The sequence below is a fragment of the Ruegeria sp. HKCCD7255 genome (assembly GCF_013031565.1).
Classification (GTDB): domain Bacteria; phylum Pseudomonadota; class Alphaproteobacteria; order Rhodobacterales; family Rhodobacteraceae; genus Ruegeria.
On the sequence record NZ_WQAG01000017.1, the window covers coordinates 1 to 57,671 of the forward strand.

Annotated in this window: 52 protein-coding genes, 1 other RNA gene, 1 pseudogene and 1 riboswitch (1 of these 55 running past the window's edge); of the genes and pseudogenes, 19 read left to right on the top strand and 35 right to left on the bottom strand. The window is 57.7% G+C overall.

The genetic code is table 11. The annotated features are described in order from the left end of the window. Positions 1–115: 115 nt before the first annotated feature. Genes fusA through rpsL form a run of 3 tightly spaced genes read right to left on the bottom strand, consistent with a single transcriptional unit; the run spans position 116 to position 3,109 of the window. A complete protein-coding gene (fusA, locus tag GOX45_RS20595) occupies positions 116–2,233 on the bottom strand; it encodes an elongation factor G (RefSeq protein ID WP_171103641.1) in 2,118 nt (705 codons plus the stop codon). Positions 2,234–2,251: 18 nt separating this feature from the next. Continuing rightward, positions 2,252–2,722 carry a 30S ribosomal protein S7 gene (rpsG, locus tag GOX45_RS20600; RefSeq protein WP_010441203.1) on the bottom strand — a complete coding sequence of 157 codons (471 nt, stop codon included), beginning with the start codon at positions 2,720–2,722 and terminating at the stop codon, positions 2,252–2,254. A gap of 15 nt (positions 2,723–2,737) precedes the next feature. Then, positions 2,738–3,109 carry a 30S ribosomal protein S12 gene (rpsL, locus tag GOX45_RS20605; RefSeq protein ID WP_005621086.1) on the bottom strand — a complete coding sequence of 124 codons (372 nt, stop codon included), beginning with the start codon at positions 3,107–3,109 and terminating at the stop codon, positions 2,738–2,740. A 364-nt stretch (positions 3,110–3,473) separates the two neighbouring features. Between rpsL and GOX45_RS20610 the strand changes: the two genes are divergently transcribed. Next, positions 3,474–4,268 (top strand): putative rhamnosyl transferase, encoded by a 795-nt coding sequence (locus tag GOX45_RS20610; RefSeq protein ID WP_171103643.1) that lies wholly within the window; start codon positions 3,474–3,476, stop codon positions 4,266–4,268. On the opposite strand, the gene GOX45_RS20615 is transcribed toward GOX45_RS20610, so the two are convergent. Then, positions 4,265–5,134 carry a DMT family transporter gene (locus tag GOX45_RS20615; protein WP_171103645.1) on the bottom strand — a complete coding sequence of 290 codons (870 nt, stop codon included), beginning with the start codon at positions 5,132–5,134 and terminating at the stop codon, positions 4,265–4,267. The two genes, GOX45_RS20610 and GOX45_RS20615, sit on opposite strands and share 4 nt — an antisense overlap. 593 nt (positions 5,135–5,727) lie before the next feature. On the opposite strand from GOX45_RS20615, the gene GOX45_RS20620 reads away from it, so the two are divergent. Continuing rightward, positions 5,728–6,234 carry a DinB family protein gene (locus tag GOX45_RS20620; protein ID WP_171103646.1) on the top strand — a complete coding sequence of 169 codons (507 nt, stop codon included), beginning with the start codon at positions 5,728–5,730 and terminating at the stop codon, positions 6,232–6,234. Positions 6,235–6,343: 109 nt separating this feature from the next. Here the strand turns inward: GOX45_RS20620 and rpoC are convergent, their stop codons facing one another. The 4 genes from rpoC to rplJ form a co-directional block, all read right to left on the bottom strand. Continuing rightward, entirely contained in the window at positions 6,344–10,585 is a 4,242-nt protein-coding gene (gene rpoC, locus GOX45_RS20625; RefSeq protein ID WP_171103648.1) for a DNA-directed RNA polymerase subunit beta', read from the bottom strand. A 50-nt stretch (positions 10,586–10,635) separates the two neighbouring features. Next, on the bottom strand, positions 10,636–14,772 hold the full coding sequence (gene rpoB / locus GOX45_RS20630; protein WP_171103650.1) for a DNA-directed RNA polymerase subunit beta: 4,137 nt from the start codon (positions 14,770–14,772) through the stop codon (positions 10,636–10,638). A 250-nt stretch (positions 14,773–15,022) separates the two neighbouring features. Further along, positions 15,023–15,397, bottom strand: coding sequence for a 50S ribosomal protein L7/L12 (rplL, locus tag GOX45_RS20635; protein WP_170385945.1), 375 nt, complete (start codon positions 15,395–15,397; stop codon positions 15,023–15,025). Between the two features lie 79 nt (positions 15,398–15,476). Then, entirely contained in the window at positions 15,477–15,995 is a 519-nt protein-coding gene (gene rplJ, locus GOX45_RS20640) for a 50S ribosomal protein L10 (protein ID WP_171103652.1), read from the bottom strand. Positions 15,996–16,434: 439 nt separating this feature from the next. On the opposite strand from rplJ, the gene GOX45_RS20645 reads away from it, so the two are divergent. Further along, positions 16,435–17,205 (top strand): class II glutamine amidotransferase, encoded by a 771-nt coding sequence (locus GOX45_RS20645; RefSeq protein ID WP_171103654.1) that lies wholly within the window; start codon positions 16,435–16,437, stop codon positions 17,203–17,205. 43 nt (positions 17,206–17,248) lie between these two features. On the opposite strand, the gene GOX45_RS20650 is transcribed toward GOX45_RS20645, so the two are convergent. Then, the gene (locus GOX45_RS20650) at positions 17,249–18,088 is read right to left on the bottom strand and encodes a hypothetical protein (RefSeq protein WP_171103656.1); all 840 of its coding nucleotides are present in this window, start codon (positions 18,086–18,088) and stop codon (positions 17,249–17,251) included. A gap of 77 nt (positions 18,089–18,165) precedes the next feature. On the opposite strand from GOX45_RS20650, the gene GOX45_RS22380 reads away from it, so the two are divergent. Then, entirely contained in the window at positions 18,166–18,363 is a 198-nt protein-coding gene (locus GOX45_RS22380; RefSeq protein ID WP_171103658.1) for a pentapeptide repeat-containing protein, read from the top strand. 21 nt (positions 18,364–18,384) lie between these two features. Further along, complete coding sequence (locus tag GOX45_RS20660) at positions 18,385–18,549, top strand: hypothetical protein (RefSeq protein ID WP_171103660.1); 165 nt, start codon at positions 18,385–18,387, stop codon at positions 18,547–18,549. A gap of 67 nt (positions 18,550–18,616) precedes the next feature. On the opposite strand, the gene rplA is transcribed toward GOX45_RS20660, so the two are convergent. Further along, complete coding sequence (rplA, locus tag GOX45_RS20665) at positions 18,617–19,315, bottom strand: 50S ribosomal protein L1 (protein WP_170590383.1); 699 nt, start codon at positions 19,313–19,315, stop codon at positions 18,617–18,619. A gap of 1 nt (position 19,316) precedes the next feature. Further along, positions 19,317–19,766, bottom strand: coding sequence for a 50S ribosomal protein L11 (gene rplK, locus GOX45_RS20670; protein ID WP_010440985.1), 450 nt, complete (start codon positions 19,764–19,766; stop codon positions 19,317–19,319). A 379-nt stretch (positions 19,767–20,145) separates the two neighbouring features. On the opposite strand from rplK, the gene GOX45_RS20675 reads away from it, so the two are divergent. Continuing rightward, on the top strand, positions 20,146–21,378 hold the full coding sequence (locus GOX45_RS20675) for a peptidoglycan-binding domain-containing protein (protein ID WP_171103661.1): 1,233 nt from the start codon (positions 20,146–20,148) through the stop codon (positions 21,376–21,378). A gap of 208 nt (positions 21,379–21,586) precedes the next feature. Continuing rightward, positions 21,587–22,780: an adenylate/guanylate cyclase domain-containing protein gene (locus tag GOX45_RS20680; RefSeq protein WP_171103663.1), complete on the top strand. Its 1,194-nt coding sequence runs from the start codon at positions 21,587–21,589 to the stop codon at positions 22,778–22,780. Between the two features lie 41 nt (positions 22,781–22,821). On the opposite strand, the gene nusG is transcribed toward GOX45_RS20680, so the two are convergent. From nusG to ccoN, 11 genes are all read right to left on the bottom strand, one after another. Further along, entirely contained in the window at positions 22,822–23,355 is a 534-nt protein-coding gene (gene nusG, locus GOX45_RS20685; protein WP_170533167.1) for a transcription termination/antitermination protein NusG, read from the bottom strand. A gap of 189 nt (positions 23,356–23,544) precedes the next feature. Beyond that, the gene (secE, locus tag GOX45_RS20690; RefSeq protein WP_170460241.1) at positions 23,545–23,742 is read right to left on the bottom strand and encodes a preprotein translocase subunit SecE; all 198 of its coding nucleotides are present in this window, start codon (positions 23,740–23,742) and stop codon (positions 23,545–23,547) included. A gap of 81 nt (positions 23,743–23,823) precedes the next feature. After that, positions 23,824–23,982, bottom strand: coding sequence for a cbb3-type cytochrome oxidase assembly protein CcoS (ccoS, locus tag GOX45_RS20695; protein ID WP_171103665.1), 159 nt, complete (start codon positions 23,980–23,982; stop codon positions 23,824–23,826). A gap of 4 nt (positions 23,983–23,986) precedes the next feature. Next, entirely contained in the window at positions 23,987–26,152 is a 2,166-nt protein-coding gene (locus tag GOX45_RS20700; RefSeq protein ID WP_171103667.1) for a heavy metal translocating P-type ATPase, read from the bottom strand. A 16-nt stretch (positions 26,153–26,168) separates the two neighbouring features. Further along, positions 26,169–26,627 (bottom strand): FixH family protein, encoded by a 459-nt coding sequence (locus GOX45_RS20705; protein WP_171103669.1) that lies wholly within the window; start codon positions 26,625–26,627, stop codon positions 26,169–26,171. A 2-nt stretch (positions 26,628–26,629) separates the two neighbouring features. Then, complete coding sequence (ccoG, locus tag GOX45_RS20710; RefSeq protein ID WP_171103671.1) at positions 26,630–28,057, bottom strand: cytochrome c oxidase accessory protein CcoG; 1,428 nt, start codon at positions 28,055–28,057, stop codon at positions 26,630–26,632. Between the two features lie 111 nt (positions 28,058–28,168). Next, entirely contained in the window at positions 28,169–29,047 is an 879-nt protein-coding gene (locus GOX45_RS20715) for a LysR family transcriptional regulator (protein WP_171103673.1), read from the bottom strand. 407 nt (positions 29,048–29,454) lie between these two features. Beyond that, positions 29,455–30,318, bottom strand: coding sequence for a cytochrome-c oxidase, cbb3-type subunit III (gene ccoP / locus GOX45_RS20720; protein ID WP_171103675.1), 864 nt, complete (start codon positions 30,316–30,318; stop codon positions 29,455–29,457). Next, positions 30,315–30,548 (bottom strand): cbb3-type cytochrome c oxidase subunit 3, encoded by a 234-nt coding sequence (locus tag GOX45_RS20725; RefSeq protein WP_171103677.1) that lies wholly within the window; start codon positions 30,546–30,548, stop codon positions 30,315–30,317. The genes ccoP and GOX45_RS20725 overlap by 4 nt, the downstream gene beginning before the upstream one ends. A gap of 11 nt (positions 30,549–30,559) precedes the next feature. After that, entirely contained in the window at positions 30,560–31,288 is a 729-nt protein-coding gene (ccoO, locus tag GOX45_RS20730) for a cytochrome-c oxidase, cbb3-type subunit II (protein WP_171103679.1), read from the bottom strand. A gap of 14 nt (positions 31,289–31,302) precedes the next feature. Then, positions 31,303–32,910: a cytochrome-c oxidase, cbb3-type subunit I gene (gene ccoN / locus GOX45_RS20735; protein WP_171103681.1), complete on the bottom strand. Its 1,608-nt coding sequence runs from the start codon at positions 32,908–32,910 to the stop codon at positions 31,303–31,305. Positions 32,911–33,117: 207 nt separating this feature from the next. On the opposite strand from ccoN, the gene GOX45_RS20740 reads away from it, so the two are divergent. Further along, on the top strand, positions 33,118–33,957 hold the full coding sequence (locus GOX45_RS20740; RefSeq protein WP_171103683.1) for a universal stress protein: 840 nt from the start codon (positions 33,118–33,120) through the stop codon (positions 33,955–33,957). Positions 33,958–34,012: 55 nt separating this feature from the next. On the opposite strand, the gene GOX45_RS20745 is transcribed toward GOX45_RS20740, so the two are convergent. Beyond that, a complete protein-coding gene (locus GOX45_RS20745) occupies positions 34,013–34,267 on the bottom strand; it encodes a GlsB/YeaQ/YmgE family stress response membrane protein (protein WP_171103685.1) in 255 nt (84 codons plus the stop codon). A 17-nt stretch (positions 34,268–34,284) separates the two neighbouring features. Beyond that, a complete protein-coding gene (gene fnrL / locus GOX45_RS20750; RefSeq protein WP_171103687.1) occupies positions 34,285–35,028 on the bottom strand; it encodes a transcriptional regulator FnrL in 744 nt (247 codons plus the stop codon). 61 nt (positions 35,029–35,089) lie between these two features. Between fnrL and hemN the strand changes: the two genes are divergently transcribed. Further along, a complete protein-coding gene (gene hemN, locus GOX45_RS20755) occupies positions 35,090–36,445 on the top strand; it encodes an oxygen-independent coproporphyrinogen III oxidase (protein WP_171103689.1) in 1,356 nt (451 codons plus the stop codon). A 180-nt stretch (positions 36,446–36,625) separates the two neighbouring features. Further along, positions 36,626–38,551, top strand: a complete 1,926-nt coding sequence (locus tag GOX45_RS20760) for an elongation factor G (RefSeq protein WP_171103691.1) — start codon at positions 36,626–36,628, stop codon at positions 38,549–38,551. Between the two features lie 18 nt (positions 38,552–38,569). Here GOX45_RS20760 and GOX45_RS20765 read toward each other — a convergent pair whose 3' ends face one another. From GOX45_RS20765 to GOX45_RS20785, 5 genes are all read right to left on the bottom strand, one after another. After that, positions 38,570–40,147 carry an ABC transporter ATP-binding protein gene (locus tag GOX45_RS20765; protein ID WP_171103693.1) on the bottom strand — a complete coding sequence of 526 codons (1,578 nt, stop codon included), beginning with the start codon at positions 40,145–40,147 and terminating at the stop codon, positions 38,570–38,572. Further along, positions 40,144–41,250, bottom strand: a complete 1,107-nt coding sequence (locus GOX45_RS20770; RefSeq protein WP_171103695.1) for an ABC transporter permease — start codon at positions 41,248–41,250, stop codon at positions 40,144–40,146. The genes GOX45_RS20765 and GOX45_RS20770 overlap by 4 nt, the downstream gene beginning before the upstream one ends. Continuing rightward, on the bottom strand, positions 41,251–42,351 hold the full coding sequence (locus GOX45_RS20775) for a microcin C ABC transporter permease YejB (RefSeq protein WP_171103697.1): 1,101 nt from the start codon (positions 42,349–42,351) through the stop codon (positions 41,251–41,253). 1 nt (position 42,352) lies between these two features. Then, entirely contained in the window at positions 42,353–44,257 is a 1,905-nt protein-coding gene (locus tag GOX45_RS20780; RefSeq protein WP_171103699.1) for an extracellular solute-binding protein, read from the bottom strand. 175 nt (positions 44,258–44,432) lie between these two features. Then, positions 44,433–44,942: a cytochrome c family protein gene (locus GOX45_RS20785; protein WP_171103743.1), complete on the bottom strand. Its 510-nt coding sequence runs from the start codon at positions 44,940–44,942 to the stop codon at positions 44,433–44,435. Between the two features lie 119 nt (positions 44,943–45,061). On the opposite strand from GOX45_RS20785, the gene GOX45_RS20790 reads away from it, so the two are divergent. Next, a complete protein-coding gene (locus GOX45_RS20790; RefSeq protein ID WP_171103702.1) occupies positions 45,062–45,895 on the top strand; it encodes a prephenate dehydratase in 834 nt (277 codons plus the stop codon). 18 nt (positions 45,896–45,913) lie between these two features. Here GOX45_RS20790 and GOX45_RS20795 read toward each other — a convergent pair. Further along, positions 45,914–46,444 (bottom strand): annotated as a pseudogene (locus GOX45_RS20795) (chloramphenicol phosphotransferase CPT family protein). Between the two features lie 125 nt (positions 46,445–46,569). On the opposite strand from GOX45_RS20795, the gene GOX45_RS20800 reads away from it, so the two are divergent. Both GOX45_RS20800 and GOX45_RS20805 read left to right on the top strand, forming a co-directional pair. Then, entirely contained in the window at positions 46,570–47,025 is a 456-nt protein-coding gene (locus tag GOX45_RS20800; protein WP_171103704.1) for a hypothetical protein, read from the top strand. A gap of 286 nt (positions 47,026–47,311) precedes the next feature. After that, on the top strand, positions 47,312–47,953 hold the full coding sequence (locus GOX45_RS20805; RefSeq protein ID WP_171103706.1) for an MSMEG_1061 family FMN-dependent PPOX-type flavoprotein: 642 nt from the start codon (positions 47,312–47,314) through the stop codon (positions 47,951–47,953). Between the two features lie 295 nt (positions 47,954–48,248). On the opposite strand, the gene GOX45_RS20810 is transcribed toward GOX45_RS20805, so the two are convergent. Both GOX45_RS20810 and nudC read right to left on the bottom strand, forming a co-directional pair. Next, complete coding sequence (locus GOX45_RS20810; RefSeq protein ID WP_171103708.1) at positions 48,249–48,716, bottom strand: SRPBCC family protein; 468 nt, start codon at positions 48,714–48,716, stop codon at positions 48,249–48,251. A 43-nt stretch (positions 48,717–48,759) separates the two neighbouring features. After that, the gene (nudC, locus tag GOX45_RS20815) at positions 48,760–49,743 is read right to left on the bottom strand and encodes an NAD(+) diphosphatase (protein ID WP_171103710.1); all 984 of its coding nucleotides are present in this window, start codon (positions 49,741–49,743) and stop codon (positions 48,760–48,762) included. 173 nt (positions 49,744–49,916) lie between these two features. Here nudC and GOX45_RS20820 point away from each other — a divergent pair, with 173 nt between their 5' ends. Next, positions 49,917–51,791, top strand: coding sequence for a bifunctional 2',3'-cyclic-nucleotide 2'-phosphodiesterase/3'-nucleotidase (locus GOX45_RS20820; RefSeq protein WP_171103712.1), 1,875 nt, complete (start codon positions 49,917–49,919; stop codon positions 51,789–51,791). A 39-nt stretch (positions 51,792–51,830) separates the two neighbouring features. Further along, an RNA gene (gene ffs / locus GOX45_RS20825) (signal recognition particle sRNA small type) lies at positions 51,831–51,929 on the top strand. Between the two features lie 15 nt (positions 51,930–51,944). On the opposite strand, the gene GOX45_RS20830 is transcribed toward ffs, so the two are convergent. Continuing rightward, positions 51,945–52,814 carry an alpha/beta fold hydrolase gene (locus GOX45_RS20830; RefSeq protein WP_171103714.1) on the bottom strand — a complete coding sequence of 290 codons (870 nt, stop codon included), beginning with the start codon at positions 52,812–52,814 and terminating at the stop codon, positions 51,945–51,947. A gap of 119 nt (positions 52,815–52,933) precedes the next feature. Beyond that, a riboswitch (cobalamin riboswitch) is annotated at positions 52,934–53,156 on the top strand. An 88-nt stretch (positions 53,157–53,244) separates the two neighbouring features. Between GOX45_RS20830 and GOX45_RS20835 the strand changes: the two genes are divergently transcribed. After that, a complete protein-coding gene (locus GOX45_RS20835; protein WP_171103715.1) occupies positions 53,245–53,652 on the top strand; it encodes a hypothetical protein in 408 nt (135 codons plus the stop codon). Position 53,653: 1 nt separating this feature from the next. Here the strand turns inward: GOX45_RS20835 and GOX45_RS20840 are convergent, their stop codons facing one another. Beyond that, a complete protein-coding gene (locus GOX45_RS20840) occupies positions 53,654–54,142 on the bottom strand; it encodes a protein-tyrosine phosphatase family protein (protein WP_171103717.1) in 489 nt (162 codons plus the stop codon). A gap of 141 nt (positions 54,143–54,283) precedes the next feature. Here GOX45_RS20840 and GOX45_RS20845 point away from each other — a divergent pair, with 141 nt between their 5' ends. The 3 genes from GOX45_RS20845 (at position 54,284) to recR (ending at position 57,267) form a co-directional block, all read left to right on the top strand. Beyond that, a complete protein-coding gene (locus tag GOX45_RS20845; protein ID WP_171103719.1) occupies positions 54,284–56,038 on the top strand; it encodes a DNA polymerase III subunit gamma/tau in 1,755 nt (584 codons plus the stop codon). Between the two features lie 220 nt (positions 56,039–56,258). Beyond that, the gene (locus tag GOX45_RS20850; protein ID WP_171103721.1) at positions 56,259–56,612 is read left to right on the top strand and encodes a YbaB/EbfC family nucleoid-associated protein; all 354 of its coding nucleotides are present in this window, start codon (positions 56,259–56,261) and stop codon (positions 56,610–56,612) included. A gap of 61 nt (positions 56,613–56,673) precedes the next feature. Next, positions 56,674–57,267 carry a recombination mediator RecR gene (recR, locus tag GOX45_RS20855; protein WP_171103723.1) on the top strand — a complete coding sequence of 198 codons (594 nt, stop codon included), beginning with the start codon at positions 56,674–56,676 and terminating at the stop codon, positions 57,265–57,267. Between the two features lie 19 nt (positions 57,268–57,286). On the opposite strand, the gene GOX45_RS20860 is transcribed toward recR, so the two are convergent. Then, positions 57,287–57,671 carry the 3' portion of an SRPBCC domain-containing protein gene (locus GOX45_RS20860; protein ID WP_171103725.1) on the bottom strand. 98 nt of this gene lie beyond the right edge of the window, so the window shows 385 of its 483 coding nt (coding positions 99–483); its start codon lies beyond the right edge, outside the window; it ends in the stop codon at positions 57,287–57,289.

The window sequence follows — 57,671 nt, forward strand, 5'->3', positions numbered from 1 at the left end:
CAATCGTGCCAATGTTGACGTGCGGTTTTGTACGCTCAAACTTTTCCTTTGCCATGATGGCCTCCTTTTTCGGTAATGCAGGGAGCGCGATACCCACGCTCCCTCAAATCTTCGCTTATGCGTATTTCGCCTGAATCTCGTCCGAGATGTTCTGCGGAACCGGATCGTAGTGGTCGAACTGCATGGTGAACTGGGCACGACCCGACGACATCGAACGCAGAGTGTTGATGTAGCCGAACATGTTCGCCAGCGGAACGAACGCGTCGATCGCGATTGCGTTGCCGCGCGGTTCCTGACCAGACACCTGGCCACGACGCGAGGTCAGGTCGCCGATGATACCGCCGGTATATTCTTCCGGGGTGATCACTTCGACCTTCATGATCGGTTCCAGCAGTTTCGCGCCAGCTTTGCGCATGCCTTCACGCATACACATGCGGGCCGCGATTTCGAACGCCAGAACGCTCGAGTCAACATCGTGGAACTTACCGTCCAGCAGAGCCACCTTGAAGTCGATCACGGGGAACCCAGCCAGAGGGCCGCTATCCATAACCGACTGGATGCCTTTTTCGACACCCGGGATGTATTCCTTCGGAACGGCACCACCAACGATGCGGCTTTCGAACGAATACCCTTCGCCCGGCTCGGTTGGAGTGATCTCCAGCTTAACCTCACCGAACTGACCCGAACCACCCGACTGTTTCTTGTGGGTGTAGGTGTGCTCGACCGGCATCGAGATGGTTTCACGATAGGCCACCTGCGGTGCACCGATGTTCGCTTCGACCTTGAACTCGCGCTTGAGACGATCCACCAGGATGTCCAGGTGAAGTTCACCCATGCCCTTCATGATGGTCTGACCCGATTCCAGGTCGGTTTCGACACGGAAGGACGGGTCTTCGGCGGCCAGACGGGCCAGACCCTGAGACATCTTCTCTTGGTCGCCCTTGGTTTTGGGCTCAACCGCGATCTCGATCACCGGATCTGGGAAGGTCATGGTTTCCAGAACAACCGGATCCTTCGCATCACACAGGGTGTCACCGGTGGTGGTGTCTTTCAGACCCGCCAGCGCGATAATGTCACCTGCAAACGCTTCTTCGATCTCTTCTCGGTTGTTCGAGTGCATCATCATCATACGACCGATGCGCTCTTTTTTACCTTTGGTCGAGTTCAGGATCGAGTCACCCTTGTTCATGGTGCCCGAGTAGATCCGTGTAAAGGTCAGCGAACCAACGAAGGGGTCGTTCATGATTTTGAACGCCAGACCCGAGAACGCCATTGCGTCGTCGGCACGACGTGCGATGTCACGAACTTCTTCCTCGTCGCCGGGTTTAAAGCCCATGTAGTCGACAACGTCCAGCGGGCTGGGCAGGTAGTCGATCACAGCGTTGAGCAGCGGCTGAACACCTTTGTTCTTGAACGCAGAACCACCCAGAACCGGAACGAACGCGATTTCCAGAGTACCTTTGCGCAGCAGGGCGCGCAGGGTCGGAACGTCGGGCTCATTGCCTTCCAGGTATTCCATCATCGCGTCGTCGTCCATTTCGACGGCCGCTTCGATCATCTTGCCGCGCCATTCTTCAGCCATGTCTTTCAAGCTGTCGCGGATAGGAGCTTTGATCCAGCTTGCGCCCAGATCTTCGCCCTGCCACAGCCATTCTTCCATGGTGACCAGATCGATCAGGCCTTCCAGCTCGGTCTCGGCACCGATCGGAATACCAACCGGAACAGCGCGTGCGCCGGTGCGGTCTTCGATCATGCGAACGCAGTTGAAGAAGTCAGCGCCGATCTTGTCCATCTTGTTGACGAAAACCATACGCGGAACCTTGTAGCGGTCAGCCTGACGCCACACGGTTTCGGTTTGGGGCTCAACACCGGCGTTTGCGTCCAGAACGCAAACGGCACCATCGAGAACCGCCAGCGAGCGTTCGACTTCGATGGTGAAGTCAACGTGGCCGGGAGTGTCGATAATGTTCAGGCGGTGCTTGGGGGTATCGGCGGTTTTACCGTCTTCGGTGCGTTCCCAGAAGGTGGTGGTCGCAGCCGAGGTGATGGTGATGCCGCGTTCCTGCTCCTGCTCCATCCAATCCATGGTGGCGGCACCGTCGTGCACCTCACCAATGTTGTGGGATTTCCCAGTGTAATACAGGATACGCTCCGAGCAGGTGGTTTTCCCTGCGTCGATGTGCGCCATGATACCGAAGTTACGGTACAGTTCGAGCGGATATTCGCGTGCCATTTTTGATAAGCCTCTGAATTACCAACGGTAGTGGCTGAAGGCTTTGTTCGCCTCGGCCATCTTGTGGGTGTCTTCGCGCTTCTTCACGGCAGTACCGCGGGACTGTACAGCGTCCAACAGCTCACCGGCGAGGCGTTCTTCCATGGTGTTTTCGTTGCGGCCGCGCGCAGCGGTGATCAGCCAGCGGATGGCCAGTGCTTCGCGGCGCTCGGGGCGCACTTCGACCGGAACCTGATAGGTCGCACCACCAACTCGGCGCGAGCGAACCTCGACCGACGGTTTGATGTTGTCGAGCGCTTCGTGGAACACTTCGACAGGGGCGCGCTTTACCTTGTTCTCAACGCGATCAAAGGCGTTGTAAACGATGCGCTCTGCAACCGACTTCTTACCGTCGATCATCAGGTTGTTCATGAATTTGGTCAGAACCTTGTCGCCAAATTTGGCGTCAGGCAGGACTTCGCGTTTTTCAGCGGCGTGACGACGTGACATCTCAGCCTCTCCTTCTTACTTGGGACGCTTCGCGCCGTATTTCGAACGGCGTTGCTTACGGTCTTTGACGCCCTGGGTATCCAGAACACCACGCAGGATGTGGTAACGCACACCGGGAAGGTCTTTTACACGGCCGCCACGGATCAGAACAACCGAGTGTTCCTGCAGGTTGTGGCTTTCACCGGGGATGTACGAGATCACTTCGAACCCGTTGGTCAGGCGCACCTTGGCAACCTTACGCATCGCCGAGTTCGGCTTCTTCGGTGTGGTGGTATAAACACGTGTGCAGACGCCGCGTTTCTGCGGGCACTGCTCCAGGTGCATGGACTTCGAGCGTTTTACTTTCGGCTGCCGCGGCTTGCGGATCAGCTGTTGAATAGTTGGCATTCCGGTTTCTTCCCCGTTTTGCAACACACATGACATGCACGCGCGCTGCGTGCGGCTAAATTCACTGCACTTATGCGTCCACAAGCGCAAAACCCGCGAGCGCTCCCATTCCGAGGTGAACGTCGCGGTTGGTTATCAGAGGACGCGAACTGCAAAATTGTCCGGGTCTTGACCAGTTCATTACTGAAATCGGTTTTGGGGCGGCCCCCGGTACCGAGATGCGCGCGTATTAAGGGGAGTCGGCGCAAGTGTCAACAGTCGAGCCGCCCAGCCCGAAGATGCTGCCTGTCTGGCACTGTCGGGCGGTTGCAGCACAGCTGCCCTGTAGGCATAGTTGACGCGCATATGCTACCCGGGACCCCAGATGCAAGTTATTGGCCTGTGCCGTTTTTCCTATCCCGCGCTTAGCGGCTTTCAAGTTGAACATGAAACGCTCGAAGCGCAGCGGCATTACCTTTACAACCCTGATCGCCTGAATGAGCGGTTTCACCTGTTCGAAACCCTTACCCTGCCAGCCTTGCGCGCGCAGACGGACCCGGAATTCGACTTTGTCATTGTGATCGGGGACTGCCTGCCGAAAGATTCTTTGGATCGTTTACAACAGCTGATTGCGGACCTGCCGCAGGCCCGGATTATGGCCCACGCGCCGCATGAGCATCGCAAGCTCATGCAACAGATCTTGAACGAAGCGCGAAACGCACCGGATCAACCGTGCTTGCAGTTTCGTCTGGACGATGACGACGCCATCGCGGTTGATTTTGTCACCCGCCTGCGCCGCGCTGCGCAGGATTGCAGCACTGCGTTCCAAGGCACTCAAACCGCCGCAATCGATTTCAACAACGGCTACATGCTGGAAACGCGGAAAACGGATTTTGGCGCGGCACAGGTCTGCCGGCCTTTGATCTCGGCCGGGTTGGGCATGTATGTGGCAGGCGGGTGTGACCTGTCTGTCATGAACTTTGCCCATCAAAGAATGGCCCGGTTCATGCCCGTGATCAGTTATCCTGACGCGCCGATGTGGGTGCGCAGCCTGAACGGATTTAACGACTCGCCGAAAGCGCGCAAGGGTAACTTGAAACTTACCCCTTTTGATCAAGCATTGCGCGACGTGTTCACAGAACGGTTTGCAGTTGAACTGGACAAAGTCTGCCCAACCTAATCTGCCGCATGAACCGCGCGGGCGCGCAACAAGGTAAACAGGCCCGAGCCCACCACAATGGCGGCCCCAATCAGCGTCACCGCATCGGGCCAGTCGCCAAACACCCCCCAGCCCAGCACAAGCGCCCAAATCAGGCTGGAATACCGGAACGGCGAGATGAACCCCACATCCCCGACCCGCATGACCATGACACTGAAGAGATAGCCCATCAATACAAACACCGCCGAGGCCGCCACCAGAACCCCAGCATCAGACGTTACCGGCGCCCAGCCCTGAAACAACGAGGCGATGCCCGCTGCGATCGTGATGGATACCGAGGTCGCAAGCGTGACCAGCATCGACGGAACCTCAGGCGACATGCGCCGTGTCAGCAGATCGCGCGCGGTAAAGCACAGGACGGCCAGCAAAGCATAGATCAGATACAGGCTCAGCCCATCGGGCCCCGGCCTGACAATAAGCAGCATCCCCAGAAAACCGAACGCGATCGCCAGTTTTCGTCGCCAGCCAACGGTTTCCCCAAAGAACACGACCGCACCAAGGGTCACCGTCAACGGCAGGGCCTGCAAAACAGCGGAAACATTCGCCAGAGGGATATGGATCAAAGCTGACAGAAACAGAAACGCCCCGAACAGCTCGGCCAGGCATCGCAGCACAACCAGCCATCGATCATGCCGGTTGAACCTCAGATGCAGCGCCCCCAAACGATGCGTCAGACCAAAGACCAGCACCGTGGCCAAAAGCCCCCGCAACGCAATCAACTGAAACAGGGGCAGGTCCTGGCCCGCAAGCTTTACCAACGTGTCATTTACGGTAAAGGCGGCCATGCTGCCCATCATCAGCAAGGCGCCTTTTACGTTCGGGGTCAAAGTAAACCGTCCTAATTCTGTAGTGTCACAAAAATCTCTGTGGTCTGAATATCGCCGACATTGAAACCCGATCTGCCTGTGAAACGCCAGTGTTTAGTTGGCGGCGGCTCACGAGCCCGAATATTCGACCAGCGTTTGATCAAGTCCGTCCAATGCCGCCTCGATAGGTGGTGCGATCTCGCCCCAGACCCCCTCGGGCCAGTCCGGCACCGCTCAAAGGATAGACGATCCGTGTAACTGGAAAGGTCGCCACAATTGCGTCGAAACATCCTTAAATGGCGCAAAGTTCTAGAACTCTGCATAAGCATCGGTCTGCGTGTAGAAATAGATCGTCGGGTCGTCAGCGTCAGTATTCGTGGGCGCAGGTAGCACCGCAGTGACATACCATTGCAAGGCCCGTGGTCTGTCTCAAAACGTCCACCAAGACTGAATCTGCATATCGTGCAAAGATTTTCTTTGGCCTGAGCGAGGAAAGCGAATACTCTGGCAGCGCGGATTGTGATTAGGCTTTCCGTCTTCTGTGTGACCGAAGCTTAGCTCAAGCGTCAATCACAACCCTCCCCCGAAACTATCCAATTCATGAGTTCAATCAGATGATTTCAGTTCATTATTGCCGCCTTTTTGCGCGCTATAACGCCTGGCAAAACAACTCTTTGATAACCGCCGCCGACGGTTTGACAGACACCGAACGTTGGGCCGATCAGGGTGCGTTTTTCAAGTCGATTTCTGCCACCCTGAACCACCTCTATTGGGCGGATGCTTTGCAACTGGCCCGCATCAGAGGGGAGGAACGACCGCAGGGCAGGATCACCCATTCCCTGAGCAATCCTTCGCAATGGACCGAGTTCAAGCGAATGCGTAAGCAACAGGATAGGGAAATTGTAAAATGGGCAACCGGGCTGACACGTGAGGCGTTGAACGGCAGTGTGTCCTGGCTTCCGTTGAACGGATCAGATCGGGTTCAGATGCCTAAAGGGCTTTGCATCGTGCAGTTCTTCAACCACCAAACGCATCACCGAGGACAGGTTCATGCCATGCTGACAGCTTTGGGGGTGACACCAGAGCCGACCGATATTTTGGCGATGCCCCCAGAGGGCTGACAATGTGGCGCAAGGCACGTAGCTCGCTTTTCGACTCATGAGAACTGTGTACCCCAAAAAAAGGCCCCGCGCGCTGCGCAGGGCCTTTCACGTCTTTCGACACGGTCGCTTACTCGCGGCTTTCCGGGGTTTCCACCAGAACGTCCAGCTCATCGCCGACCATATCGTCGTCAAAGGTCGGGGCGGCCAGTGCAGCGGCGGCTTCGGCCTCTTCCCGGCGGACTTCGATCACGACATTGTCGCGCGACTGGGCAACCTGGCGCACGGCCTGGGTTGCGCCACCAGTCCCGGCTGGGATCAGACGACCAACGATGACGTTTTCTTTCAGGCCAACCAGCTTGTCCTTCTTGCCCTGAACCGAAGCTTCGGTCAGCACGCGGGTGGTTTCCTGGAAGGACGCAGCCGAGATGAACGAACGTGTCTGCAGCGAGGCTTTGGTGATCCCCAGCAGGATCGGCTCACCCTGAGCCGGGCGACCGCCGCGGGCGATGGTCTTTTCATTCGCCGCGTCGAACTCCTGCTTGTCGACGTGCTCGCCTTTCAGCAGGGTGCTGTCACCTGAATCCAGGATCTCCCACTTCTGCAGCATCTGGCGCACGATGACCTCGATGTGCTTGTCATTGATCTTCACGCCTTGCAGACGATAAACATCCTGCACCTCGTCGATCATGTAATCCGCCAACGCTTCGACGCCCATGATGGACAGGATGTCATGCGGAGCCGGGTTACCGTCCATGATATAGTCACCCTTCTGCACGAAGTCGCCTTCCTGCACCGGGATGTGCTTGCCCTTGGGCACCATGTACTCGATCGTTTCCATCGACTCGTCCGCCGGTTCGATGCTGATGCGACGCTTGTTCTTGTAGTCGCGGCCAAAGCGCACGTAACCATCGGCTTCTGCGATGATCGCGTGATCCTTGGGACGACGCGCTTCGAACAGTTCGGCCACACGCGGCAGACCACCAGTGATGTCCTTGGTCTTGGCACCTTCACGCGGGATACGCGCGACAACGTCACCGGCTTCGACGGTCTGGCCGTCTTCGACCGACAGGATCGCGTCCACCGACATCGGATAGTGAACCGGGTTGCCCGCATCGTTGCGGACCGGCTCGCCATCTTCACCGACCAGAATGATCTCGGGCTTCAGGTCGCTGCCTTTGGGGGCGGCGCGCCAGTCAACCACGATCTTCTGGGTCATGCCGGTTGCTTCGTCGGTCTCATCCCGGACGGCAAGGCCCGAAACAAGGTCGACATATTTCGCTGTACCGGCTTTCTCGGCGATGATCGGCAGGGTGTAGGGATCCCATTCGAACAGCTTGTCGCCACGCGAGATCTGCGCACCATCCTTGACGAACAGCTTGGAGCCATAGCCCAGCTTGAAGCTGGCGCGCTCTTCACCGTGTTCGTCGTTGATGATCAGCTTCATGTTCCGGCCCATGACCAGACTTTCACCTGCTGCATTGACCAGGATCTGCGGGTTCTCGAAGGCAACAACGCCGTCCTGGTTGGCTTCCTGGAACGACTGTTGACCACCCTGTGCAACACCACCGATGTGGAAGGTCCGCATGGTCAGCTGCGTGCCGGGTTCACCGATCGACTGTGCGGCGATGATGCCGACAGCTTCGCCGGTGTTCACCATGGTGCCGCGCGCCAAGTCACGACCGTAGCAGGTGGCACAGACGCCTTCCTCGGACTCACAGGTCAGGGGCGAGCGGATGCGCATCGACTGAACACCGGCCTCGTCAATGGTGTCGGCCATACGCTCGTCGATCAACTGACCGGCTGCTACGATCACCTCATCGGTGCCCGGACGCAGAACGTCGTCAGCCGCGACACGGCCCAGCACACGTTCGGCCAGCGATGCAACAACCTCACCATCGTTCACAGCGGCTTCGGCCGTGATCGCGCGATCGGTGCCACAATCGATCTCGCGCACGATGCAATCCTGGGCAACATCCACCAGACGGCGGGTCAGGTAACCCGAGTTCGCGGTCTTCAAAGCGGTATCCGACAGACCTTTACGGGCACCGTGGGTCGAGTTGAAGTACTCGAGAACGGTCAGACCTTCTTTGAAGTTCGAGATGATCGGCGTCTCGATGATGTCACCGTTCGGTTTGGCCATCAGGCCGCGCATACCGCCCAGCTGTTTCATCTGAGTAACCGAGCCACGCGCACCAGAGTGGGCCATCATGTAGACCGAGTTCGGTTCCTGTTCCGAACCGTCCTCTGCCCGTTCCGAGGATGAGATCGTGCTCATCATCGCCTCGGTGACGCGGTCGTTACACTTCGACCAGGCATCAACAACCTTGTTGTACTTTTCGCCCTGAGTGATCAGGCCGTCCATGTACTGCTGTTCAAAGTCTTTTACCTGGTTGCGGGTGTCATCGACGATGCCCCATTTATCATCCGGGATAACCATATCGTCCTTGCCGAACGAGATGCCCGCCTTGAACGCTTCTTTGAAGCCCATCGACATGATCTGGTCACAGAAAATAACCGACTCTTTCTGACCGCAGTAGCGGTAGACGGTGTCGATCACCTGCTGCACTTCTTTCTTGCGCAGCAGACGGTTGACCAGTTCAAACGGCGCCTTGTTGTTCATCGGCAACAACGCACCCAGGCGCAGACGGCCCGGCGTGGTTTCAAACCGCTTCTGAACTTCGTTACCTTCGTCGTCGATCTGAGTGATCCGCGCGGTGATTTTGCTGTGCAGATGCACCTCACCCGCGTCCAGAGCGTGCTGAACCTCTTCCGCAGACCCAAAGACCTTGCCTTCGCCCGGCATGCCTTCGCGTTCCAGGGTCACATAGTAGAGACCCAGGATCATATCCTGCGACGGAACAATGATCGGTGCACCGTTTGCAGGCGACAGAACGTTGTTCGTTGACATCATCAGAACACGGGCTTCCAGCTGGGCCTCAAGGCTCAGCGGGACGTGAACGGCCATTTGGTCCCCGTCGAAGTCAGCGTTAAAGGCCGAGCAGACCAGCGGGTGCAGCTGGATCGCTTTGCCTTCGATCAGAACCGGTTCGAACGCCTGAATGCCCAAACGGTGCAGCGTCGGCGCACGGTTCAGCATGACAGGGTGTTCGCGGATCACCTCGTCGAGGATATCCCACACTTCGGGGCGTTCCTTCTCGACCAGTTTCTTCGCCTGTTTCACGGTCGAAGACAGACCTTTGGCTTCAAGGCGCGAATAGATGAACGGCTTGAACAGCTCCAGCGCCATCTTCTTGGGCAGACCACATTGATGCAGCTTGAGTTCCGGGCCGGTCACGATGACCGAACGACCCGAGAAGTCGACGCGTTTCCCCAGAAGGTTCTGACGGAAGCGACCCTGCTTACCCTTCAGCATGTCCGACAGCGATTTCAGAGGACGCTTATTGGCGCCAGTGATTACGCGGCCACGACGGCCATTGTCAAACAGAGCATCCACGGATTCCTGCAGCATCCGCTTTTCGTTGCGGACAATGATGTCAGGTGCGCGCAGTTCGATCAGACGCTTCAAACGGTTGTTCCGGTTGATAACGCGGCGATACAGATCATTCAGATCCGAGGTCGCGAAACGGCCACCATCCAGCGGAACCAGCGGACGCAGTTCCGGCGGAATAACCGGAATTACGGTCATCACCATCCACTCGGGCCGGTTGCCGGACTCGAGGAAGGATTCAACAACCTTCAGACGCTTGATGATCTTTTTGGGCTTCAACTCGCCAGTTGCTTCGGCCAGATCAGCGCGCAGCTGCTCGGCTTCGGCTTCCAGATCGATCTGGGCCAGCATCTCACGAATGGCTTCAGCACCGATATTGGCAGTGAACGCGTCCATGCCATAGGCATCCTGCGCGTCCATGTACTCTTCTTCGGTCAGCATCTGGCCATAGGTCAGGTCGGTCAGACCGGGCTCGATGACGACGTAGTTTTCAAAGTACAGAACGCGTTCCAGATCGCGCAGCGTCATGTCCAGCATCAGACCGATGCGGGACGGCAGCGATTTCAGGAACCAGATATGCGCAACGGGTGCTGCCAGTTCGATATGGCCCATACGCTCGCGACGGACCTTCTGCAGGGTGACTTCCACACCGCATTTCTCGCAGACAACGCCGCGATACTTCATCCGCTTATATTTGCCGCACAGACATTCGTAATCTTTGATCGGGCCAAAGATACGCGCGCAGAACAGGCCGTCACGTTCAGGCTTGAACGTCCGGTAGTTGATGGTTTCGGGTTTCTTGATCTCGCCATAGGACCAAGACAGGATCCGCTCAGGGCTCGCCAGCGAGACCTTGATCTCGTCAAAGACCTTCGGGGGCGTCAGCGGGTTGAACGGGTTGTTGGTGATTTCCTGGTTCATTTGTTACCTCAAATCTTGCGGAAGGGGGGACGGGAGAAAGGGCAGCGCCCTTACTCCTCAACCTCCGCATCCAGGAGTTCCATATTCAGGCCGAGGCCACGGACTTCTTTCACCAGAACGTTGAACGATTCCGGTACGCCCGCTTCAAAGTTATCCTCGCCCTTGACGATCGACTCATAGACCTTTGTCCGGCCGGCGACGTCGTCCGATTTCACTGTCAGCATCTCCTGCAGGGTGTAGGCGGCGCCGTAGGCTTCCAGAGCCCAGACTTCCATCTCACCAAAGCGCTGACCACCGAACTGCGCCTTACCGCCCAGCGGCTGCTGGGTCACCAGGCTGTACGGCCCAGTCGAACGCGCGTGGATTTTGTCATCCACAAGGTGGTGCAGTTTCAGCAGGTACTTGATGCCCACAGTCACGGGGCGTGCAAATTGCTCACCCGTACGACCGTCGAACAGAACCGACTGACCGCTTTCCGAGAAGCCCGCACGCACCAGCGCGTCGTTGACGTCAGCCTCTTTGGCACCGTCAAAGACCGGGGTTGCGATCGGAACACCGCGGGTCACGTTGCCCGCAGCTTCGATCAGGCTATCCTCGTCCATGCCGGTGATGCCCTCTTCGTAGACATCTTCGCCATAGGCCAGCTTCATCGCTTCGCGCACCGGGGTCAGATCGCCAGAACGGCGATATTCACCCAGAGCCTCGTCGATGTTCAGACCCAGACCGCGTGCGGCCCAACCCATATGGGTTTCAAGGATTTGCCCCACGTTCATACGCGACGGCACACCCAGCGGGTTCAGACAGAAGTCAACCGGAGTACCATCAGCCAGGAACGGCATGTCTTCCATCGGAACAACCTTGGAGATCACACCCTTGTTCCCGTGACGACCAGCCATCTTGTCGCCCGGCTGCAGCTTGCGCTTCACGGCGATGAAGACTTTGACCATCTTCATCACACCCGGCGGCAGGTCGTCGCCACGGCGGACTTTCTCGACCTTATCCTCGAACCGCGCGTCCAGAGCACGCTTTTGCACTTCGTACTGCTCGTTCAGAGCTTCGACGATCTGTGCGTCTTTTTCGTCCTCCAGCGCCAACTGCCACCACTGACCGCGAGTCAGCATGTCCAGCAGCTCCTCGGTGATCACCGAGCCTGCCTTGACACCTTTCGGGCCTTTGACAGCGGTTTTGCCCAGGATCAGGCCTTGCAGACGCGCATAGATGTTGCGGTCAAGGATCGCCAACTCGTCATCCCGGTCACGGGCCAGACGTTCGACTTCCTCACGCTCGATCTGCAGCGCACGCTCGTCTTTTTCAACGCCGTGACGGTTAAAGACGCGAACCTCGACGACGGTACCGTAATCACCCGGCTTCACGCGCAGCGAGGTGTCGCGCACGTCAGATGCTTTCTCACCAAAGATGGCGCGCAGCAGCTTTTCTTCCGGGGTCATCGGGCTTTCGCCCTTCGGAGTGATCTTGCCGACCAGAATATCGCCCGGTTCAACATCCGCACCGATGTAAACGATGCCCGCCTCGTCGAGGTTGCGCAGCGCTTCTTCACCGACGTTCGGGATGTCGCGGGTGATCTCTTCCGGGCCCAGCTTGGTGTCACGGGCGGCAACTTCGAATTCCTCGATATGAACCGAGGTAAAGACGTCATCACGCGCGATACGTTCCGAAATCAGGATCGAGTCTTCGTAGTTGTAACCGTTCCACGGCATGAACGCGACGACCACGTTCTTACCAAGGGCCAGTTCACCCATATCGGTCGACGGACCATCGGCAATGACCTCGCCCTTCTGGACGGTGTCACCCACCTTGATCAACGGACGCTGGTTGATGCAGGTATTCTGGTTCGATCGCTGGAACTTGCGCAGACGATAGATGTCAACGCCCGCATCGCCCAGTTCCAGATCTTCGGTGGCGCGGATAACGATACGCTGGGCATCGACCTGGTCGATGATACCGGCGCGTTTCGCCTGGATCGCAGCGCCCGAGTCAATGGCAACCTTTTCCTCGATCCCGGTGCCGACCAGCGGCGCCTCGGCCCGCAAAAGCGGAACCGCTTGACGTTGCATGTTCGAGCCCATCAGAGCACGGTTGGCGTCGTCATTTTCAAGGAACGGGATCAGCGAAGCGGCGACAGAGACCAGCTGTTTCGGGCTCACGTCGATCAGATCAACGCTTTCGACCGGCGCAAGGGTGTAATCCCCGGCCTGACGGGTGTTGACCATCTCGTTTTTGAACTTGCCGTCGGCATCCAGCGTCGCGTTGGCCTGCGCCACGGTATGACGCATTTCTTCGGTCGCCGACATGTAGTGAACTTCGTCGGTCACCTGACCTTCGTTCACCACGCGATAGGGCGTTTCGATAAAGCCATACTTGTTCACGCGGGCAAAGGTGGCCAGCGAGTTGATCAGACCGATGTTCGGACCTTCCGGCGTTTCAATCGGGCACATCCGGCCATAGTGGGTCGGGTGAACGTCGCGCACCTCAAAGCCCGCACGTTCGCGCGTCAGACCACCGGGCCCCAGCGCCGAGAGGCGACGTTTGTGCGTGACCTCGGACAGCGGGTTGGTCTGGTCCATGAACTGCGACAGCTGCGATGAGCCAAAGAATTCACGGACAGCCGCAGCCGCAGGTTTCGCGTTGATCAGATCCTGCGGCATCACAGTATCGATTTCGACCGAGGACATACGTTCCTTGATCGCACGCTCCATGCGCAGCAGGCCAACGCGGTACTGGTTTTCCATCAGCTCGCCAACCGAACGCACACGACGGTTGCCGAGGTGGTCGATATCGTCCACATCGCCTTTGCCGTCGCGCAGTTCCACCAGCGCCTTGATGCAGGCCACGATGTCTTCGCGGCGCAGGGTGCGCAGGGTGTCGGGCGCGTCCAGAGCCAGACGCATGTTCATCTTCACGCGGCCAACGGCAGACAGGTCATAGCGCTCGCTGTCGAAGAACAGCGTGTCAAACAGGGCCGACGCCGCTTCGACGGTGGGCGGCTCGCCCGGGCGCATGACGCGATAGATATCCATGAGCGCGCTTTCGCGGTTCATGTTCTTGTCTTGCGCCATGGTGTTGCGCATGTAGGGGCCGACATTGACGTTGTCGATGTCCAGAACCGGGATGTCGGTGATACCCGCATCGATCAGCTCTTTCGCGGTGCCGCCGATCAGGTCGCCGTCCTTGTCATATTCCAGGGTCAGTTCATCACCGGCTTCGACATAGATCGCGCCGTTTTCTTCGTTGATGATGTCCTTGGCAACAAACTTACCGACGATGTTGTCGAAGGGGACCAGCAGGTCGGTCACGCTGCCTTCGTCAATCAGCTTCTTGACTGCGCGCGGAGTGACCTTCTTGCCAGCTTCGGCAATCACTTCACCTGATTTGGCATCCACCAGATCATACGTCGGGCGGGTGCCGCGCACACGCTCGGGGAAGAACGGTGTGACCCAACCCTTCTTCTTATCCAGCTTGTAGGACACAGTGTTGTAATACGCGTCCATGATCGCTTCTTGATCCAGACCCAGCGCATAAAGCAGCGTGGTCACCGGCAGTTTGCGGCGACGGTCGATCCGGGCGAACACGATGTCTTTGGCGTCGAACTCAAAGTCCAGCCAGCTGCCGCGATACGGGATGATGCGGCAGGCAAACAGCAGCTTGCCCGAGGAATGGGTCTTGCCCTTGTCGTGGTCAAAGAACACACCGGGCGAACGGTGCATCTGGCTGACGATAACGCGCTCGGTGCCGTTGACGACAAATGTGCCGTTCGGCGTCATCAGGGGCATGTCGCCCATGAACACGTCTTGTTCTTTGATGTCTTTAACCGACTTGGCGCCGGTATCTTCATCGACATCAAAAACGATCAAACGCAGAGTGACCTTCAGCGGCGCGCTGTAGGTCATGTCGCGCTGCATGCACTCTTCGACGTCATATTTGGGCTTTTCCAGATCGTATTTCACGAACTCCAAAACGGAAGTTTCGTTGAAATCCTTGATCGGGAAAACCGACTGGAACACGCCTTTGATGCCTTCGCCGTCTGTTGGCTGGTCTGCATCGCCGGAGCGCAGGAAAAGATCATAAGAAGATTTCTGGACCTCAATAAGGTTCGGCATTTCCAGCACTTCGCGGATTTTGCCGTAGTATTTACGAAGACGTTTCTGGCCAAGGAACGTTTGAGCCATGTCAGATGTCACCTTTCGATGTTCTCAGCGGGCAAAGACACCGTCGGGCCCCGGCATCTTGCACAATCGAGACAACACGTCCGGATCAATTCATGGCCACCGTCCCGAAGGCGGCCTCCCGATCCGAAAACCGTGTCTTAGAAAACGCCCCAACCGATGAGGCCCTTTCTAAGACAGGTTCGGCTGGACCCGGATTTCTCCGGACCCAGCCAAATTTTTAGGCACATCAGCGATGTACCTGTCGACGGGCTTAGGCCAGTTCGACCTCGGCGCCAGCTGCTTCCAGCTTGCCTTTGATCTCTTCGGCTTCGGCTTTGTCGACGCCTTCTTTGATCTTGCCACCAGCTTCAACCAGCTCTTTGGCTTCTTTCAGGCCCAGGCCTGTGATGCCGCGAACTTCTTTGATGACGTTGATTTTCGAAGCGCCGGCGTTCTTCAGAACGACGTCGAATTCGGTTTTCTCTTCCTCAGCTGCGCCACCGGCGTCGCCACCAGCTGCAACCATTACGGCGCCACCAGCTGCGGGCTCGATGCCGTATTCGTCTTTGAGGATGGTTTTCAGTTCTTGTGCTTCCAGCAGGGTCAGACCCACGATGCTTTCTGCGAGTGCTTTCAGATCAGCCATTTTATCAGCTCTTTCCGTTTACAGTGTGTGTTCCAACGTCAGGGCGTTTGCCCCACGCAGATCATTCAGTGCCAACCGCTTACGCAGCTTCCGCCTTCTCTTCGATGGTGGAAAGGATGCTTGCGATGTTGCTTGCAGGTGCGCCAATTGCACCGGCGATGTTCGAAGCAGGCGCGCCGATGCAGCCCACGATCGAAGCAATAAGCTCTTCACGCGACGGCATTTTCGACACGGCTGTTACACCAGCCCGGTCCAGAGCGTTCTCACCCATTGCACCGCCAAGGATTTCGAACTTTTGGTTCTCCTTGGCATAGTCCTCGGCCACTTTGGCAGCTGCCACAGGGTCTTCGGAATAGGTCAGAACGGTCATACCCGTCAGCAGGTCAGCGATGCTCTCGCATGGCTTTCCGTCGAGGGCGATTTTGGCAAGCCTGTTCTTGGCAACACGCACAGACCCACCCGCTTCGCGTGCACGCGCGCGCAGGTCCTGCATCTCGGCAACTGTCAGACCGGCGTAGTGCGAAACCACTACGACGCCAGAGCTTTCGAAGATTTGGCCGAGTTCCTCGACCACTTTCTCTTTCTGGGCTCTATCCACAGTTCTCTCCAAGTTAGGGATGTCAGACATCCCGGCTCATATTTGCCGAAGGTAAACCCCGGCGTTCAGGTCCGTTGTTACGGGATTGGCCAAAATGCGCCCGAGGATCGAAGCCCTCAGAATTCTTTGGTCTTACCCGTCTCAGGCAGGAAATTAAGGGGTCCGAGGACACCACCCACCGTCTTGGACGAAACGAAAGAAAGCGCACGACGAATCGCACGCTTTATTCCGCAGGTCTACTTAGGGCAGATGCCAGTGGTTTCCAAGGGGTAAATCACTTCGAAACCTCAAAATACCAGGGGCTCACACCATTCCAGCTTTCCGGATGCGGCTCCTTGCAATCCAGCATACACGATTGTGCAAAATTGTCAGATGACTTCTTTTGCTTTTTGTCCGAGTCTTGCAGCGCAAATGCGCCGCCCATTTTGAGGACCAAGGAATGTGCCGAATTGCCGCCTATTCAGGGCCAAGCATACCGCTGGAAAACATCATCATCAAACCTCGTCACTCGCTTTTGGAACAAAGTCAGCACGCCAACGAGGCCAAGCTGGCTGTGAACGGTGACGGATTTGGCATGGCCTGGTACGCGGATCAGGACAGGCCCGGCCTGTACCGCGATGTCCTGCCGGCATGGTCCGACGGCAATCTGAACGATCTGTGCCGGATGATCAAGGCACCCTTGTTTCTGGCCCATGTCAGAGCTTCAACTTTCGGCGAAGTCTCACGCTCAAACTGCCATCCGTTTACCTTTGGAAAGTGGTCCTTTGTGCATAACGGCCAGATCGGCGAATTTGGTCGCCTGAGACGACAGTTGGAAACCACGTTGACCGATGAGCTATACGCCGCGCGGCGGGGATCCACGGACTCTGAATTGCTTTTTCTATTGCTGCTTTCCAATGGTTTGGAAATATCGGCCACCGAAGCAATACAAACAACATTGCAGCAAATCCTGACACTTGGACATGATCGAACAGAGCCGGACAGGATGGCAGTGGCCATATCTGATGGCTCAACCCTTTATGCGTTTCGCTATTCCACAGATCGGCGCAGCCCAAGTTTGTATTTCGGTGAAGGCTTGGACCATGGCGGCAAGGTGATTGCTTCTGAACCTCTGGACAAAGGAACCGGCACCTGGACACCGATTGCTGAAAGCAGCTTTTTCTCGCTATCGGAAAATGTGGCGCAACACGACACTTTGACCATTGAATAGAAAGAACGCCCAACCCACACGCCTGCGCCAAGGGCGAAACGCATCAAGCTTTGACATGCAGATGCGCAGCGGGGTCGGCGACGGGTATTTCGTACCGCAATGTGATTTTACCTGCGGGCAAACCAACCGCGACAACAAAATCCCACCAGGACCTTTGCGCATCATCCCAAGACGTGGCGGGGCTGTTCTGGGGGATGTTGACCCTAAGCTTGATCTGACCGCTATCCAAAGCCTCTGCCTGACCGCTCAACTTTAGGTCCGTCACCTTTTCATAGGACACGCCATCACTTTCTTCGACGCGCACGGTCTTCAGGTGCTCCAACCAGACCTCGACCCCTTCGGCACTCAGACCTTGCGCAATCTCCATCATCGCCGAAAACTGCGCCCCGATCCAAGCCGGGCGCGTTTCAGACGTCAGAGTGAAAAAGCGTTCCAAACGCCACACCTTCCAGGCAAGTAAGGTCTTGCGGGCCCAATAGACCGCTGCGGCAATGGGAACGATATTGAGCAATACCCAGTAGTTTCCCTCTGCCACCCCGGAACGCAGAGACACACTTCCAACCAGCGCGAACATCCCCAGGATCAGCATAAGCGCCACGCTTCCCCAGAACTCTGACCTGCTGCGAGACGTCATCTCGACCGACCGCCAACGCTTGTCGCGCATCCAGGGTTTGTTCGGAAATTCGGTCTTGGATGCGCTGCGAAATCGAAATTCGGTGCGGTCCATCAGGCAAAGAAAAAGGATCACCGCAAATATCGTAAGAAACAACACTGCGAATGGGATGACCCACCAAGAAAACTCCTGATAAGCGATGGCCGCGACCATGACGGCCATCATGCTGACCGAAACAATTCCGATGGCCCCATTTGTCGTGACTCGCATTGAACAGCCTCCGATGACCCAGGCTGAGGGCACTACCCCGCTCGCGCGCGACGCTAGGCTGACTTTGGGACAAAGATATGGCAAGTCTCGGAATAATCGGCTTTGAACAAGTCCATTGGGAGGGGGCATTTCTATATGGCGCTCAACTGGGCGGGGCAAATTTTAGCCTTGCAGATGTCTACTGGGTCAATTTCAGCACAGCACACTTGGGTGGGACCAACTTCGTTAACGCCGATATGCAGGGGGCAGACCTTTCAAATGCCTCATGTGTATGAACCAATTTCCGAGACGCCAATTTGGGACGAGATAACCTTGGTGGAAGATCAAAACTTCAAGGTGCCAACCTGACTGCGGCCAAACTGGACGGCACGCAGCTTGATGGCTCTGAATATGATGCGCGGACCCTGTTTCCAGCAGGTTTCGACCCGGTCTCGTTTGGGATGGTGAAACGGGAAGATTGACTAAAACAAAAAAATCCCGGGCGGTTCGCACCACCCGGAATCTAGCTTCACAGCGTGTCGCCTAGGCTTATTCGCCCGATGCAGCCGCTACGTCCAATGTCACGCCGGGGCCCATGGTCGAGCTCAGCGCGATTTTCTTCATGTAGGTGCCTTTGGCGCCCGAAGGCTTGGCTTTGGCAACGGCCGAGATGAAAGCACGGACGTTTTCGACGAGTTTGGCTTCGTCGAACGACGCTTTGCCAACACCGGCGTGCACAACGCCGCCTTTTTCCGCCTTGAACTGAACCTCACCGCCCTTGGCTGCTTCCACGGCCGCTTTCACGTCCATGGTCACGGTGCCGACTTTGGGGTTCGGCATCAGGTTGCGGGGGCCCAGAACTTTACCCAGACGACCGACGATAGGCATCATGTCCGGGGTGGCGATGCAGCGGTCGAATTCGATGGTGCCGCCCTGAATAGTTTCCATCAGGTCTTCTGCGCCAACGATATCTGCGCCCGCCTCTTTTGCTTCGTCAGCTTTGGGGCCGCGAGCAAAAACAGCAACGCGCATCGCTTTACCGGTGCCGTTCGGCAGGCCGACAACGCCACGTACCATCTGGTCTGCGTGACGGGTGTCGACGCCCAGGTTCAGAGCGATCTCGATGGTCTCGTCGAACTTCGAAGTGGCGTTGCCTTTGACCAGGGAAACAGCTTCTTCGACCGACAGGTTTTCCTTGCCGGCGACAGCTTCGCGCGCAGCGCGGGTACGTTTACCAAGTTTTGCCATCTTACTTCACCTCGATGCCCATAGAGCGGGCCGAGCCCAGGATGATCTGCATTGCGCCTTCGACGTCGTTGGCGTTCAGATCTTTCATTTTGGCTTCGGCGATTTCGCGAACCTGTTTGCTGGTCACGGTGGCCACAGTCTCACGACCGGGGTTTTCCGCGCCACGCGGACGGTTACGCTTGCCAACCGGCTTCAGACCAGCCGCTTTTTTCAGGTAATAAGACGCGGGCGGCGTCTTGATGTCCATGGTGAAGGACTTGTCTTGATAATAGGTGATCACGGTCGGGCACGGAGCGCCGGGCTCCATGTCTGCGGTCTTGGCGTTGAACGCCTTGCAGAATTCCATGATGTTGATGCCGCGCTGACCCAGCGCCGGACCAACTGGCGGCGACGGGTTCGCCTGACCTGCAGGAACCTGCAGCTTCATTGTACCAGCAAGCTTCTTAGCCATTTGGTTTTCCTTTCAACTCGGACGAAACGCGTTTCGCCCAGATTATGTTGCGTGGTCCGGCCCAGGATCGCGATCCCGGCAACCTCCCACAAGAGAATCTCGCCCGAAGACGATAGAGGGGGCGTTTACAGAGGATTGGTGAGGTTGGCAAGTCGCCTGCCCTTCGACATCCGAGCAGATCGAATCGAACTTCAGCGGATTCTTACCGGATGAAGGCAATGGGTCGCTTATGACATAACCGTGAAGTCCGCTAAGTGATTAATAAAGATAAGTTAACCCGCAGAAATTCTTGACCGCGAAGGAAACAGCCCATGCATCATCGAATTATGTATGCTTGTGTTATACTTCGGGAAAATTGGTATTTCAGTGGAGGTTAACTATGCTCATTCGTTTAATAACAACTCTAGGTGTCGCGCTATCGCTTGCCGTTACCGCGCCGCAGATCGCCCGGGCCGACGCCGGCGAAATTCTGGGAGGCGCGGTTGTTGGCGGGGTCATTGGCTATGCCATTGGCAAAGATCAGCAACGGAAAAAGCAGGCACAGACAACGCGGACCTATCGCTCTGGCATTCCTTCGACCACGCAGGGCGCGCAAACGCAAACCGCACTCAATTATTTTGGCTATAACGCCGGACGAGTCGATGGTCAGATCGGACGCGGAACCCGCGCCGCAATCGAACGCTATCAGGCGTCAATGGGCTATCCTATCAATGGCTACGACTTTCCGCCTTACCAATATGACCTCCTGCAGCAGGCCTACTATTGGGCGACAAGCGGTGGACAGGCGGCGACTCAACTTACCGGCCAACCGCTATTGCTGGAGTATCGCCGGCAGGTCCAAGCGGCCACTGCGCTGGCGGCCGCCCCGGTTGCACCGGCCCCAGTTGCTCCGGCACCCGTAACGCCTGTTGTTACAACGCCCCAACCCGAAGCGGCTCCGGCGGCTGAATCGACGGAAACAGCATCGAGCACCCTGCCCAGTCTGTTTTCGGGCGGAACCGCACGTCCGTCTCTAGCCAATAGCTGCAGCGCGGTCATGCTGCAAACATCGTCTAACGGTGGCTACACAACATTGGCCAATATGTCCGATCCTGATTTCGCGCTTAGTGAACAGTTCTGTCTGGCCCGCAGCTACGCCATGGCGGGTGGTGAGGACCTGATTCAGGACATTCAGGGACTGACGCCGGATCAGATCAGCGCCCAGTGCGCCGCGTTTGGCGAATCCCTCGCCCCGCAGGTCGCTGCGCTGTCCCTCAGCTCGAAGGCAGATGCCGAGGCGCAGATGCGTCAGTTCGCGCTGGACTCCGGCCTGAGCCCCGACAACCTGGCGGCAACCAGCAAAGTATGCCTGGCGATGGGCTACCGGCAGGACAATATGGACGCGGCGGTTGGCTCTGCTCTGATGCTGGCGGCCATCGGCGAGCCCGCTTACGGAGAGTTGGTAGGCCATCACCTGAGAGAAGGCTTTGGCGTACAAGAGCGGCGCGATTTGGCGGTGCAGTGGTATGATGCCAGCCTGGCGGCACTCGACACCGGCTCACAAGCGGTTTTCTTGCCGTCCCAGTCCGATCGGCCACAGCTCCTGCGCGCCGCGGTGACGCAGATCCAATAGCGCAGCGCACTGGTCTGCGTTGACGTCAGAACGGTCGAACCCCGACGCCGCGGTGCCTGATGCATCGCGGCGTTTCAATTCTAGTGAAAAGGCCTTGCTGTCCCGCTTCGTCAACTCAGTTCACGCAGCTTTCAACTGTCCGAACTTTTTGCAGCCGGTCTGATACCGCCGACTCTTCAATTGTCCCGACGCTGCTCATGAAAATGCTATGTTGCCACCATCACATGAACCGGATCCAATAGAGAACAAGGTCGACGCTCTGATCGAATGGATGGTTGACGGGGCCCGCCCGGCGGCGAATGCAGTCGAAATAATCGAGGGTATCTGCACCCGTCTTCTCGATGCCGGAGTGGCAATTGACCGGTTTGGCTTGTTCATTTGGACGTTGCACCCCAATCTGACAGGGCGCCGTTTCCTTTGGAAAGCAGGTGCGGGTGTCGACAGGTTTGACGCGCCGTCACAACTGTTTACCGAAGCAATCTACACTCAAAACCCCCTTCCTCATGTAATTGAGCGGCAACAATCCATCCGCCGTCATCTGGAAGACCCCAATTGCCCCGAGGATTACATCATAGTGGGCGAACTACGCGAACAAGGATTCACTGATTACCTGGCGCAGCCACTGATTTACATCAACGGCGATACCCATGTCTGCACTTGGTCCAGTGCTTCACCAGGTGGGTTTTCGGAACGGGATCTGGCGATCTTGAATCGAGTTCGCGGACCGCTTGCGCGATTGACCGAAACCTACATGCTGCGGCTCGACGCTACCTATCTGTTATCAACCTATGTAGGTCGCAACAGTGGAGCACAAATTCTCGACGGAAAGATTCATCGCGGGGATGGCAGCAATATCGAAGCCGTCATCCTGTTTGCAGACCTCAAAGGGTTTACCCGCCTTTCGAACTCAATATCCGGCGACGCGTTGGTCAAACTTCTGAATGACACTTTTGATTGCCTTGTTCCTTCGGTCATGGATCAAGGAGGAGAAATACTGAAATTCATGGGTGACGGTTTTTTCTCGATCTTCCCAACCCATGAGAGCCTTCCGCCAAGAACCCAAATCCTGGCAGCCATTAAGGCCGTAAATGAAGGATTGAGTTTACTGGATGAAGAGGACTTCGAGCATAAGCTGGGTGTTCGGACCGCAATCCATCACGGTCGTTTCCATTACGGGAATATCGGAGGTGGTCACCGTCTGGATTTCACAGCCATTGGTCCCGATGTCAATTTGACGGCCAGACTGGTTTCGGCTGCCACCGAGCTGGATTGCGATCACGTCCTGTCCGAAACCGCTGCCGCGTTTCTGCCGAAACTCTGCAAACCCGTCGGGGTCGTGCCACTCAAGGGGTTTGGTCAAGACCAAACTGTCTGGCAAATGCCCGCGCTCCAAACGCCATAGAGGCGCCGCTAAAGCAACTCTTGGAGCGGTTTGAAAACCAATCAGCTCTGCTTGGTCACTTGCGTAAAGTCCAACTCGACCGGTGTCTCCCGACCGAAGATCGAAACCGACACTTTCAGCTTCTGCGCCTCGTCGTCGACGCCTTCGACCATGCCGTCGAAATCCTCAAACGGGCCGTCGTTGACCTTGACCTTCTCGCCCACCTCGAAGGTGATCATCAACTTGGGCGCTTCTTCACCTTCCTGAACGCGGTTGAGGATCTGGTTCACCTCGGCGTCGCGCATCGGCATCGGGCGGCCCTGCGGGCCCAGGAAACCGGTTACGCGGTTGATCGAGTTGATCAAGTGATAACCCTGATCGGACATTTCCATATGCACCAGCACGTAGCCGGGCATAAAGCGGCGTTCAGTGGTGACCTTCTTGCCCCGGCGCACTTCGATCACCTCTTCGGTGGGCACCAGAACTTCGTCAATGTCATCTTCAAGGCCCTGCTCGGCCACCGACGTGCGGATCTGCTCTGCGATCTTCTTTTCGAAATTCGAAAGAACGCTGACCGAGTACCACCGTTTCGCCATGAACCTGTCGTCCTTGTTTCTCGTCGGGGTGGCTGTGGGCACCCCTCGTTAATTCCTATTGCGTCACCCGGAATAAAAAGCGGCGCGCAACCTGATTCGCCGCACGCCCATTCCGAATAATCATGTCACCTACTCTGACATCGTGTTCTGTGCAAGGGGGCAGTGGCGTTTGCGCCTGCCCCGCCCGGCTTAACTGAACGCGCCCAGCACCAGTTGCAAGCCACCGCGAATGCCCAGATCAACCAACGCAAAGAACACAGCGGTCAGCGCGGCCATGATGAACACCATCACCGTGGTCAACAGCACCTCGCGACGGGTCGGCCAAACGACTTTCGAGACTTCGGCACGGACTTGCTGGATGAACTGGATCGGGTTTGTGGTGGCCATGAGGCTTACATCTCTCTGCTAGCGGGTGTTTGGGACATAAACGGGCATTGCGGCAATTTCAAGGGCGCTTGGACTTGTCGGTCAAGGCTTGGGTTTGTCGTCCCATTCGTCACTCAGGATACGCTGTGCGTCGCCGTCGGGGTCATCATATTGGTTCGACCGAACCGTATAAATGAACGCAACCAAACCAACACCACCCAAGAGCAGAGAAATCGGGATGAGATAGGCCAGAACTTCCATGAACTTACCTTAACCGCAATGCGTTCAGCGATACAGTGATGGATGAAGTCGACATGGCCAAGGCGGCGATAAGCGGCGTTGCCAGCCCGGCCACGGCCAAAGGCACGGCGATCACGTTATAGACCGTGGCGATACGGAAATTCTCACGAATTCGTTTTGTGGCTTTCACAGCAGTGTCACAGGCCTCGGCGATGGGCGAGAGGTCATTGCCCAACAGGACGATGTCCGAGGCCACCCGGGCCGCGTCCAGAGCCGAAGCAGGAGAGATCGACACATGCGCAGCCGTCAGCGCCGCCGTGTCGTTCAAGCCGTCACCAACCATCAGAACCTTGCGCCCCTGCGCACCAAGCGCCTGCACCCGGGCGGCCTTGTCTTGCGGCAGGGCCTGAGCGGTCCAGTTTTCGATGCCCAGCTTTTCGGCCAAAGCACGGACGGCCCCCTCGGTATCACCGGAAATCAGGATCACCTCTTTGCCAGCGGCGCGGAATCCCGCAACCGCCTCTACCGCACCGGGGCGCAGGCTGTCAGTGAAAGTAAAACGCGTTGGCGCCTGTGATCCGATGGCCAACCAGGCTGCGGTCTGGTCGCCGTCAGCGCCACCCACCCATGCCGCGCGTCCCAACCGGACAGGTTGATCACGGTAGATGGCTTCAGTGCCGTATCCCGGCACTTCGGCCACATCCCGCAGAGAAGCCGGTTTAATCCCCGCCTCACGAGCCGCTTGCGCCAAAGCCACAGACAGTGGATGCGAAGAGGCCTCGGCCAAGGCCAGCGCGACCGCAAGATCCGCCCGCGTATGTTCACCCAGATTGGTCAACTCGGGTGTGCCCGATGTCAGGGTGCCGGTCTTGTCGAAAACAACCGTATCGACCTCGGCCAGACGTTCCAGCGCGGTGGCGTCTTTGATCAGCATCCCTGAGCGGAACAATCGCCCCGAGGCCGCCGTGGTCACCGCAGGCACTGCCAGCCCCAGCGCACAGGGGCAGGTGATGATCAACACTGCGGCCGCAATGTTCAGCGCGGTGCGTAGATCGCCTGAATAGAGATACCATCCCAGAAAGCTGAGCGCCGACAGGATGTGAACCCCCGGCGCGTAAAGCTTGGCCGCCTTGTCCGCCAAAGAGGTATAGCGCGACCGACCGGATTCAGCGATGGCAACCAGATCGGCCATCCGGTGCAGCGAGGTATCTTCGCCCACAGCCGTTGCCCGAATGGTCAACGGTCCGGTCAGATTGACCTCGCCGGCGCTGACGGCCAACCCTTGCTGGGCAAAAACGGGCAGTGTTTCACCGGTCAGCAACGATCGGTCAAGCTCGGACTGGCCCGACACGATTTCGCCATCGACAGGCATCCGACCGCCGGGTCGCACAAGGATCAGATCACCTGCTTTCAGCTCGGATACCGCGACCTCTTTCTCGACACCATCCACGACGCGGATCGCGCGGGGCACTTCCAGCGCCGTCAGCTCCTCTGCGGCAGAACGGGCGACGGCGCGCGTGCGGTAGTCAAGATACCGCCCGGCCAGCAGAAAGAAGGTCAGGGTCAGGGCGGCGTCGAAATAGGCGTGTTCACCGCTGAGCGCGGTTTCCCAAAGCGACGTGACCAGGGCCAGAAGGATCGCCAGCACAATTGGGACGTCCATGTTCAAACGTCTGACACGCAGCGCGCTCCAGGCGTTGGCAAAGAAGGGCTGCGCCGAAAACGCAATCGCGGGCAAGGCGATGGCAGCCGAGATCCAGTGAAACATGTCGCGCGTTGCGTCGCTTGCGCCAGACCAGACCGACACCGACAACAGCATCACGTTCATCGAGGCAAACCCAGCCACCGCAAGCCGCATCAGCAGATCGCGGCCCGCTTTGTCGGATTGCGTGGCTGACAGCGCGCCGGGGTCCAGCTCATGCGCCTCATACCCGGCCTGTTCCAGAACCGGGATCAGATCTGCCGCACGGGTGTCCGGGACCGCTTTGATCATCGCACGCTTCAGGGTCAGGTTCACGCGCGCATCCTCGACCCCGGGATGGGCGTTCAACGCGCGCTCGACCGAGGCGATACAGGCCGAGCAATGAATGCCCGGCAAAGACAGCGCGATTTGCACGTCTTCGGGGATCGGGCGTGCAGCGTCCACAGGGGTGGCGACGCAACCGGGGCACACCGCCGTGCCAGTGGTCATCTGCGCGCCCAACGCCTTAGCCCTTCACATACAGCGGTACGCGCTGCGCAAATTCGGACCCGTTCAGATCCCTGGCCACCAGACGAATGTTCCAATTGCCAGCACCCAGCGCCGCAGGGGCAGCATAGGCGATACCGTCAAAACTGAACTCAGGCGTAAAATCATCGCGAACATGGGTCGCGCGCCCAACAACGGCTTGCAGTTCGGCCACTTTGACCGGTGCACCTGTCTGATCGGTGATGCGCAGCACCAGCAACCCACCGGTCAGCTCGGCACCAACCGTCCACCCTAGGGCCTGTTGTTCTTGCAGCCGTTCGTTGAACTCCTGACTGGCAACATATGAGTTCTTGACCTCAAGCCCAGGGAAGGTCTTGACCGCGTTATAGGCCAGCACAAGGTTCACTGTGATGATCACACCAAATGCGGCCACAAAGATCGCCAAGGCGTGTTTCCCTTTGAATTCGCGTTCCGCCATGATCAGTTCCCCCGACCGTTGAAGGTTGTGTCTTTATACGCGCGCGCACCGCTCTCCAGTTCCTCGACCCAGATACGCAGCGATGTCACATCAGCCGCAGCCGGACCAGTATCCTGAGCGGCTACGATGTAGACACGAGTCAGTTGAGCGGTATCTGCTGCAACCTCGACGGTATCACCTTCGATGCCTTCGATCTGCAATTGCAGCGACGGATCGCCTGCCAAAGTCAATCGGAACGGCCGCTCTTCACCGTGTTTGTTGCGCAGGCGCACGTCATAGGTGTTGCGGATCGAACCGTCAGACATCGTGACAAAGGTCGGGTTGCGCACCGGTGCCACCGTCAGATCGATCTCGGACCGGATGAAAAGCGCGAAGAGCAGTGCGAAACCCACCAAAGACCAAAGTGCTGTGTACATGATCGTACGCGGGCGCAGGATATGCTTCCAGACGCTTTTAGGAGGCTGGCCACCGCGTTCGCGCGCCTCATCGCTCAGCGCCATGTAGTCTATCAAGCCGCGCGGCTTTCCGATCTTGGCCATCACGTCGTCGCAGGCGTCAATGCAAAGCGCACAGGTGATACATTCAAGCTGCTGACCGTCCCGAATATCGATACCCACCGGGCAGACGTTCACACAGGCCATGCAATCGATGCAGTCGCCCAAATCGGTATCATTGGTCCGCTTGCCCTTGCCGCGCGGCTCACCCCGCCATTCGCGGTAGCCAACGACCAAAGTGTCTTCGTCCATCATCGCGGCCTGAATACGTGGCCAGGGGCAGGCATAGATACAAATCTGCTCGCGCGCGAAGCCACCGAAGAAAAACGTAGTCCCTGTCAGGATCAGCATGGTGGTATAGGCCACCGGATGCGCATTGCCGGTCACCAGATCGCGCGCCAAGGTTGGTGCATCGGCAAAGTAAAACACCCAGGCCCCGCCGGTAGCCAGACCAATCAGGAACCACACTGTCCATTTCGTCAGCCGCAACCGGATTTTGCGCGCATCCAGCTTTTTCTGGTGATGCAGCCTGAGCCTTGCGTTGCGGTCTCCTTCGATCCAGCGCTCCACCAGAATGTATAGATCTGTCCATACGGTTTGCGGGCAAGCATATCCGCACCAGACACGACCCAAGGCGGATGTGAACAGAAACAGGCCAAGCCCCGCCATGATCAGCAGACCGGCGACAAAATAGAACTCATGCGGCCAGATCTCGATCCAGAAGAAATAGAACCGGCGGTTGGCCAGATCCAGCAACACTGCCTGATCAGGAAGGCTTGGGCCGCGGTCCCATCTGATCCAAGGGGTGACGTAATAGATGCCCAACGTCACCGCCATGATGATCCATTTCAGATTGCGGAACGGGCCGGAGACGCGTCTGGGGAAAATGGGCTCCCTTGGGGCGTAGAGACTTGGGGCTGGATTGGAATCGCTCACAGACAGGCTCCGCAACTGGCATTTCTGAGTGTGCTTTCTTCCAGATCACAGGACCAGAGACTTTGACATGGGTCAAAACGCGCATCGTAAAGGCATCTTTTTGCTGCGGTGCTATTTAGCGGTGCGCACCTCACGCTTTAGCCAGTTGGTAAAGGTCTTTACGGTTGGTCTAAGGGGCGATTTTGGCGTCACAATATGGTATCCGCGTGTGTCGGGCTCGACAAAAAGCTCGATGATACGGCCCTCCCGAATGTCAGCCTCGATAAAGTGTCGCACCGTGACTGTGACACCCTGTCCCGATCTGAGGCCATCCAATAGCAGGTTACCCGGCAATTGCGTACGCCCGGCACCGCGTTTCGGGCCAACACCGCGCTCTGACAACCATTTGCTTGCCTCCGTGGTGCCGATTTCCTCGAGCCATGGTAGCTGAGCCAATTCGGCAGGCGACCAATCTTTTCTACCACCCAACAGCTTGGGCGCGGCGACAATCACCATCGGTGTTTGCAGTAACATCTCGCATTCAACACCGGGCCAGCCACCCGCGCCGTACCGAATGGCGACATCCACCCCGCCCGGGCGCAGTTCGACAACTTCATAGGTCGGATCAAGGATCAGGTTAACCTCTGGATGGGCCGCGCGAAAACCGGGCAGCCGTGGCATAAGCCACGATGCGGCAAAGGACGATGTCAGCGAGACATGAACGGGGCGGTCTTGGCCGGAACGGGCAAGGTCGCTTACAGCTGCAGCGATCGCACCAAAACCCAGTTGCAGGGCCCGCGCGAGGTGTTCGCCCTCACCCGTCAGGGTCAGCGCCTTGCCCGAGCGGTCCAGCAAGGCAACGCCAATATGCTTTTCGAGCGCGCGCAATTGTTGGCTTATGGCAGCGTGACTGACATTCAAGGCCACTCCCGCATCGACGACGTTGCGTTTCTCGGCAAAGGCCGCAAAGGCCCTGAGGGTCGCAAGAGGAGGCAGGTTCAGCCAATCCATATGTAATTCCAGCTTACATAATAGAATAGCAATTGAGTCGCATTTTAGATTTGAAACGTCAATCTGTCTTGCAGAGACGCTGCGGCACAGGAGAAACGCGATGCTGACTGTTTTTACCCGGTACTTTGTCACCGAAACCCAGATCAACGCACCCCACGTACGGGATGCACCAAGACCAAAGAGCCGAAAAACCCGGTGGCTGCCTGACCATCACTGGTGGAGAGAACATCCGCGCGCCAGGGATATGAACAACCTTTGAACCCGCCGGCACGACATTTCAAGATTTGGACAATGCCAAAACTCGTGCTGAAAAATCGACACCGGCCGTCCTGGAAACGCGCGAACAGAGGGAACAGCCGGTGTCGCAGCCTTCGGGCGGAAGACCGCCCGGAGGTATTCTCTAGCTCTTACTGACCACCACCAAGCTGATGCACATACGCAGTGACAGCGCGGATCTGTGCTTCGGTCAGGCGGGTGTCCCAGTTCGGCATCACGCCGAACCGGCTATAGACCACGGTTTCGGTCAGCTCTTCCTGGCTGCCACCGAACAACCAGATGGCGTCGGTCAGGTTTGGAGCGCCTTGCGTGATATCGCCTTTGCCGTCATCGCCGTGGCAAACTGAACAATTGTCCGCGAAAACCACCGCGCCCGCTTTCGCTGCGGCATCATCGGTTTGGGCATTGGTCAAGGACATCACGTATTGAACCACTTGCGTGATCTCGTCTTCCTCAAGGATCTCACCAAAGGCCGGCATCTGAGAATAGCGCGCGTCGTCGCTTTCCTCGTTCCGAATGCCATAGCTGACGGTGTAGTGGATGTCCTCCATGGTGCCACCCCAGAGCCAGGCATCATCCAGCAGGTTCGGAAAGCCCGGAGCCCCCTGCGCGCCAGAGCCGTGGCATTGCGCACACCAGGTTCGAAACACCGCACTGCCCGCGTTTACTGCATATTGCTGCAGCTCGGTATTCTGGGCGATGTCATCGAGCGGTGTTTCAACGAGTTGCGCGTTCAGGGGCGCGTTGGCCTCTTGGAACGCTACCAGTTCCTGCTGAACCTCACCGCGCGAAGACCAACCCATGACACCCGCAGTTGCCGACTGCACCAAGGGCCATGCCGGGTACATGATCGTATAGATCAATCCCCAGAAGATGGTGGCGTAGAAGGTCCATAGCCACCACCGAGGCATCGGGTTGTCGAACTCTTCGATCCCGTCCCAGCTGTGACCGGTTGTATTCGGATCACCCGGCTGTTTTTCAGGTGTCTTGCTCATGGCCGCGCCTCCTTGGATGTGGCGGGTTTGTCTTGCTGAGGTGCAGGTGCATCGTCGCCCCGAAGGGGCGCTGGTGCATCAACGTGGCGGAACGGGATGTTGGCCGTGTCCTTGTATTCCTTGCTGGCGCCCGGGCGGAAAACCCAGATCACGATGCCAACGAAGAACGTGAACAAGAGCAGCAACATCCAACTGTCCGCGAACTGTCTGAGGAGAGTGTAAAGTTCCATCTCTAGCCCCCTTAACGGTTCGGATCCGGGGTGAAGGTCGAGAAATCGACCAGCGTGCCCAGCATTTGCAGATATGCGATCAGCGCGTCCGCTTCGGTCAGGTCAGATTGGCCGTCGAAATTGCGCACATTGACCTTGTCACCATAGCGTTCAAGCAGCCCGTCAAAATCGCTGTCGGGATCAGCCTGCGCCCGGAAATCGGCCACCGCGTTCTCGATCATCTCTTCGGTATAGGGCGTACCCAGCACCGCGTTAGCCGCCATGATGTCGCCGATATACTCACCGTTGAGCTTGCGGTTCTCCAGGAAACCGTATTTCGGCATAACCGACTCGGGCACCACAGATTGCGCGTCGCGCAGGTGGCGCACATGCCACTCATCCGAGTAACGCCCCCCGACGCGGGCCAGATCAGGGCCGGTACGCTTGGATCCCCACTGGAACGGGTGGTCATACATCGACTCCGCCGCCAGAGAGTAGTGGCCATATCGTTCAACCTCGTCCCGCATCGGGCGGATCATCTGGCTATGGCAGACATAGCAGCCTTCACGCAGGTAGATTTCACGCCCGGCCATTTCTAAGGGCGTATAAGGGCGCATCCCTTCGACCTTTTCGATGGTGTTCTCAAGATAGAACAGCGGGGTGATCTGCACGATGCCACCGATTGTCACGACCAGAAAGCTGAAGATCAGCAGGAGGGTCGCGTTGGTCTCGAGGATCTTGTGTTTGTCGAGAATTGCCATTGCTCCGGCCCTCCTTATTCAGCCGGGACCGCGACGGTCAGGCTGGCCTCTTTGGCCGGCGCTTTCCGCACAGTCATCCACAGGTTGTAGCACATGATCAGCGAGCCAGCGACGAACATCACGCCACCCAAAGCACGCACCACATACATCGGGAACTTGGCCGCCACGGTGTCGGCGAACGAGTTGACCAGGAAGCCATTGGCATCCACTTCGCGCCACATCAGGCCTTCCATGATACCGGTGACCCACATCGACGCGGCATAAAGCACGATGCCGATAGTGGCGAGCCAGAAGTGCCAGCTGACCATTTGCAGCGAGTAGAGCCGTTCGCGTTTCCACAAGACAGGCACCAGGAAGTACAGTGCACCAAAGGTGATCATACCGTTCCAGCCCAGCGCGCCCGAGTGTACGTGACCAATGGTCCAGTCGGTGTAGTGGCTGAGAGAGTTCACAGCGCGGATCGACATCATCGGACCTTCGAACGTGGACATACCGTAAAAGCCGACAGAGATAACCATCATGCGGATGATCGGATCGGTGCGCAGCTTGTCCCATGCACCCGAGAGGGTCATCAGACCGTTGATCATACCACCCCAGGACGGCATCCACAGTACGACCGAGAACACCATGCCCAGCGTCGAGGCCCAGTCAGGCAGCGCGGTATAGTGCAGGTGGTGCGGACCGGCCCAGATATACAGGAAGATCAGCGCCCAGAAATGGATGATCGAAAGCTTATAGCTAAAGACCGGACGCTCGGCCTGTTTCGGGATGAAGTAGTACATCATGCCCAGGAAACCCGCGGTCAGGAAGAAGCCCACAGCATTGTGACCGTACCACCACTGGATCATGGCGTCCTGAACACCTGACCAGACGATGACCGATTTCGAGCCCCAGATGCTGACCGGGATGGTCATATTGTTGACCAGGTGCAGCATGGCAACGGTGACGATAAAGGCGAGGTAGAACCAGTTGGCCACATAGATGTGTGGTTCTTTCCGCTTGATGATCGTGCCAAGGTAAACAGCCAGATAGGCGACCCAGACGATTGTCAGCCACAGATCGACATACCATTCAGGCTCGGCATATTCCTTGGACTGCGTACCACCCAGAATATATCCGGTCGCGGCCAGGACGATGAACAGCTGATAGCCCCAGAACACAAACCACGCCAGGTTTCCACCCCACAGCCGCGCCGCGCTGGTGCGCTGTACGACATAGAACGAAGTTGCGATCAAGGCATTGCCCCCAAACGCAAAAATCACCGCCGAGGTGTGCAAGGGCCGCAGGCGTCCAAAGTTCAGATATCCCTGCGCCCATTCAAAATTCAGCGCGGGAAAGGCCAGTTGGAACGCAATAAAGGTTCCTGCGAGAAACCCGACCACGCCCCAGAATGCGGTCGCGATCACGCCATAGCGGATCACGTCATCCATATATTCGCCCGAGCGGTCCGTCAGCAGAACAGGCTCGTCTGTGTTTCGAAGCGTCCAGATGAAAAGCCCACCGGCGATCAGCATCACCAGTATCGCATGCACCTGATACGCCAAATCGCGTGCATAATTGGTCCCGATAGCGGCGAACACCACGACCAGCCCAAGCACAATCAGCTTGATGTAATTTGACATATTGCGTCCCTTTGCCATGCCTCACGCGATTCTTTTTGCCGCGCGAAACCTGTTTGACTGGGGTTGGTAATGCCGCCAGGGGCCGCAACTTGCCTTGATCTGCATCAAGACGTTTCGCCGAATTCTGTGGTCATGTCCTTTTGAACAGGGTCCCCTGAAGGGGATTGGAACGCGTCGGTCACCAGAACAGCGAAAGATGAGAGCACAATGGCGTATAAATCACTGCTGACAGTCATGACGGATACCGTGCTGGCGCAGGGGGCTTTGGCCCAGATGGTCGCATTGGCAGATGCGACCGATGCCCATGCGGACGCGCTTTGCCTTGGTGTGGATCGCAGCCAGACCGGGTATTACTATGCGGGTGCAAACGCTTTGATCCTGCAAGAAACCTTGAGCCGTGCCAATGCCGAAGCGGATGAGGTTCTGGCCTTTGCCAAAGACTATCTGGGCAAATCCGGCATCCGTTGGGCCGCCGAAAGCGGAGTGGTCCAAATCGCAGATATTTCACGGCACGTTGCACGACGCGCCCGATTTTCAGACCTTGTCATCTTGCCAAGGCCCTATGGCGACGGGCGTGACGCCGAGGCGGAACCGATTGTCGAAGCGGCCATGTTCGAAGGGCATGCACCGGTGCTGCTGGTCCCCGATGACGCGACCCCTTTCGTGAAGCCCAAGACCGTTCTGATTGGTTGGAATGAAAGTCCCGAAGCCATGCGGGCCATCCGCCGCGCCCTGCCCTTTTTGCAGCAGGCCGAAATGGTGCGGATCGTGGTCATCGACCCGCCTCGCCATGGCCCCGATCGATCCGATCCCGGTGGAATGCTGTCTCAGATGCTGGCGCGGCATGGCGTGAGATGTGAGATCGATGTCCTCAGCAAAACCATGACGCGGGTATCTGACATCCTTAGCCGCCACGCCACGGATACCGAAGCCGATATGATCGTCATGGGTGCCTATGGGCATTCGCGTTTTCGCGAAGCCATCCTTGGCGGGGCCACCCGCAACATGCTGGAACAATCAACTGTTCCGGTCTTCCTGGCACATTAGCAAAGCGGAAAAGCTCGGACAGGCAAGCTGCCCCGTGTCGGCAGCTTGTCAGTATTCAGGCTTTGCGGATCAGCCCGATAACGAAAAGAAGGATCACCGCGCCTATTGTCGAAAAGATAATCGACGAGATCAGGCCGCCACCAACGCTAAAGCCCAATGCCGGAAATATCGTTCCCGCTAGAAATGCGCCGACAACACCGACAATGATGTTGCCGATCAGGCCAAAGCCACGGCCTTCCATGATCTTACCCGAAAGCCACCCGGCAATCGCACCGATAAAGATCATCGCCAAAAGGCTGCTGAATACCATCTCGTTTCCTTTCCGCGTCAGACCAGAAACCCGCCATCCGAGTCATCTCCGGCTTCATCCAGCAGACTTCTCATATCGGGAATGATAACGTGGCGCTTGCCTTCCAGCTGAATGACCTGATCCTTCTTCAGTGCTGAAATCTGACGGCTGACTGTTTCTAGCGTCAAACCCAGATAATCGGCCATCGCCTCTCGTGTCAGCGGCAGGTCGAAGGCGATCGGCCCCGATAGCCCCTTGCGGTTTACCGAGGCATCCCGGCGCGCGATGATCGACAGCAGGCTGGCGATCTTCTCGCGTGCCGTTTTCCGGCCCAGAACAAGCATCCATTCGCGGGCAGCGTCCAGCTCATCCAGCGTCATTTCCAACAGCCTCTGGGCGATATGAGGCGTTGTGGCAATCATCTCTTCGAACGGCGCCCTGCGGAAACAGCACATCACCAGATCGGTGGTTGCAACCACATCATAAGGTGCAGCCTCGCGCCCCGGGCGACCAACGAAATCGCTGGGCAGCAACAAACCCACCATCTGGGTGCGCCCGTCTTCCATCGTCTGGGTCAGCGATGCGATACCCGAAACAACCGAGCCCACAAAGCTCATCGGATCACCAGACCAGATTATGGTCTGACCAGCCTCAAAGCTTCGGTAATATTTAATGGCCTCAAGCTCTTCGAGCTCATCCTTTTCGCAATGCGCGCAAACGGCCCGATGTCGAATCGGGCAATCGTCGCAGCCGACATGCTCATATGAGGCTTTCAGTGTCATTCGCGTTTCCACTTGATCTCGGTCAAAGCAACTGAGCGTTCCTAGGTATAGCCCTAGTGGTATGACTTTGAAACCTCAATTGGCTCGGCTTGGACTTTTTGACGCGAAAGTACCGCGTTATACCAGCTATCCCACCGCCCCCCATTTCAGCGATGAAGTGGCGGCTGAATTGTTTGGCAACTGGATTTCCCAGATTACCTCAGGCAGTGCAATTTCGCTGTACATCCACGTGCCGTTCTGCCGCCGATTGTGCTGGTTCTGTGCCTGCCGAACCCAAGGCACGCAAACAGATCACCCCGTGATCGCCTATGTGGATATGCTCAAGGCCGAGCTGGATCTGTTGGCGGCACACCTGCCCCAAGACGTGACCCTGTCGCGCTTGCATTGGGGCGGCGGCACGCCCACCTTGCTGAGCCCCGAGCTGATGCGCGATCTGGCGGATCGGATCTTTGCCACCGTGCCAATGGGTGACGATGCCGAGTTTTCGGTAGAAATCGACCCCAATGAAATTGACGAAGAACGTCTCGATGCACTGGCGCTTTCGGGGATGAACCGGGCCTCGATCGGGGTACAGGATTTCGATGACGAAATCCAAAAGACCATCGGTCGTATTCAAGGCTATGACACCACGCGTAATGCCATCGACATGATCCGCGCGCGCGGGATTGCCAGCCTGAATGCCGATATCCTTTACGGTCTGCCGCATCAGACCCGCGCACGGATGACCGAAAGCGTGCAAAAGCTTTTGTCACTGTCACCAGACCGGGTTGCGCTTTATGGCTATGCACATGTGCCATGGATGGCAAAACGCCAGCAGATGATCCCTTCAGATGCTCTGCCGACGCCAGAAAAACGGTTGGACCTGTTCGAAACCGCGCGGCGGCTTTTCCTGTGGGACAATTATGCCGAGATCGGGATCGACCATTTCGCTACAAAAGATGACGGGCTGACCATTGCCCAGCGCGCAGGTCGTTTGAGGCGGAATTTCCAGGGCTATACCGACGACCTGTCTCCGGTTCTGATCGGTTTGGGTGCAAGTTCGATTTCCCAGTTCCCACAGGGCTATGCCCAGAACGCATCGGCCACTTCAGCCCATACCAAGGCGATCCGGGACGGACGGTTCTCGACAGCGCGCGGGCATGTTTTCAAAGGACAGGACGTGCTGCGGGCGCGGATGATCGAGGCGCTTATGTGCGATTTTCGGATCGATTCAGCGGAAATCCTTCGGGATTTCGATGTGGCCGCGGGCGCGTTGCACCAGATGTATGCCAATGCAAATGCGGCCTTTGACGGGCTTTTGCGTGTGGACGACACCGGGTTGTCCATCCCGCCCGAGGCACGCGCCCTGACCCGGATGATCGCGCGCAATTTCGACCAATACGACCTCAGCAAAGCCGGGCACAGTTCGGCAATCTGAGGCCGACCGCATCGGCAGGCCTTGACGCAGGGGCCCGGTTTTCTCCAAACTGACAGAACAGAGAGCTGCAGCGCTCTGTGCCCCGAGGCAGGCAAATCCGCAGTCAAGTTTCGCCGATGCGTTCTCGCTCGACAGCCCTTTTCGTGCAGTCATCTGCAACCTGAAAGAGGGACAACACTCATGCGCGTCTTTACCGTCCTCGGCCCCAGCCAATCGGGCAAATCCACCCTGGTCGAGGCCATCAGCCGCCTCGACGGGCGGCCCACCACCTTCGACCTGTCCGAAACCGTGCATTTGCACGGTTTTTCTTATTTAGACGAACCTTGGTGCGCCATCGACGTCAATGGGGGCGGCGATGCGCTGGCCTATGTCGGGCCGGCCATAGCGATCTCGGACGCGGCGGTTGTTGTCGCACCACCTGATCCTGACGCGGCTGTTTTGTGTGCCCCCTACCTGCGGTTGGTCGAAGAGGCGGGCATCCCATGTTTTCTGTTCATCAACCGCATGGACAACCCCAACGGCCGCATCCGCGACATCATCGCCGCCTTGCAGACCTACTGCACCCATCACATCACGCTGCGCCAGGTGCCCATCCGCGAGGGTGACACGATCATCGGCGCCGTCGATCTGATTTCGGAGCGGGCGTGGAAGTATCAGGAAGGTCAGCCGTCGGCGTTGATCGAGCTGCCGCAATCGGTTGAAGAACGCGAACAGGAGGCCCGCACCGAATTGCTGGAAACCCTGTCGGATTTCGATGACCACCTGTTGGAACAGTTGATCGAAGACAAGCAGCCCCCCAGCGCCGAGGTCTATGATCTGGCGGCTCAGGTTCTGCAAAACCATCAGCTGATCCCGGCCTGCCTTGGCGCGGCCAGCCATGGCAACGGCCTGACGCGCCTGATGAAAGCCCTGCGCCATGAAGCACCCGAATTCAACATCGCAGCAGACCGGGATGAGGCCGAGGACAACGCGCGCGCGATTGCCGGTTTCTCGGATGTCAAAAAACACATCGGAAAAATTACCGTTTTGCGCGGGTTGGGGGACGGCGTCAAAGCCCATGCGCCGCTTGGGGGCGAAACAGTCGGCACCCTGACAGCGCTGGACGGTAAAACCCAGATCGACACGCTGGAGGCCGGGCAGATCGGGTTGGCGGTAAAATCCGATCACCTCAACCCCGGCAATATCTACGACAGCACCCGGTCAACACCGTTGCCGGAGTGGGCCGAGTCGCACCCTGTGGCCTATCGTCAGGTCGTCTCGCCCGCGCATGAGCGGGACGATGTGCGCCTGTCAAACGCTCTGTCGCGGCTGGTGGAGATTGATCCGGGCCTGCATCTCGAGCATGACGACCTGAGCGGGCACGCAATCCTTGGTTCGCAAGGGCCTCAGCATATGCGTCGGGTTGCGGCCAAGCTGGCCGAAGATTTCGGGATCGAAATTCTGACAGAGCCTGCCGAGACCGCTTACCGCGAAACCATTCGCGCGCCGATTGAACATCGCCACCGGCATAGAAAGCAATCCGGCGGAGCTGGTCAGTTTGCCGATGTGGTGATCTCGGTCGCACCTTTGCCACGCGGGTCGGGATTTCAGTTCGAAGAGGTGGTAAAAGGCGGTGCTGTTCCCAAGAACTATATCCCTTCGGTCGAACACGGAGCGAAAGACGCCTTGGCCCAGGGCCCCGAAGGATTTCCGGTGGTGGACGTCAAGGTCACGCTCAGCGATGGCAAGCACCACAATGTCGACAGTTCCGACTATGCCTTCCGCACCGCTGGCAAGAACGCCGTACGCGAGGCCCTGCCTGCCGCCAAGCCTGTGGTTTTGCAGCCCATTCTGAACGCCGAGATCCATCTGCCGTCCAGCTTTGTGGGCGATCTGGTTCCGACCATCAGTTCTTTGCAAGGACAGGTACTGGGGTTCGAAGGCAATCCGAACGCTTCGGGCTGGGAAATCTTCAACGCACAGCTGCCTGCCGTGGCCGAGGACGAGTTGCATCGGACCCTGGCCAGCGCCACCCGCGGGACAGGTTGGGTCAAACTGCAATTCGACCATTACGAAGAGCTGCGTGGCCCGGTTCCGGCAGCGGCCAAAAGTAAAGAACTGGCCTGAGCCAATGGCACGCGGGCGTCAGCCCGCCGCCGCAATCAGTTCACGGGTGTAATCTGTCTGGGCGTTCTCAAAGAGATCCTCAGCCGCGCCCATCTCGACCACGTCGCCATTGCGCATCACGATGACATTGTGGGACATCGCGCGCACGACTTTAAGGTCATGGCTGATGAACAGATAGGCCAGCCCGTATTTCCGTTGCAGGTCACGCAACAGATCGACGATCTGAACCTGAACCGTCATGTCCAGGGCACTGGTCGGCTCGTCCAGAACCAACAGTTTGGGCCGCAACACCATGGCCCGCGCTATCGCAATCCGCTGCCTTTGCCCGCCCGAGAACTCATGCGGGTAGCGGTCCATCGAGTCCGGGTCCAAACCAACCTCGGCCATGACCTCAGCCACCAGCTCACGCGGGGCGCGGTGGGGGTCGACATTGTGGATCTCCAGACCTTCGGCGATGATCTGCATGCAGGTCATTCGGGGGCTCAGACTGCCGAACGGATCCTGAAACACGATCTGCATATCCTTGCGCAGCCGCCGCAGCTCGCGCGTGGACCAGCGGCGGACGTCCTGATCGCGGAAAGTGATCGCGCCCTCAGACGCGATCAGCCGCATGATCGCCAAAGCCAGCGTCGTCTTGCCCGAGCCGCTTTCACCCACGATGCCAAGCGTTTCCCCGGCCCGCACGCTGAGCGTGGCGTCATTGACAGCCTTCACATATCCAACGGTCCGCTTCAGAAACCCCCGCTGGATCGGAAACCAGACCTTTAGATGATCGGTGCGCGCAACCTCTTCGGCATCTGCCGCCACCGGATCGGGCTGGCCCGAAGGCTCCGCCTCAAGCAGCTTGCGCGTATAGGGGTGCTGTGGATTGTCAAAGATGTCGGCGGTCACACCGGCCTCGACAATCTCGCCATCCTTCATCACGCAGACCCGGTCGGCAATGCGCCGCACGATGCCCAGATCATGGGTGATGAACAACATCCCCATATTCTCGGATTTCTGCAACTCGGCCAGCAATTCCAGGATCTGCGCCTGAATGGTCACGTCCAGCGCCGTGGTGGGTTCATCCGCAATCAGAATGTCAGGCTTGTTGGCCAGAGCCATGGCAATCATGACCCTCTGGCGCTGTCCTCCCGACAATTGGTGCGGATAGCTGTCCAGACGTTCCTCGGGGTCGCGAATGCCAACCTTTGTCAGCAGCTCCACAATTCTGCCCCGCGCCGCGTCGCCGGTTACCCCCTGATGCAGCGCAAGCGATTCGGCCATCTGCTTGTAAATCGTGTGCAGCGGGTTAAGCGAGGTCATCGGCTCTTGGAAAATAAAGCTGATGTCGTTGCCGCGCACCTTCATTAGGTGATCTTCGGATGCGCCGACCATTTCCTGGCCTTCATAGGTCACCGAGCCCTCGACGATAGCACTGTCCCCCAGCAGGGACACTGTGGACAACGCCGTCACCGATTTGCCCGACCCGGATTCGCCCACCAGCGCAACGGTCTCACCCCGATCCACGGTGAAGGACACACCTTTGACCGCGGCGCTCACCTGCCCGTCCTGCCGGAACGAGACCTTGAGGTTGTTCACATCCAGCAGGCTCATGAGAAGGTCTTTCTGGGATCAAACGCATCGCGCACGCCCTCGAAGATGAAGACCAAGAGCGATAGCATGATGGCAAAGGTGAAAAAGGCGGTGAAGGCCAGCCACGGGGCCTGTAGGTTCTGTTTCGCCTGCAAGGTCATTTCACCCAATGAGGGCGCAGATGACGGCAAGCCGAAGCCCAGGAAGTCAAGAGAGGCAAGCCCGCCGATAGTGCCTGTCACGATGAAGGGCATAAAAGTCAGTGTCGCAACCATCGCATTGGGCAGCATATGGCGGAACATGATGGTCATGTTGCCGACGCCCAGTGCCCGCGCGGCGCGGACATATTCCAGGTTTCGGGCTCGCAGGAATTCTGCCCGCACGACACCCACAAGGCCGGTCCAACTGAACAGGATCATCAATATGACCAACAGCCAGAAACTTCGCCCAAGGATCGCGAACATGATGATGATCACGTAAAGCGATGGGGTCGCGGACCAGATTTCGATGACCCTTTGAAAGATCAGGTCCAACCAGCCACCGAAAAAGCCCTGAATGGCCCCGGCGAAAATCCCGATCATACTGGCCACACCAGTGACCAACAGAGTGAACAGGATGGACAGCCGGAAGCCATAGATCACCCGCGCCAGTACATCGCGCTTGGTGTCATCTGTGCCCAGAAGGTTCTGACCATTGGGCGGCAAAGGCGCGGCCCCCGGGCGATCAACGCTTGTGTTGTAGGAATAGGGGATGGGCGGCCAGATGGCCCAGCCTTTTTCAAACCCTTCAGCCTCGAACGTTCCGGCCTTGATCTGTTCGATGATGCCTTCTGGATCGTCAAAACACTGATCCAGACCGCCGCTATCGATCAGGCACATCACTTCGGGGTCGCGATAAATCGCTTCGGTCTGGAAATCGCCGCCGAACTCGGTCTCGGCATAGAACTTGAAGATCGGCGTATAAAGTTCACCCCGATAGCTGACAAGGATCGGTTTGTCATTGGCAATGAACTCGGCGAACAGAGACAGGCCAAACAAGACCGAGAAGATAATCAGCGACCAGAATGCCCGGCCATTGCGTCGGAAATTGCGCCAGCGGCGCTGGTTGAGAGGGGAAAGTGCCATCTAACCCTCCCGCTTTTCAAAATCGATGCGGGGATCGACCAGCACATACATCAGGTCACTGATGATCCCGACGACTAGGCCCATCAGACCAAAGATGAACAGCGTGCCGAAAATCACCGGGTAATCGCGCGCCACCGCAGCCTCAAAGCCCAGACGACCCAACCCATCCAGCGAGAAGATCGTCTCGATAATGATCGAGCCCCCAAAGAACACACCGATGAACACCGCCGGGAACCCTGCGATCACGATCAGCATCGCGTTGCGGAACACATGACCGTAAAGCACCTTGCGTTCGCTCAGCCCCTTGGCGCGGGCGGTCATGACATATTGCTTTTTGATCTCATCCAGAAACGAGTTCTTGGTCAGCAGTGTCAGCGTTGCAAAAGCTGAAATCGTCAGGGCGATAATCGGAAGTGTGATGTGCCAGAAATAGTCTGCGATCTTGCCCATCAGGCTGAGGCTTTCCCAATTGTCCGAAGTCAGCCCCCGCAGTGGGAAAACCTGCCAGTAAGAGCCACCTGCAAACAGCACCAGCAGCAGGATCGCAAACAGGAAGCCCGGGATGGCATAGGCCACGATGATGGCCCCGCTGGTCCAGGTGTCAAAGGTCGACCCGTCCTTGATGGCCTTGCGGATACCCAACGGGATCGAGACCAGATAGGCGATAAGAGTGGACCACAGACCCAGTGAGATAGAAACGGGCATCTTTTCCAGCACCAGATCGATCACGCTGATTGACCGGAAATAGCTCTCGCCAAAATCCAGCGTCAGATAGTTGCCCATCATGCTCAGGAAACGTTCGAGGGGCGGCTTGTCAAAGCCGAACTCTTTTTCCAATTCGGCGATGAACTCAGGCGGCAGACCGCGCGCGCCGACATATTTGTCATCAAACCCACCGCCGCCTGCGGGTTCGGCACCTGCGCCAGCATCTCCGCCTCCGCCCGCAAAGCCGGCGAAGACATCACCCTGTCCTTCGATCTGCGCGATAATCTGTTCGACCGGTCCCCCTGGCACAAACTGCACCAGGGTGAAGTTCACGATCATAATGCCCAGAAGGGTCGGAATGACCAACAACAGGCGTCTTAGAATATACGCGCCCATGTTACCGCAGCGCGCCGGTGGCCTTCAGTTCGGCCTCTTTCTCGGGGTTGATCCACCACAGGTCCAGATGACCCAGCGAGAAAGGAGGCAGGTTTTCAGGGTATTCATACATGTCGTAATAGGCTGTCCAATAGTCTGCGATGTATCCCACAGGGACCACGAAGAACTCATATCGCAGGGCCCGGTCAAGTGCGACCAACGCGGTATCCTGATCGGCTTGATTATCCGTCTCGAACGACGCCTCGATGATCGCGTCCACCAGAGGGCTTGCCAGACCAGCAGGATTGAACAGGCTGAACGCGGCCTCTTCGGATCCGTACATCTGGCTCAATCCGCCACCGGTGGACAGGAAAGACCCATACCGCGTGGAATAAACCATGTCATAGTCGCGTTCACGGCTGCGCAGCGTGTATTGTGCCGGGTCAATTTTCTCGGCAGATGCGTCGACACCAAGCGACTGGAGGTTCTGCACATAGGTCTCAATCATCGTGGCTGTCGAGGTCGGCAGGTTGGACGGGTATGGGATGTTCACCTTCAGCGTTTCCCCTTCCGCGTTTCGGCGCACATTCCCGTCGCCGACAGGCCACCCGGCATCATCCAGCGCTTTGGACGCCTGCCGCAAATTGCGCCGATCATTCAAACGGGCCGAATTGGATTCGTGTACCGTGACGGCCGGTTCGGTCAGAAAATCTGCGGGGACGACGTCACCAAGGGTTTCAATAAAGGCAAGCTCGGCCCCTTCTGGAACGCCAGTTGCTTCCAGCTTGGTTCCTTGGGTGAAAGAGCTTCTGGGCGAGTTGAGACCAAAGAGCAGTGATTCATTGACCCATTCAAAGTTGAACGCCAAAGCAAGCGCTTTGCGCAAATTCTTGTCTGCAAACTGCGGCTTGCCCAAGTTGAACACGAAACCCGACGGGGTCGGCGGGCTGCCATCTGGAATTTCGTCGCGGACCACTACGCCCTCATTCAGCTTTGGAAAATCATAGCCCGTTGCCCACAGCTTGGGGTCGCTTTCGATGCGGAAGGTGTATTCCCCGGCTTTGAACCCTTCGAATGCAGCGGTCTGGTCCGCAAAATACTCGACACGGATGGTGTCGAAATTGTTCCGTCCGCGGTTGAACGGCAAATCTTCGCCCCAATAGTCATCGCGCCGCTTGTAGACGATGCGGCGATTGATGTCATAGCTGTCTAGCTTGTAGGGCCCTGACCCCACGGCCACCTCCAGGCGAGGCTCGTCAAGTCGACGCGACTCATCCGCTTCGAACCACGCTTTCGAGAAGACCGGCGTCGCACCGACCGTTTCGATCAGGCTGCGGCGCGTGACTTCGGGGTTGAAGGTGAACTTGACCGTGTGATCATCCAAAGCCTCGGCGCCGGTGACCATGCGACCAACGGCCTGGGCATAAGATGGCAGGCCCTGTTCAATGAACAGACGATGGCTATAAACTGCATCTTCGGCGGTTACCGGTGTACCGTCCCAGAACGTGGCTTCGGGGCGCAGGTGAAAAATCACATAGTTTCGATCCGCATCATATTCGAGGCTTTCTGCAAGAACACCGTAATACTGACCCACGCTGTCATCCGAGCTTTCGATCAAGCGGTCGTATTGAAGTGTCGTCAAAGCGCCCGACCGGCCCTTGCGCGAGTAAGGATTCAAAGAATCGAACGTTCCCGACGCAGCCAAAGACAGCTCGCCACCTTTTGGTGCATCCGGATTGACGTAGTTCAGGTGCTCGTAATCAGCGGGATAGTCGAGGTTGCCAAAATAGGAATACCCGTGACTTTCGATAATCTTGTCTTCCGTTGCCGAAAGGGACGTCCCTAACGCCATTGCAGTGGTCAGACCGATGACAAAGGTCAAAGGCTTCATTTTTGTGACACGCATCGACGTCAAATGGGATTTCATCAGGTACATCCTCTGGGTTCGTTCACATGCTCATTTTCGTGCGCGCTAGCTAAAAGACCAGCTTAGTTAGAAGCAAGTTTAGACTGCGTGAGCGCTTTGTGAAGATTTGTTCACACAAAAATTAAGGCCGCTGCGCGGGGCAACGGCCTTTTAAAACTCCGATCCAGGCTCAGGATCAGTTTCCGATGGTTTGCAGATAGGCAATCACATCTGCACGCTCTTGCGCCTTTTTCAAACCTGCAAAGCTCATGCTTGTGCCTGCGATATAGCCGCTGGGACGTTCAAGAAACGCATCAAGCGCTTCGGGTGTCCAGTTGCCGCCATGGGCCAGCATCGCGGCCGAATAACCGCCAAAACCCTTGGCGGTACCAAGCGGACGATCCACGACGCCATAAAGATAAGGTCCGGTGCCATTGGCACCATCTTCCAGCTTGTGGCAGGCGGTGCATTTGCGGAACACGCGCGCGCCTTTCTCGGGATCAGCGGCGGCCAGCAGATCTGCAAATACGACCTCTTCGCCGTCGGCGCTTTCGCCCGCGCTGTCGGTTTCGATAATGTAGGAAGCCTCGGCATGATGGCTATCGGAACTGTAGAGGATGTCCCCGGCCCATTTTGCCAGAAGCAACACCAGGAAGGTGCCAAAAAGGCCTGCGGCGGCCTTGGTAACTGTCATCGTGTCGAACATTGATCGCGTGTCCATTTCAGCTGTCTGCCGGGTGTCTAAGGCTTCCCCTTGCAAGAGGCAAGGTATAGACACCGCGACGAAACGCCCAATTCGAAAACTTGTTGCACGGAATCGACCAAATGACCAACCGCATTGCTTTTCAGGGGGAACCCGGCGCCTATAGCCACGAGGCCTGCCGCGACGCGCGGCCCGATATGGATGCTCTTCCTTGCCGCACCTTCGAGGATGTGATCGAATCGGTCAGGTCTGGTGAGGCGGATCTGGCGATGTTGCCGGTCGAGAACACCACTTACGGGCGGGTGGCCGACATTCACCGATTGCTGCCCGATAGCGGGCTTCACATTGTCGATGAGGCGTTTGTCCGCGTGCATATCAACCTGCTGGGCGTTCCCGGGGCCAGTCTGGACGACATCACCGAGGCGCATTCGCATCTGGTGTTGCTGCCTCAATGCGCGGGGTTTCTCCAACACCACAATATCCGCGGCCGCGTAAGCCCGGACAACGCAAGGGCGGCGCGCGAAGTGGCCGAAGCCGGAGAAAAACACTCAGCCGCACTGGCCAGCGAGCTTGCGGGCGAAATCTATGGGCTGAACGTTTTGGCGCGCCATATCGAAGACAAGGATAACAATACGACACGGTTCCTGATCATGTCGCGCGAGGCAGACGAATCGCGGCGGGGGGATCACGGCATGATCACCAGCTTTGTATTTCAGGTCCGCAATATCCCAGCAGCGCTTTACAAGGCGATGGGCGGGTTCGCCACCAACGGGATCAACATGACCAAACTGGAAAGCTACATGGTCGACGGCTCATTCACCGCCACGCAGTTTTATGCGGATATCGTCGGACATCCTGCGGACAGAAACGTTCAACTGGCGCTGGATGAGCTGGAGCATTTCACAACCAATGTAGAGGTCCTTGGCGTCTATCCTGCCGCTCGACCGCGGGGCTAGGCCGGGCTTTTATCGGTGCTACGAGAAATCCGAACAGCGCACCCCGCTGCGCCACGCATTGAGAATGGCGTCGACATTTGCTTCGATCCCGTCTTCGGACCGCAGCTCCAGATCATAACGCCTGCCTTTGTGGATCGTCTTTTGATCCTGAACCGCACTGCCTTCGGCGCGGTCAGCGCGCCCGGTTACCCGGCGGGCAAGTTCTGTCAGCGCGCAGTGGATCGCCACGAACAGAACATCATGCGGGGTAAAAGCCTGCTGCAGTGTTTTGTCCCATCCGTCGGTGTCCAGAATGTGCTCAAGGATCAGATCATTACCAGCATCCGCGTAAACACCGATGGAGAAGTGAAATCCCTCAAATACCCGGGCGCGTTCCTTGGACCATTCAAAATCCCCTGCCCTGAATCGCGCCATTGGTATGACACCACTGTCTCGCAGATGATCAATCGAAATGTGCCAGAAGGGGCGCTCGATCTGCCTTTACAATGCGCGTGCGATCGTCGATTTTCCACTGCTCGAAGCGCCATGCAGGAAGATGATCTGCGCCATTTGAAACTCCGTTTTTCGCAACCCCGGTTGGTCAAATTCCGTGATCGTTACTCTGCGCTACGAATATGATATGACGACGGATAGACAAGAGTTTTGGAGCAAGAAAGGTGTTCGCAGGATCAATCTTGAGTTTCGTCTTTTCGATCTGCACCTTTTGTGAAGCCGGGCACTACCATCTTGTCACGGAAGCAGAAAGAATACAGTCGCGTGCCTTTCCGAATGACGACAAGCCCCATGAACCTGATCTGTCCGGTAAATGGTACGCGACACTACAATGCAGTGTGGGGTCTGGCCGCTATATCTACTATTTTGAGCAAACTCCCAACGGCAGACTGTCAGGCAAGTCACGAGGGGTCAGCTTTGGCGTCAAAGACATAACGGGGTTCTTGGTAAACGGCAGCTTTGCCGCGACACGTTTCGAGTTCTTTGAGCAAGTTAGCGAAGGCTATTTCATCGAGGTATCAGGTTCGACCCGGTTGGCGGGAGGTTACGTTTTCGCCACCTACAAGAATACGCGCACAGACAATGAATGCAGATTGCGGATGAAGAAAATGAGAGATCAGAGGCCCGTAGATCCTTAAGGAATACCTGCACGAGTTGTGTGTTTGTGGATGTAAAAATCCGACTCTGCGCGCCAGATCCCTTAAACCAAAGCAGCTGATTGCACCGCCAAAGCGAACGGCAGCTTTGTTCGCCGAGCTGCCGGAACCCACATCGTCACCGGACATTTTCAATACCAGAACCTGCCCTTTGTTTAGGATGCAAAGAATGTCTGCCGCGTGCCCAAGAGCCGACATAGGTTTCCGCGCCCTTTTTCGGGCCAAGCTGCGTATGGTAACGTCGCCGCAGTTGAACGGAGATTGACCTATGGATCGTGTTTTTGGATGCAGCGTTGACCATCATTTGAAGCTACCAATCGAACTGCGGGGAGGGGAAAAACCGTTCGATCATTGGGTCGACAACAAAGTAATTGACCACATTGATGAACTTGCCGGGCGGTTTATCGCAACGTCCTCATTGGCGATCTTGTCTACGACGCGTCATGACGGAGTATTGGACATCACCCCTCGCGGCGACCCCGCAGGTTTCGTAAAGGTCATTGACAAAAAACTCATCGCAATTCCCGATCGCCCCGGGAACAATCGGATGGATACGTTCGAGAATATTCTGGCGAACCCGAATGTCGGCATATTGTTCATAATTCCTGGGCATCGAGACACACTGCGCGTCAGTGGCAAAGGAGCGGTCGTTAGGGACACCAAACTGGGGCAACAGCTTTCGGTCAACGGACGGCCCTCGGATCTGATCCTGCTCGTACATGTCGAAAGGGTTTTATGCCATTGCCCAAAAGCGTTCATACGCGGAAAGGTCTGGCAATCACAGGATTGGCCGGACACCTCCGATGTCCCCACTCTTGCAGAGATGTTGAAGGTTCACGGCGCGATGCCTGAAACCGTCACTGAGATCGCGGACGGCTGCAAAGAAGATGCCGAAGAAAACCTGTACTGATAGTCATACAGCCATTCTCGGCAAAACTACTGTTGGCTCGCTGACTTAGGTCGGAAAAGTCCGCGTTTGAGATTTACGTTGATTCAACAGCGAAAACTGGGTTTCAGTCGCAACCAAATCGACACACTTCAAAGACAGCTTCGGAACATGTGTTATAGCGACGAGCGGTGTAAATTCTAAACCTCGAAAACCAAGTTTCGCCACTTGCCCGACCGGGTCAGTATTTGAGTGTAGGCTCACCATTCTGGAAAACGATCAGAGCCATCCGAGGTGCCTTTTGCCGAACCTCGACTTGTCAAACCCCGTGGTTGTGACGCTGTTCGAGCTCTTGTGCGAAATCGCTGAGTCGCGCCTGAAATTGTCTGCGAAACCGGGCCTGGCCCAGCTTCATGGATTGCAACAGTAGTCGCGCCGGAAGGGTCTTGGCGGCAAGAGACAGCTGGATGCTAAGCCGCGTATGGCGCGGAGACAGGGCCAACAGCTCGATCACTGTCTGACCGATCATGCCGCGGCTGCTTGAGGTGAACTGCATCAGCGATGGCCGCTCACACTCTGTCATCAGAACCGATATGTCGCGCGGTTTGCCCCGAAAGCTGAACCTCGTATGCCATTCGGCCCCCGCCTGCAGCGGTGTTTTCGAAACAACACGACGCACCTCGACCCCGCGTCGCATGGCCATGCGTTCAAAGCGGTCGACATCGGACACCATGGAAAACACGGCATCAATCGGGGTGGTTATGTCCTCCTGCGCTTTGAACTGCATCTGTTTTTCCGCTCAGCCTTTTCCCTGCTTATCGTTCTAAGGGTTAATCCAGCGTATCCGCCAGCCAATGTTGCAGGATAAAATTAGCAATCGAACCCTTTCTGGCGGGTTTCAGTTTCGGATGATCCCCGGCGAACGCCTGCATCATCTCGGTCTTGCTCACCCACATCGCCTCTTCGATTTCAACCGGGTCGATCTTGATATCACGTGACAAAGCCTCGCCCGCGCAGCCGAACATCAACGAGGCCGGGAAGGGCCAGGGCTGGCTTGAGAGGTAGTGCACAGCGCCCACAGGCACGTTGGCTTCCTCCATCACCTCGCGGCGCACCGCAGCTTCGAGCGTTTCGCCTGGTTCGACAAAACCGGCCAGCAGCGAATACATTCCCTCGGGCCACCCAGGTGAGCGCCCGACCAGAACCGCGTTGCCATGTGTGATCAGCATGATCACCACGGGGTCGGTTCTTGGGAAATGCTGGGCACCGCAATCGGGGCAACTGCGCTGCCATCCCGCTTGCGCCATCTCGCTGGGAGCGCCGCAGCGGGCGCAAAACCGATGGGTTTCGTGCCAGCCGATGACGGCCTTGGCTGTCGCGGCCAGTTCGGCATCGCGCGCCGATAGACGGGTCATGATCCTGCGCAGCTCGGCAAAGACCTGACCGGTGGGCAAATCTGGATGCTGCTGCTCGGTCTGATCGACAAACGCACCTACGCCAGCCAGATCCAACCCTTCGGCGGCCCAGCCGGAAATATCGGTTGCGAACAAAGGCGCTCTCTCTTTGGTAAGGCCGAGAAAAACCGGTGCGTCAACGATACCACCAGGACCGTCGGTCAACAGGGTGTGGCTGAGCGGAACGAGCGCCAGTTGGTCCAAATTCTCGCCCTGCACCAAAACCTTTCCGCGCCAGAGCAAAAGGCAGCGCGCCGACGGATCCGCCAAATCCTGAGCCAGCAAGGCAGCGTCACTGCGCCGCTCAGCCGCCCTGTTCAGGCCGGACCCCCCAAAGGTCACCTCCTCTGCTCGTTTCATGCACCGCCCTCATTTTGGCGACAGGGCTGCCACGTCTTGATCGTTGACGCAATGACCTTTCAAATATGCTATCGTTAGAATGCGGCAGATTGTCCGTGAACTTGTCGTTTTTATTGCGCTTATTCAACCTATAGGATTATTCAAATGCACAACAACATGCAGAAGTTTTACACTTGAATACAAAAGACAAGACCGCCGAAGTTTCATCATCGCCGGCGCGTATCCAGATCCTAGCGACGACCGACCTTCATATGAATTTGACCGGATTTGACTATTATTCGGATCGCAAGGATCCAAGGATCGGATTTACCAGAACCGCAAGCTTGATCCGTGCTGCGCAGGATGAGGCGCATTCCGAAGGGGTATTGAGTTTGCTGTTCGACAATGGTGATGCCTTGCAGGGCACACCCTTTGGCGATTGGGCTGCCGCGCACTGTGCGGACACTCACCCCTTGCCTAAAGCGTTCAATCGGCTTGGGTACGATGCCGTTGGGCTGGGCAATCACGATTTCAGCTTTGGGCTGGGTCTGATCGACAGCTTTGCGTCACAACTGAACTGCCCCGTGCTTTGCAGCAATCTGGACCGTGAGCCCACAGGCGCGGGCTGGCGACCCTACACCGTTTTAAGCCGCAACATAACGCATGATACTGGAACAGACCCCATCAAGATCGGCGTCATGTCCGTACTACCCCCACAAACCACTATGTGGGAGCGGCACAAGCTGGACGGTCAGGTGGCTTCATACGACATTTTGCGCAGCGCCGAAGAAACGGTCAGCACGCTGCGCAACCTTGGCTGCGATCTGATTATTGTTCTGGCCCATTCCGGTCTGCAAGCCGAAAGCGCGGGGCCCGGTCTGGAAAACGCGGTAATACAACTGGCAGCAATCGACGGCATCGACGTTATCATAGCCGGACATACCCACCTGACCCTTCCGGGCCCTGCGCATGACCATTTGCCTTTTGTGGATGCTCCACGAGGGAGGGTTCATGGCAAACCGGTCGTCATGGCAGGGTCTGCAGGGTCATATCTGGGTGTCATAGACATAACCTTGGACAATAAGATGTCCGGCGCCTGGACCATATGTGATTTTGAAACCGAACTGCGTTCGTTTTGTCCCCAAAATACAGATGTTCTGGAAGATCCCGAAATGGTAGCCCTGTTCGCTCGGGGGCACGCCGAAACGCGGACCCTTGCGGCTGAGCCTGTGGGGCGTCTTGAAACGTCGATACACAGCTATTTCGCCTATTGCGCGCCAGATCGGGCCCTGGCGCTTTTGGCGGCCGCGCAGGCGGCCGCGTTACGCGCCTTGTTGAATGATGATCCTACGTCGGAATTGCCTGTGCTCTCGGCGGTCGCTCCTGCCAAGTTCGGAGGACGCTCGGGCCCAGATTTCTATACTGACATCCCCGCCGGGGATATCTCGATGCGGCATGTCGCAGATATTCACCTGTTCCCAAATGAACTGCGTGCTGTGCGTGTCACCGGGGTACAGCTACGCGAATGGCTCGAAATGTCGGCAGGGATTTTCAGGCAACTGAATCCAGACTCGGCAACAGTTCTGACAGACCCCGATCGCGCGGGTCATAACTTTGATATCATTCATGGGCTGACCTATGAAATCGACCTCAGCCAACCGGCGCGTTATCGGGCAGATGGGCACCTTTCAGATCCAGAGGCCCGCCGGATCCGAAATTTGCGCTGGCAAGCTCGACCTGTTGACGATGCAGCGGAATTCGTCGTCGCTACCAACAACTATCGCGTCAATGGTGGTGGAAATTTCAACGCCGTGACCGATGCACGCACACTCCACCTTCCATCCTGCAGCATCCAAAGCGTTTTGCGGGACTATTTGGCCGAAAGCAGCCAGGTGGATCCTTTGGAACGCGCCGAAAATCCCTTTGGCTTCAGCAATCTGGGTGGTGCCAAAGCGATCCTGGAAACCGGACCAAGAGCTTTGGCCCATGTCGACGAGCTTGACCCATACGCGCCAGAGATACTGGGGACCGATGCGCAGGGTTTCCTGCGGATCGCGTTGACGCTCTGACGGGTTGCGAATCCGACGGCGCTTGCTTATATCCAAATCCGAGAGGTTGGCGCGGGCGAGCGCCTCGCCAACCTGGTCAGGTCCGGAAGGAAGCAGCCACAACGAGCCCCGCTTGGGTCGATGTCCAACCTCTCACTTACTTCCACAACCTTTCTAGACACCCTGCTGTGCGATAAGACGCGGCCAGATGGCCGAGTTGCGCCGCGCGAAAGCCCCGATGTGGCCCACTGATTGCAAACCATGGTCCTTCGGGTCGATCAGATGGCGTTGCGCGTCAGGTCCGAACAGCTCGGCCAGCCGCCAAACGGCTTGCGGTGGGACCATCTGATCGTCGGTGAAAGTCACCAGGTCGACTGTGCCTGAGGTCGAATCCCAGGTGACATCGGGCAAGGACGCACCGATTTCAGGCGCATAATTGCGCGGAGCCGTGCACCATCGGCGCCATTGCCAATAAACCGCCGCCGGCAGGTCCGGGCCAAACCCAACCGCCCTGCCGGGCAGATACCCCAACATACGCGCAAGCAGTGGTGCATGCCCGTACCAGAACAACCCAGCCAAGGCCCGGTAGGGCCAGGGATGGTCGGTAAAGGTCACAAGCCCCGAGTTCACGCATATCAGCCGGTCGATCTGCGCCACATCCGGCTGTACCGGGCCTAACATTCCACCGATGGAATGCCCTATCGCCCAATGTTGCGCCTGCGGATAGCGGCGGCGCAGTTCTGCACGCGCTGCCGGTATATCCACCAAGGCCCAATCGGCCATGGTAACAGTTGCATCCTGAATGCGCCCGGTCAGCGATTGCCCAAAGCCACTATAATCATAGGTCAGACAAGCCATACCATGCTCAAGCGCCAGCCAGAGTGCGAAATGCTGGTAGTAGTCGCGCGGAACTCCGGTTGCACTGTTCAGAGTCACCACAATTTCCGGCTCGATGACTGGTTTGTACAGCCGCGCCGACAGGTTTCCGCCCTGTGACGGAATCCAAAAATCCTCGGTTTCGATGATATGCTGGTCATCTCGCATAATGTCACCCGCCCACACTGAACCAATCAGTTCAGAATTAATATGCGCCCAGCTCGACCATCGCTGTCAAGCCGCAGCGCGCATGACCAAACGTCTGCTTGACAGCGCCCCGCCCCGAACGCTAGCGGTTGGGTGATGGTTCTCGCACCCCGGTTTGGGGTCGGGATGAAAAGGGAACGCGGTGCGGGCCAATCCGATCCGATCGGAACAGCCCAAATCCGAGACTGCCCCCGCAACTGTAGGCGGAGAGCAATGTCGAAAAACCACTGGCCGCAAGGCTGGGAAGGTCGGCAAAGCGATAACCCGCAAGTCAGGAGACCTGCCATCAAGAATTGAAACCGAAACTCGGGCGGGGTGTCCGGGCGGGCCTGCTTGTCGGAAGCCAAGTGTTCCTGATCGTCGCCCCTGCCCATTGCGCGGAGGGCGCGGTATGATCTGGAACACAAAAACTCATCAATTTTCGGCCACTCTTTGCCAGCGCACTGGCAAACCCTGCCCGGCGCTGGCGCAATTGGCGCGCGCGATAGCCCAGGCGATGTCAACGGCCAAACCTGTGACAACCGATGGGTTCGAAGTTGACGGCCACGCACAGCTGACCCATTGCGCCAAAGGGTGCACCGCACGATATCTGGCCCGACCAAAGCAGGTTCGAATTTTTTGTGACGCTGATCCCCGGACTGAAAATGAGACTCTGGAACAGTTCGCTGACTTGATGTTCTCGTGCAAAGTAACTTCGATGCCCGCTGACGCCTTGGTCAAGGCGCCATGCGCCATGTTGCAGGTCACCACCAACGCCGCGCCGGTAGCGGTGCAGGCTGCCGAGCAGGCCTCGATCTAGCTCAGCCTTGACGGCCCTTCGCCCAGTCCATCTGTCCTTGAGTTTCCACAGCGCAAGCGCGGGTTTTTCTGAGCCGCGCCAACGCCTCTGCCGGCGCTTCGCCGCTATCAATCATCAACCGCAGCACCACCATCCCAGACCGCCCGCAGCCGCCACGACAATGCACCAGAACCCGGCCGCCACCAGACAGCCGGCGCAGGCCCAGAGCTCTGACATCTTCCCACGTCGACTGTGCGTCATCCTCGGGCGTGCCGAAATCAGCAATCGGGAAATGGACCCACTTCGCAACGATATTCTCAACGTCGCGCCCCAACGCCGAGGCCCCCAGCTGGGCCAATTCTTCGGCAGTCGTCAAAGTGATCACCAGATCCGGCGCCCAAGCCGCAATCGCACGTAGATCAGCTTCGTAATTGCCATCGCGCCCCGGCAATGGGCACAATGCCAACTGCCCATCGCCCACAGTCAGACTGTAAATCTGAAATCCACTCATGTCTCGTGTCCTTCGGCGCCTCTGTGCCTCAGCGGTGTAACCAAGCCAAGCCAAATCCAAAACGAAATTCGCGCCCTCGTGGTGGACGCGACGAGCAGGTCGCTCTACGCTGCATCGGAACTCGAATCCGTCAGAGACAACATGACCGACACGCCAAGCCCTGCCTATCAGGTTCTCGCCCGCAAATATCGCCCGGAAACCTTTGCCGATCTGGTTGGGCAAGACGCCATGGTCCGCACGCTGAAGAACGCGTTCGAGGCGGACCGGATTGCGCAAGCCTTTGTCATGACCGGCATTCGGGGAACGGGGAAAACCACAACGGCCCGGATCATCGCCAAGGGTATGAATTGCATCGGTCCTGACGGCACGGGCGGAGCTACAACGGAACCCTGCGGTCAATGCGAGCACTGTCAGGCCATCATGGAAGGCCGCCATGTCGATGTGATCGAGATGGATGCCGCAAGTCGCACCGGTGTGAATGATATTCGCGAGATCATCGACAGCGTGCGCTATCGCGCCGCCAGCGCGCGGTACAAGATTTATATAATCGACGAGGTTCACATGCTCTCGACCAGCGCGTTCAACGCGCTGCTCAAGACGTTGGAAGAACCACCCGAACATGTAAAATTCATCTTTGCCACTACCGAGATCCGCAAGGTCCCGGTGACGGTCCTATCCCGTTGCCAGCGTTTTGATCTGCGCCGGATCGAACCCGAGGACATGATCGCGCTGTTGCGCCGGATCGCGGATGCCGAAGACGCCCAAATCGCCGACGACGCGCTGGCGCTGATCACGCGAGCTGCCGAAGGTTCAGCCCGCGATGCCACGTCTCTGCTCGATCAGGCGATCAGCCACGGCGCGGGGGAAACCAGCGCCGACCAGGTGCGCGCTATGTTGGGTCTGGCCGACCGGGGCCGGGTGCTGGATCTGATGGATATGATCCTGCGCGGCGACGCGGCAGGGGCGCTGACCGAGCTGGGCAGCCAATATGCCGAAGGGGCAGATCCGCTGGCAGTTCTGCGCGATCTGGCGGAAATTACCCACTGGGTCTCGGTCGTGAAAATCACCCCCGACGCTGCCGAAGACCCAACAGTATCGCCCGACGAACGCGCCCGGGGTCAGCAAATGGCCGAGGCGCTACCGATGCGGGTGCTGACCCGGATGTGGCAGATGTTGCTGAAAGCGCTTGAAGAGGTTTCGGCTGCACCCAACGCCATGATGGCGGCGGAAATGGCGGTGATCCGCCTGACCCATGTGGCCGACCTGCCCAGCCCTGAAGAGCTGGTGAAACGGTTGCAGGACATGCCTGCCCCACCACCGAATGGCGGACCGGATGGTGGCGTGCCAACCCGAGCGCCTGACGCTGCTCCGACACAAGCCATTGCGCAACCTGCCATGGCCGCGCGCGGCCCCGCCGGGGGGCCTTCCGCTGCGCTGGCCCAGGACCCCGCCACCGCCCTGGCACGCTATCCAACCTTCAACCACGTCGTCGAACTGATCCGCAGCAACCGGGACGTGAAACTGTTGGTCGAGGTCGAGAACGGCGTGCGTCTGGTGTCCTACCAGCCCGGCCGGATCGAGTTCACTCCAGCCGCACAAGCCCCGTCAGACCTGGCCGCACGGCTGGGATCTGCGCTGCAACGCTGGACCGGGAACCGCTGGGCCGTCTCGATTGTCTCGGACGGCGAAGCCCCCACGATCGGAGAAACCCGCGACGCCGCCGATCTGGCTCTGAAAGCCAAGGCAAAGGCGCACCCGCTGGTTCAGGCTGTCTTGGAACAGTTCCCAAAAGCACGGATCACCAAAATCGAAACCCCCGAGCAACGCGCAGCCCAGATCGAAACCGAAGCCCTGCCCGAGGTCGAGGACGAATGGGACCCGTTCGAGGAGGACTAAGATAAAGGCAAAACTCCCGCGCCCGCCACGGGCCATCGGCTGACGCCGATACCCCAGAGCGGACTTGGGCCCGGCAGCGCGGGCAAAGCCCGCGCTGCCGGGCCCAACGGGAGGAAAGGTCTTGCCAAAGACCTCGACGACCGGCGGGAGCATTCCTGCCCCTTGTGCCACACCGACGCCCTTCGTATTTAAGCGTCAAACCAGTTAAAGGAGATTACCGATGCTCAAAGGACTCGGAGGGCTTGGCGGCCTGGGCGATATGGCCAAGATGATGAAATCCGCGCAGGACTTGCAGACCAAGATGACGGAAATGCAGGAAGAGTTGAACACTCTGATGGTTGTTGGCGAATCCGGGGCCGGTCTGGTCAAGGCCACTGCCACTGCCAAGGGCGAGCTGAAGGGGCTCGACATTGATCCGTCGATATTCAATGGCGACGACAAGGAAGTGGTCGAAGATCTGATCCTGGCGGCAATCAAGGACGCCCAGACCAAAGCTGCCGAGCGCGCGCAGTCGGAAATGGCCAAACTGACCGAAAGCATGGGGTTGCCGGCGGATATCAAACTGCCCTTCTGATCTTCATCTTTTCAAAAATACTCCCGCCGGAGGCTCCCTCCGGCGCCAGACAGGACAGGCCGTGAGCTCTAACAGCGACATTGATAACCTGATCGACCTGATGGCGAAACTGCCGGGCCTTGGCCCCCGTTCGGCCCGCCGCGCTGTCCTGCACCTGATCCGCAAACGCGCCCTGCTGCTGACACCGCTCTCGGACGCAATGCAGCAGGTTGCCGTTACCGCCCGAGAGTGTCTGAACTGCGGCAATGTCGGCACGTCTGATATCTGCGATATCTGCGACGATGAGGCCCGCGCAACCGGAGAGCTATGCGTGGTCGAGGACGTGGCCGACCTTTGGGCGATGGAGCGCGCGGGTGTGTTCAAAGGTCGCTATCACGTTCTGGGTGGAACCCTGTCAGCGCTGGACGGGGTCGGCCCGGAGGAACTGCGAATCCCACGCCTGCGGGATCGTGTTCTGGCAGAAGAGATCACCGAGATCATACTGGCCCTGAACGCCACAATCGACGGCCAGACCACGGCCCATTACATCGCAGATCAGCTTGAGGGCCAGGTGCGCTTGACCTCACTTGCACAAGGTGTGCCGATTGGGGGTGAGCTGGACTATCTGGATGACGGGACGATCACGGCGGCGCTGAGGGCGCGAAAAGAGATTTAACCTTATTCCTTGGATTAGATCATCCTTTCACCAATACGACCTCGAGTTTCTCGAACGCCTGTTTCCAGCCACCTTCACCAGCGCTGCCCGCGGGGACGCCACGGTGCACCATGGTCATCTGCGTTCTGCCGTCTAATTCTCGCAAATCCACAATAACCTCGGTTATGTCCGGATGGCCTTCTGGCATTCCCATGTCTTTGGGCGACAGGATGTTTCCAGCCTCATCACACATGCTTTCGGTATAGACCAATCGAGACGGCTCGGTGATTTCCTTGTAGACGCCGGTAAACCACATCCTCATGGTTTTTTCCGGCGTTTTCATTTCCATGCAGATCTTTCGTACCCCACCGACACGCAAATCAATTTCTGCTGTTGGCACGGAAAACCCCATAGGGCCATACCAC

Coding starts and splice junctions, on each gene's coding strand:
- fusA (WP_171103641.1), bottom strand. CDS start 2,233: ATGGCACGCGAATATCCGCTCGAACTGTACCGTAACTTCGGTATCATG.
- rpsG (WP_010441203.1), bottom strand. CDS start 2,722: ATGTCACGTCGTCACGCCGCTGAAAAACGCGAAGTCCTGCCTGACGCC.
- rpsL (WP_005621086.1), bottom strand. CDS start 3,109: ATGCCAACTATTCAACAGCTGATCCGCAAGCCGCGGCAGCCGAAAGTA.
- GOX45_RS20610 (WP_171103643.1), top strand. CDS start 3,474: ATGCAAGTTATTGGCCTGTGCCGTTTTTCCTATCCCGCGCTTAGCGGC.
- GOX45_RS20620 (WP_171103646.1), top strand. CDS start 5,728: ATGATTTCAGTTCATTATTGCCGCCTTTTTGCGCGCTATAACGCCTGG.
- rpoC (WP_171103648.1), bottom strand. CDS start 10,585: ATGAACCAGGAAATCACCAACAACCCGTTCAACCCGCTGACGCCCCCG.
- rpoB (WP_171103650.1), bottom strand. CDS start 14,772: ATGGCTCAAACGTTCCTTGGCCAGAAACGTCTTCGTAAATACTACGGC.
- rplL (WP_170385945.1), bottom strand. CDS start 15,397: ATGGCTGATCTGAAAGCACTCGCAGAAAGCATCGTGGGTCTGACCCTG.
- GOX45_RS20645 (WP_171103654.1), top strand. CDS start 16,435: ATGTGCCGAATTGCCGCCTATTCAGGGCCAAGCATACCGCTGGAAAAC.
- GOX45_RS20650 (WP_171103656.1), bottom strand. CDS start 18,088: ATGCGAGTCACGACAAATGGGGCCATCGGAATTGTTTCGGTCAGCATG.
- GOX45_RS22380 (WP_171103658.1), top strand. CDS start 18,166: ATGGCAAGTCTCGGAATAATCGGCTTTGAACAAGTCCATTGGGAGGGG.
- rplA (WP_170590383.1), bottom strand. CDS start 19,315: ATGGCAAAACTTGGTAAACGTACCCGCGCTGCGCGCGAAGCTGTCGCC.
- rplK (WP_010440985.1), bottom strand. CDS start 19,766: ATGGCTAAGAAGCTTGCTGGTACAATGAAGCTGCAGGTTCCTGCAGGT.
- GOX45_RS20675 (WP_171103661.1), top strand. CDS start 20,146: ATGCTCATTCGTTTAATAACAACTCTAGGTGTCGCGCTATCGCTTGCC.
- GOX45_RS20680 (WP_171103663.1), top strand. CDS start 21,587: ATGTTGCCACCATCACATGAACCGGATCCAATAGAGAACAAGGTCGAC.
- nusG (WP_170533167.1), bottom strand. CDS start 23,355: ATGGCGAAACGGTGGTACTCGGTCAGCGTTCTTTCGAATTTCGAAAAG.
- secE (WP_170460241.1), bottom strand. CDS start 23,742: ATGGCCACCACAAACCCGATCCAGTTCATCCAGCAAGTCCGTGCCGAA.
- ccoS (WP_171103665.1), bottom strand. CDS start 23,982: ATGGAAGTTCTGGCCTATCTCATCCCGATTTCTCTGCTCTTGGGTGGT.
- GOX45_RS20700 (WP_171103667.1), bottom strand. CDS start 26,152: ATGACCACTGGCACGGCGGTGTGCCCCGGTTGCGTCGCCACCCCTGTG.
- GOX45_RS20705 (WP_171103669.1), bottom strand. CDS start 26,627: ATGGCGGAACGCGAATTCAAAGGGAAACACGCCTTGGCGATCTTTGTG.
- GOX45_RS20715 (WP_171103673.1), bottom strand. CDS start 29,047: ATGGATTGGCTGAACCTGCCTCCTCTTGCGACCCTCAGGGCCTTTGCG.
- ccoP (WP_171103675.1), bottom strand. CDS start 30,318: ATGAGCAAGACACCTGAAAAACAGCCGGGTGATCCGAATACAACCGGT.
- GOX45_RS20725 (WP_171103677.1), bottom strand. CDS start 30,548: ATGGAACTTTACACTCTCCTCAGACAGTTCGCGGACAGTTGGATGTTG.
- ccoO (WP_171103679.1), bottom strand. CDS start 31,288: ATGGCAATTCTCGACAAACACAAGATCCTCGAGACCAACGCGACCCTC.
- ccoN (WP_171103681.1), bottom strand. CDS start 32,910: ATGTCAAATTACATCAAGCTGATTGTGCTTGGGCTGGTCGTGGTGTTC.
- GOX45_RS20740 (WP_171103683.1), top strand. CDS start 33,118: ATGGCGTATAAATCACTGCTGACAGTCATGACGGATACCGTGCTGGCG.
- GOX45_RS20745 (WP_171103685.1), bottom strand. CDS start 34,267: ATGGTATTCAGCAGCCTTTTGGCGATGATCTTTATCGGTGCGATTGCC.
- fnrL (WP_171103687.1), bottom strand. CDS start 35,028: ATGACACTGAAAGCCTCATATGAGCATGTCGGCTGCGACGATTGCCCG.
- hemN (WP_171103689.1), top strand. CDS start 35,090: ATGACTTTGAAACCTCAATTGGCTCGGCTTGGACTTTTTGACGCGAAA.
- GOX45_RS20760 (WP_171103691.1), top strand. CDS start 36,626: ATGCGCGTCTTTACCGTCCTCGGCCCCAGCCAATCGGGCAAATCCACC.
- GOX45_RS20765 (WP_171103693.1), bottom strand. CDS start 40,147: ATGAGCCTGCTGGATGTGAACAACCTCAAGGTCTCGTTCCGGCAGGAC.
- GOX45_RS20770 (WP_171103695.1), bottom strand. CDS start 41,250: ATGGCACTTTCCCCTCTCAACCAGCGCCGCTGGCGCAATTTCCGACGC.
- GOX45_RS20775 (WP_171103697.1), bottom strand. CDS start 42,351: ATGGGCGCGTATATTCTAAGACGCCTGTTGTTGGTCATTCCGACCCTT.
- GOX45_RS20780 (WP_171103699.1), bottom strand. CDS start 44,257: ATGAAATCCCATTTGACGTCGATGCGTGTCACAAAAATGAAGCCTTTG.
- GOX45_RS20785 (WP_171103743.1), bottom strand. CDS start 44,942: ATGTTCGACACGATGACAGTTACCAAGGCCGCCGCAGGCCTTTTTGGC.
- GOX45_RS20790 (WP_171103702.1), top strand. CDS start 45,062: ATGACCAACCGCATTGCTTTTCAGGGGGAACCCGGCGCCTATAGCCAC.
- GOX45_RS20805 (WP_171103706.1), top strand. CDS start 47,312: ATGGATCGTGTTTTTGGATGCAGCGTTGACCATCATTTGAAGCTACCA.
- GOX45_RS20810 (WP_171103708.1), bottom strand. CDS start 48,716: ATGCAGTTCAAAGCGCAGGAGGACATAACCACCCCGATTGATGCCGTG.
- nudC (WP_171103710.1), bottom strand. CDS start 49,743: ATGAAACGAGCAGAGGAGGTGACCTTTGGGGGGTCCGGCCTGAACAGG.
- GOX45_RS20830 (WP_171103714.1), bottom strand. CDS start 52,814: ATGCGAGATGACCAGCATATCATCGAAACCGAGGATTTTTGGATTCCG.
- GOX45_RS20835 (WP_171103715.1), top strand. CDS start 53,245: ATGATCTGGAACACAAAAACTCATCAATTTTCGGCCACTCTTTGCCAG.
- GOX45_RS20840 (WP_171103717.1), bottom strand. CDS start 54,142: ATGAGTGGATTTCAGATTTACAGTCTGACTGTGGGCGATGGGCAGTTG.
- GOX45_RS20845 (WP_171103719.1), top strand. CDS start 54,284: ATGACCGACACGCCAAGCCCTGCCTATCAGGTTCTCGCCCGCAAATAT.
- GOX45_RS20850 (WP_171103721.1), top strand. CDS start 56,259: ATGCTCAAAGGACTCGGAGGGCTTGGCGGCCTGGGCGATATGGCCAAG.